Origin of the sequence: Rhizobium halophilum (assembly GCF_021648825.1) — a bacterium.
GTDB lineage: Bacteria > Pseudomonadota > Alphaproteobacteria > Rhizobiales > Rhizobiaceae > Neorhizobium > Neorhizobium halophilum.
In genome coordinates, this window is the sequence record NZ_JAKJHS010000003.1 from 55,724 (window position 1) to 113,394 (window position 57,671).

The 57,671-nt window shown below is 61.2% G+C and carries 51 protein-coding genes, 1 tRNA gene and 1 pseudogene (2 of these 53 running past the window's edge); 20 read left to right on the top strand and 33 right to left on the bottom strand.

Annotated elements, in window-relative coordinates:
* A protein-coding gene (locus tag LXM96_RS07935) for a class I SAM-dependent methyltransferase (RefSeq protein ID WP_239997865.1) crosses the window boundary here: on the bottom strand, positions 1–93 show its start. It extends 672 nt beyond the left edge of the window; the window shows 93 of its 765 coding nt (coding positions 1–93); the start codon lies at positions 91–93; the stop codon falls past the left edge of the window.
* Positions 94–179: 86 nt separating this feature from the next.
* On the opposite strand from LXM96_RS07935, the gene gloB reads away from it, so the two are divergent.
* Positions 180–950, top strand: coding sequence for a hydroxyacylglutathione hydrolase (gene gloB / locus LXM96_RS07940; protein WP_239997866.1), 771 nt, complete (start codon positions 180–182; stop codon positions 948–950).
* Between the two features lies 1 nt (position 951).
* Entirely contained in the window at positions 952–1,377 is a 426-nt protein-coding gene (locus LXM96_RS07945; protein WP_239997867.1) for a cupin domain-containing protein, read from the top strand.
* A gap of 7 nt (positions 1,378–1,384) precedes the next feature.
* Here the strand turns inward: LXM96_RS07945 and yddG are convergent, their stop codons facing one another.
* Positions 1,385–2,278, bottom strand: coding sequence for an aromatic amino acid exporter YddG (gene yddG, locus LXM96_RS07950; RefSeq protein WP_317208203.1), 894 nt, complete (start codon positions 2,276–2,278; stop codon positions 1,385–1,387).
* Between the two features lie 26 nt (positions 2,279–2,304).
* Positions 2,305–3,078, bottom strand: a complete 774-nt coding sequence (locus LXM96_RS07955; RefSeq protein ID WP_239997868.1) for a DUF3108 domain-containing protein — start codon at positions 3,076–3,078, stop codon at positions 2,305–2,307.
* 247 nt (positions 3,079–3,325) lie between these two features.
* On the opposite strand from LXM96_RS07955, the gene rpmB reads away from it, so the two are divergent.
* A complete protein-coding gene (gene rpmB, locus LXM96_RS07960; protein WP_239997869.1) occupies positions 3,326–3,625 on the top strand; it encodes a 50S ribosomal protein L28 in 300 nt (99 codons plus the stop codon).
* Between the two features lie 109 nt (positions 3,626–3,734).
* Entirely contained in the window at positions 3,735–4,376 is a 642-nt protein-coding gene (locus LXM96_RS07965; RefSeq protein ID WP_239997870.1) for a queuosine precursor transporter, read from the top strand.
* Between the two features lie 24 nt (positions 4,377–4,400).
* On the opposite strand, the gene LXM96_RS07970 is transcribed toward LXM96_RS07965, so the two are convergent.
* The 4 genes from LXM96_RS07970 to LXM96_RS07985 are packed head-to-tail and all read right to left on the bottom strand — an operon-like array spanning position 4,401 to position 8,978.
* Entirely contained in the window at positions 4,401–5,384 is a 984-nt protein-coding gene (locus LXM96_RS07970; RefSeq protein ID WP_394801922.1) for an esterase-like activity of phytase family protein, read from the bottom strand.
* A 14-nt stretch (positions 5,385–5,398) separates the two neighbouring features.
* The gene (gene cobT / locus LXM96_RS07975; protein ID WP_239997872.1) at positions 5,399–7,285 is read right to left on the bottom strand and encodes a cobaltochelatase subunit CobT; all 1,887 of its coding nucleotides are present in this window, start codon (positions 7,283–7,285) and stop codon (positions 5,399–5,401) included.
* 13 nt (positions 7,286–7,298) lie between these two features.
* Positions 7,299–8,291 (bottom strand): cobaltochelatase subunit CobS, encoded by a 993-nt coding sequence (cobS, locus tag LXM96_RS07980; protein WP_239997873.1) that lies wholly within the window; start codon positions 8,289–8,291, stop codon positions 7,299–7,301.
* A gap of 60 nt (positions 8,292–8,351) precedes the next feature.
* A complete protein-coding gene (locus tag LXM96_RS07985) occupies positions 8,352–8,978 on the bottom strand; it encodes a J domain-containing protein (protein WP_239997874.1) in 627 nt (208 codons plus the stop codon).
* A 101-nt stretch (positions 8,979–9,079) separates the two neighbouring features.
* On the opposite strand from LXM96_RS07985, the gene LXM96_RS07990 reads away from it, so the two are divergent.
* Positions 9,080–9,361, top strand: coding sequence for a BolA family protein (locus LXM96_RS07990; RefSeq protein ID WP_239997875.1), 282 nt, complete (start codon positions 9,080–9,082; stop codon positions 9,359–9,361).
* A 3-nt stretch (positions 9,362–9,364) separates the two neighbouring features.
* Here the strand turns inward: LXM96_RS07990 and LXM96_RS07995 are convergent, their stop codons facing one another.
* The 3 genes from LXM96_RS07995 to LXM96_RS08005 are packed head-to-tail and all read right to left on the bottom strand — an operon-like array spanning position 9,365 to position 12,395.
* The gene (locus tag LXM96_RS07995; protein ID WP_394801916.1) at positions 9,365–10,669 is read right to left on the bottom strand and encodes an HlyC/CorC family transporter; all 1,305 of its coding nucleotides are present in this window, start codon (positions 10,667–10,669) and stop codon (positions 9,365–9,367) included.
* Positions 10,670–10,677: 8 nt separating this feature from the next.
* A complete protein-coding gene (aroB, locus tag LXM96_RS08000) occupies positions 10,678–11,805 on the bottom strand; it encodes a 3-dehydroquinate synthase (RefSeq protein ID WP_239997876.1) in 1,128 nt (375 codons plus the stop codon).
* Complete coding sequence (locus LXM96_RS08005) at positions 11,802–12,395, bottom strand: shikimate kinase (protein WP_239997877.1); 594 nt, start codon at positions 12,393–12,395, stop codon at positions 11,802–11,804. Before LXM96_RS08005 ends, aroB begins: the two co-directional genes overlap by 4 nt.
* A gap of 155 nt (positions 12,396–12,550) precedes the next feature.
* On the opposite strand from LXM96_RS08005, the gene LXM96_RS08010 reads away from it, so the two are divergent.
* The 5 genes from LXM96_RS08010 to LXM96_RS08030 all read left to right on the top strand — a co-directional run bounded on the left by LXM96_RS08010 (position 12,551) and on the right by LXM96_RS08030 (position 16,329).
* Positions 12,551–12,706, top strand: coding sequence for a hypothetical protein (locus LXM96_RS08010; protein WP_239997878.1), 156 nt, complete (start codon positions 12,551–12,553; stop codon positions 12,704–12,706).
* A 6-nt stretch (positions 12,707–12,712) separates the two neighbouring features.
* Positions 12,713–13,657 (top strand): site-specific tyrosine recombinase XerD, encoded by a 945-nt coding sequence (gene xerD, locus LXM96_RS08015; protein WP_239997879.1) that lies wholly within the window; start codon positions 12,713–12,715, stop codon positions 13,655–13,657.
* Positions 13,658–13,699: 42 nt separating this feature from the next.
* Positions 13,700–14,653, top strand: coding sequence for an acetyl-CoA carboxylase carboxyltransferase subunit alpha (locus tag LXM96_RS08020; protein ID WP_239997880.1), 954 nt, complete (start codon positions 13,700–13,702; stop codon positions 14,651–14,653).
* Positions 14,654–14,833: 180 nt separating this feature from the next.
* Positions 14,834–16,099: a L,D-transpeptidase family protein gene (locus LXM96_RS08025; RefSeq protein WP_239998215.1), complete on the top strand. Its 1,266-nt coding sequence runs from the start codon at positions 14,834–14,836 to the stop codon at positions 16,097–16,099.
* Positions 16,099–16,329: a sulfurtransferase TusA family protein gene (locus LXM96_RS08030; RefSeq protein ID WP_239997881.1), complete on the top strand. Its 231-nt coding sequence runs from the start codon at positions 16,099–16,101 to the stop codon at positions 16,327–16,329. Before LXM96_RS08025 ends, LXM96_RS08030 begins: the two co-directional genes overlap by 1 nt.
* Before the next feature lie 6 nt (positions 16,330–16,335).
* Here the strand turns inward: LXM96_RS08030 and LXM96_RS08035 are convergent, their stop codons facing one another.
* Both LXM96_RS08035 and LXM96_RS08040 read right to left on the bottom strand, forming a co-directional pair.
* Positions 16,336–17,454, bottom strand: a complete 1,119-nt coding sequence (locus LXM96_RS08035) for a CobW family GTP-binding protein (protein WP_239997882.1) — start codon at positions 17,452–17,454, stop codon at positions 16,336–16,338.
* A 14-nt stretch (positions 17,455–17,468) separates the two neighbouring features.
* Positions 17,469–18,515 (bottom strand): D-alanyl-D-alanine carboxypeptidase family protein, encoded by a 1,047-nt coding sequence (locus tag LXM96_RS08040; RefSeq protein ID WP_239998216.1) that lies wholly within the window; start codon positions 18,513–18,515, stop codon positions 17,469–17,471.
* 201 nt (positions 18,516–18,716) lie between these two features.
* On the opposite strand from LXM96_RS08040, the gene LXM96_RS08045 reads away from it, so the two are divergent.
* Both LXM96_RS08045 and LXM96_RS08050 read left to right on the top strand, forming a co-directional pair.
* Positions 18,717–19,880: a M20 aminoacylase family protein gene (locus tag LXM96_RS08045; RefSeq protein WP_239997883.1), complete on the top strand. Its 1,164-nt coding sequence runs from the start codon at positions 18,717–18,719 to the stop codon at positions 19,878–19,880.
* Between the two features lie 83 nt (positions 19,881–19,963).
* A tRNA-Arg gene (locus LXM96_RS08050) sits at positions 19,964–20,040 on the top strand.
* Between the two features lie 12 nt (positions 20,041–20,052).
* On the opposite strand, the gene LXM96_RS08055 is transcribed toward LXM96_RS08050, so the two are convergent.
* The gene (locus LXM96_RS08055) at positions 20,053–21,153 is read right to left on the bottom strand and encodes a methyl-accepting chemotaxis protein (protein WP_239997884.1); all 1,101 of its coding nucleotides are present in this window, start codon (positions 21,151–21,153) and stop codon (positions 20,053–20,055) included.
* 228 nt (positions 21,154–21,381) lie between these two features.
* On the opposite strand from LXM96_RS08055, the gene LXM96_RS08060 reads away from it, so the two are divergent.
* Complete coding sequence (locus tag LXM96_RS08060) at positions 21,382–21,912, top strand: hypothetical protein (RefSeq protein WP_239997885.1); 531 nt, start codon at positions 21,382–21,384, stop codon at positions 21,910–21,912.
* Positions 21,913–21,931: 19 nt separating this feature from the next.
* On the opposite strand, the gene LXM96_RS08065 is transcribed toward LXM96_RS08060, so the two are convergent.
* A complete protein-coding gene (locus LXM96_RS08065) occupies positions 21,932–23,149 on the bottom strand; it encodes an FAD-dependent oxidoreductase (RefSeq protein ID WP_239997886.1) in 1,218 nt (405 codons plus the stop codon).
* Positions 23,150–23,281: 132 nt separating this feature from the next.
* Between LXM96_RS08065 and dxr the strand changes: the two genes are divergently transcribed.
* Positions 23,282–24,475, top strand: a complete 1,194-nt coding sequence (dxr, locus tag LXM96_RS08070) for a 1-deoxy-D-xylulose-5-phosphate reductoisomerase (protein ID WP_239997887.1) — start codon at positions 23,282–23,284, stop codon at positions 24,473–24,475.
* Between the two features lie 36 nt (positions 24,476–24,511).
* On the opposite strand, the gene hemA is transcribed toward dxr, so the two are convergent.
* From hemA to LXM96_RS08090, 4 genes are all read right to left on the bottom strand, one after another.
* Entirely contained in the window at positions 24,512–25,726 is a 1,215-nt protein-coding gene (gene hemA, locus LXM96_RS08075; protein WP_239997888.1) for a 5-aminolevulinate synthase, read from the bottom strand.
* Positions 25,727–25,925: 199 nt separating this feature from the next.
* Positions 25,926–26,723, bottom strand: coding sequence for an FAD binding domain-containing protein (locus LXM96_RS08080; RefSeq protein ID WP_239997889.1), 798 nt, complete (start codon positions 26,721–26,723; stop codon positions 25,926–25,928).
* 13 nt (positions 26,724–26,736) lie between these two features.
* On the bottom strand, positions 26,737–29,085 hold the full coding sequence (locus LXM96_RS08085) for a xanthine dehydrogenase family protein molybdopterin-binding subunit (RefSeq protein ID WP_239997890.1): 2,349 nt from the start codon (positions 29,083–29,085) through the stop codon (positions 26,737–26,739).
* A 104-nt stretch (positions 29,086–29,189) separates the two neighbouring features.
* Positions 29,190–29,681 carry a (2Fe-2S)-binding protein gene (locus LXM96_RS08090; RefSeq protein WP_239997891.1) on the bottom strand — a complete coding sequence of 164 codons (492 nt, stop codon included), beginning with the start codon at positions 29,679–29,681 and terminating at the stop codon, positions 29,190–29,192.
* Positions 29,682–29,959: 278 nt separating this feature from the next.
* Between LXM96_RS08090 and LXM96_RS08095 the strand changes: the two genes are divergently transcribed.
* The 5 genes and pseudogenes from LXM96_RS08095 to LXM96_RS08115 all read left to right on the top strand — a co-directional run bounded on the left by LXM96_RS08095 (position 29,960) and on the right by LXM96_RS08115 (position 39,440).
* Complete coding sequence (locus LXM96_RS08095) at positions 29,960–30,223, top strand: glycine zipper domain-containing protein (RefSeq protein ID WP_239997892.1); 264 nt, start codon at positions 29,960–29,962, stop codon at positions 30,221–30,223.
* 166 nt (positions 30,224–30,389) lie between these two features.
* On the top strand, positions 30,390–32,315 hold the full coding sequence (locus tag LXM96_RS08100; protein WP_449619157.1) for an autotransporter assembly complex protein TamA: 1,926 nt from the start codon (positions 30,390–30,392) through the stop codon (positions 32,313–32,315).
* Between the two features lie 3,301 nt (positions 32,316–35,616).
* A pseudogene (locus LXM96_RS21985) lies at positions 35,617–36,849 on the top strand (translocation/assembly module TamB domain-containing protein); the annotation flags it as partial.
* A 330-nt stretch (positions 36,850–37,179) separates the two neighbouring features.
* Positions 37,180–38,961 (top strand): methyl-accepting chemotaxis protein, encoded by a 1,782-nt coding sequence (locus LXM96_RS08110; RefSeq protein WP_239997893.1) that lies wholly within the window; start codon positions 37,180–37,182, stop codon positions 38,959–38,961.
* Positions 38,961–39,440 (top strand): chemotaxis protein CheW, encoded by a 480-nt coding sequence (locus tag LXM96_RS08115; RefSeq protein ID WP_239997894.1) that lies wholly within the window; start codon positions 38,961–38,963, stop codon positions 39,438–39,440. Before LXM96_RS08110 ends, LXM96_RS08115 begins: the two co-directional genes overlap by 1 nt.
* 77 nt (positions 39,441–39,517) lie before the next feature.
* Here LXM96_RS08115 and LXM96_RS08120 read toward each other — a convergent pair whose 3' ends face one another.
* The 15 genes from LXM96_RS08120 to LXM96_RS08190 form a co-directional block, all read right to left on the bottom strand.
* A complete protein-coding gene (locus LXM96_RS08120) occupies positions 39,518–41,173 on the bottom strand; it encodes an OFA family MFS transporter (protein WP_239997895.1) in 1,656 nt (551 codons plus the stop codon).
* A 73-nt stretch (positions 41,174–41,246) separates the two neighbouring features.
* A complete protein-coding gene (locus LXM96_RS08125; protein WP_239997896.1) occupies positions 41,247–41,591 on the bottom strand; it encodes a formate dehydrogenase subunit delta in 345 nt (114 codons plus the stop codon).
* Complete coding sequence (gene fdhD, locus LXM96_RS08130; protein WP_394801917.1) at positions 41,581–42,408, bottom strand: formate dehydrogenase accessory sulfurtransferase FdhD; 828 nt, start codon at positions 42,406–42,408, stop codon at positions 41,581–41,583. Before fdhD ends, LXM96_RS08125 begins: the two co-directional genes overlap by 11 nt.
* A 9-nt stretch (positions 42,409–42,417) precedes the next feature.
* On the bottom strand, positions 42,418–45,297 hold the full coding sequence (fdhF, locus tag LXM96_RS08135) for a formate dehydrogenase subunit alpha (RefSeq protein ID WP_239997898.1): 2,880 nt from the start codon (positions 45,295–45,297) through the stop codon (positions 42,418–42,420).
* 5 nt (positions 45,298–45,302) lie between these two features.
* Entirely contained in the window at positions 45,303–46,859 is a 1,557-nt protein-coding gene (locus LXM96_RS08140; RefSeq protein ID WP_239997899.1) for a formate dehydrogenase beta subunit, read from the bottom strand.
* On the bottom strand, positions 46,856–47,335 hold the full coding sequence (locus LXM96_RS08145; RefSeq protein ID WP_239997900.1) for a formate dehydrogenase subunit gamma: 480 nt from the start codon (positions 47,333–47,335) through the stop codon (positions 46,856–46,858). Before LXM96_RS08145 ends, LXM96_RS08140 begins: the two co-directional genes overlap by 4 nt.
* A gap of 135 nt (positions 47,336–47,470) precedes the next feature.
* Complete coding sequence (locus tag LXM96_RS08150; RefSeq protein ID WP_239997901.1) at positions 47,471–48,364, bottom strand: LysR family transcriptional regulator; 894 nt, start codon at positions 48,362–48,364, stop codon at positions 47,471–47,473.
* Between the two features lie 100 nt (positions 48,365–48,464).
* Positions 48,465–48,872 carry a F0F1 ATP synthase subunit epsilon gene (locus LXM96_RS08155; RefSeq protein WP_239997902.1) on the bottom strand — a complete coding sequence of 136 codons (408 nt, stop codon included), beginning with the start codon at positions 48,870–48,872 and terminating at the stop codon, positions 48,465–48,467.
* A gap of 70 nt (positions 48,873–48,942) precedes the next feature.
* Positions 48,943–50,385 (bottom strand): F0F1 ATP synthase subunit beta, encoded by a 1,443-nt coding sequence (atpD, locus tag LXM96_RS08160; RefSeq protein ID WP_239997903.1) that lies wholly within the window; start codon positions 50,383–50,385, stop codon positions 48,943–48,945.
* 23 nt (positions 50,386–50,408) lie between these two features.
* Positions 50,409–51,287, bottom strand: a complete 879-nt coding sequence (locus LXM96_RS08165; RefSeq protein WP_239997904.1) for a F0F1 ATP synthase subunit gamma — start codon at positions 51,285–51,287, stop codon at positions 50,409–50,411.
* 34 nt (positions 51,288–51,321) lie between these two features.
* Positions 51,322–52,851: a F0F1 ATP synthase subunit alpha gene (atpA, locus tag LXM96_RS08170; RefSeq protein WP_239997905.1), complete on the bottom strand. Its 1,530-nt coding sequence runs from the start codon at positions 52,849–52,851 to the stop codon at positions 51,322–51,324.
* The gene (locus LXM96_RS08175; protein ID WP_239997906.1) at positions 52,851–53,417 is read right to left on the bottom strand and encodes a F0F1 ATP synthase subunit delta; all 567 of its coding nucleotides are present in this window, start codon (positions 53,415–53,417) and stop codon (positions 52,851–52,853) included. The genes atpA and LXM96_RS08175 overlap by 1 nt, the downstream gene beginning before the upstream one ends.
* Before the next feature lie 249 nt (positions 53,418–53,666).
* Complete coding sequence (locus LXM96_RS08180) at positions 53,667–54,050, bottom strand: AGROH133_08824 family phage infection protein (protein WP_239997907.1); 384 nt, start codon at positions 54,048–54,050, stop codon at positions 53,667–53,669.
* Positions 54,051–54,104: 54 nt separating this feature from the next.
* Positions 54,105–56,324 carry a primosomal protein N' gene (locus LXM96_RS08185; protein ID WP_239997908.1) on the bottom strand — a complete coding sequence of 740 codons (2,220 nt, stop codon included), beginning with the start codon at positions 56,322–56,324 and terminating at the stop codon, positions 54,105–54,107.
* A gap of 62 nt (positions 56,325–56,386) precedes the next feature.
* Positions 56,387–57,289, bottom strand: coding sequence for a GNAT family N-acetyltransferase (locus tag LXM96_RS08190; RefSeq protein ID WP_239997909.1), 903 nt, complete (start codon positions 57,287–57,289; stop codon positions 56,387–56,389).
* A 134-nt stretch (positions 57,290–57,423) separates the two neighbouring features.
* Between LXM96_RS08190 and LXM96_RS08195 the strand changes: the two genes are divergently transcribed.
* A protein-coding gene (locus LXM96_RS08195; protein ID WP_239997910.1) for a tyrosine recombinase XerC crosses the window boundary here: on the top strand, positions 57,424–57,671 show its beginning. It continues 688 nt past the right edge of the window; the window shows 248 of its 936 coding nt (coding positions 1–248); the start codon lies at positions 57,424–57,426; its stop codon lies beyond the right edge, outside the window.

Here is a 57,671-nt window from a genome sequence, read left to right on the forward strand (position 1 = left end):
AAGCGAGGCGAGCGCCATCGTGATTGACCGTTCTGCTAGGCGGCCGAGAGGCGAGTGGTAGAATTCTCTTAGATCGACGATATCCGTGTGCATGACAGAGTGCTAGCAGAGAGCGGTTGGACATCAAAGAAGGGACCTCTACATTGGTGCCAGAGAAGCACTGGCAATGGGGTTCCGCAATGAAGTCGCTGGAAATTGAAATCTTCCAATGCCGTAGCGACAACTACGGCGTCCTGATCCACGATCCCCGGACTGGTCTGACAGCCTCTGTCGATGCGCCAGAAGAAGAGGCCGTTGCCGATGCGGCTGCCCGCCGGGGGTGGAGGCTGAGCCATATCCTGACCACACATCATCATACCGATCATGTTGAAGGGAATCTTGGGCTGAAAGAGCAGTTCCACCTGGAGATCATCGGGCCGATCAACGAAGCCGTTGCGATCCCCGGGCTTGATAAATCGGTCATGGACGGAGACGAGTTCACCTTCGGCGATCACGCCGTCCGTGTCATCGAGACGCCTGGCCACACGGCAGGTCACATCTGCTACCACTTCCCCGACGACAAGCTGCTCTTCGCCGCAGACACTCTCTTTGCGCTCGGCTGCGGCCGGCTCTTCGAAAGACCGGCCGCCGACATGTGGCACTCGCTGCAAAAGCTTGCCGCTCTCCCCGACGAAACAGCTGTTTATTTCGGTCACGAGTACACGCTCTCCAACGCCCGCTTCGCCATCACCATCGACCCCGACAATGGGCGACTACAGAACAGAGTGCGTGAGATCGAGGCAGCCAGGGCGGCTGGAAGATTCACGATCCCGACGACGATCGGCCTGGAAAAGGAGACGAATCCTTTCCTGCGGGTGACCGACCCGGCCATTCGCAGAAACCTGCTGATGGAAAGCAGGACAAACGAGGAAGTCTTTGCCGAAATGCGCAGGCGCAAGGACAGCTTCTAAGATGGATCCGGAAGCGATCATCCGCACGTTGGGGATGCAAAGGCATCCGGAGGGCGGCTGGTATGCCGAGACCTTCCGCGATACCGACGGCGGCGCACGCGGCCATTCCACCGCAATCTATTACCTGCTGCAGGCCGGCGAACGATCGAGCTGGCATCGCGTTCACGACGCCGCGGAAGCGTGGCACTTCTATGCAGGTGATCCACTTCGGCTGAAGATTTCCACCGATGGAACGACCAGCGAGACCATCTTGCTGGGAACTGACATCGAGCGCGGCGAGCGCCCTCAGGCAATTGTGCCCGCAAACGCCTGGCAGACGGCGGAGCCGACCGGCCGCTTTACCCTGGTTGGCTGCACGGTGGCACCAGGTTTCGATTTTGCAGCGTTCGAGATGGCACCGGCCGGTTGGGAGCCGGGAAGCAGCTGAACGTTACCTACTCCGCCGGCGCTGACTCCGTAGCGGCACGGCCGCGCACCATGTCTCGCGCGGCCAATAGGGCGCCACCGGTAATCAGCAGACAAGCCAGCGCAATGCGCCAGTCCGGCTCCGCAAAGCCGCTGGCGACGAGGATCAGGGTGGACAGCAACGGCGCTGCATAGCTCGCCGCGCCTATGATTTGGATGTCGCCGTTCTTGACGCCATAGTCCCAGGCGTAGAAGGCGGCCCCCACCGGAAGCAGCCCGAGCCCCACGATCGCCAGCCATTCAATCGCGCCCATCGGCCATACGGTCGTCTCAAGGCCGAGGTGGCAGAGCAGCGACAGCAGCGAGGTGGCCAGGCAGAAGCCGGTGACGACATCGGTAGACACGCGGTCCAACCGGCGGGTGAGGAGCGAATAGCCGGACCAGGTGAACGCGCAGAGGAAGGCTGCGCCATATCCGAGCGCGTACCGGTCGTCGAAGGCGACGCCGTTTCGCGAGACGATTGCGACCGTTCCGGCCAAGCCCGCCAATGCGCCCGCCACATGGTACCAGCGCAGCCGCTCACCCGGCAGAAGCGCGGAGCCCACGACGATGAACAGAGGCCATAGATAGGCGATCAGCCCTGCCTCCACGGCCGGCGCATTGCGTAGCGCCGTAAAGTAGAGGAAGTGGTAGCCGAAGAGACCAAAGACGCCGGTGAGCCACACCTTGGCTGGCTGCCTGAGCAAAGACATCCGCTCCGGCCGGGCTGCGAGCAGGATGATGCCAGGCAGGCTGCCGATGGCGAAGGTGATGGCCGAAAGCTGGAAGGGCGGCATGTTTCCCGAAGCTGCAGTCATCAGCGCCAGCAACGACCACATGAGGATGGCAGTAAAGCCGATCAGCGTACCGCGTACCTTGCTCACCTTGCCCCCAGTGGCTCGTTTCCCCGTCAGCCGCCGTACTTGGCCGCCTTGACATACACGTCCCCCATCCGCGTTGGGATGCGGGCGTAAACCGGAGCGTATACATTCACCGATTGAGCCTTGGCAAACCAGATCTCCATCGGCGTCTTCTTCAGATACTCGATATCGCTCCGTCCGCGGCGGAAGCCGGATTTCGGCACGTAACGGATTTCGCAGACGATTGCTTCGCCCTTGAAACCTTCCGTGGAGAAGGGCTTACTTCCCTTTGGCGACAGGACGAGGTCCATGCGGGATTCGCCGTCATAGATCGGCAGACGGCTCGGGCATACCTTGGCATCGCCAGGAAAGATAAGACCGCTCAGCGGATCAAGGACCGAGCGAAGATCGGAGTCGGAGACCGGCACCCAATTGTCTGGTCGCTTCTTCGGCTCAGGGCTCATCACCGTCTTCGTTACATTGCCGTTGCGATAGACCACGTCGTAGGTGCGGGTGCGCTTTCCCGTCTTGTAGACGAGGTTGTATTGCTCCGCCTGCAGCCGATCTCCCTGTTTGCGCCCGCTGACACTGGTCTTTGCGGAAATCTTGCTGATCAGTTCCGCCAGCCCCCAAGAGCGGAAGCTGCCGGAGATTTCGTAATTGTTGCCGCCGAACTCGCTTGCAAATGAGGCCTTCGCAATCGGCAGGATGCCGAGTGAGATGTCATACTCGCTGACATGTCGCGTCCCGGCCGTATCGGCAGGACCGGCAAGCAGAAGTACTGCAAATGCAGTTGCAATGAACGATCGGCGGCGTGCGACCATGGATGCGCCCCAATTCTCCGGCAAGACGTCATGTCCCCGTCGCGCACTATATAGCGGCCACTATGGCAACAAATAGCCGGAGTGACTCCGATAACGCGGAATCTCCGCGCACCGGCCATGTTTGGCTTGACGTGACGGGACACACTGACTATAGAACCGCAACTTTCCAATCAGACCAGTTGGATCGGCGCGTCGGACATTGTCCGGGAGTATCATCCGATTGCAGAAGAACAACAAAGGTGTACCCATGTCTCGTATGTGCGAACTGACCGGCAAGGGCGTTCAGACCGGCAACAACGTCAGCCACGCAAACAACAAGACGCGCCGCCGGTTCCTGCCGAACCTGTGCCACGTCACGCTGATCTCCGACGCACTCGGGCAGCGTTACCGTCTGCGCGTTTCCGCTCACGCCCTGCGCTCCGTCGAGCATCGCGGTGGCCTCGACGCCTTCCTTCTGAAGGCTGACGAAAAGGAACTGTCGATGCGTGCGCGCCTGCTGCGTCGCCAGATCGCCAAGAAGACGGCTGAAGCTGCGGCTGCCGCTTAAGCTTCGAACATCTACATTCGTTCCGGGGAGGGCTTGACGGGAAACCGGCCAAGCCCTTTCTCTTGAACTTCGTCGAACTCCAACTGGTGGCATCACCCAGGATAAAAAAATGCGATACCTTCGCTATACCTCCATTTATGCACTCCTGATGGCGGCCATTGTCGTCGCGTCGAACTTCTTCGTCCAGTTCCCGCTCTCAGGCACCCTCTTCGGGATCAACTTGGGCGACCTGCTGACCTGGGGTGCCTTCACCTATCCCGTCGCCTTCCTAGTGACGGACCTCACCAACCGACAGTTCGGACCTTCGATCGCCAGACGGGTCGTCTTGGCGGGTTTCGTCGTCGGCGTTGGGCTATCGTTTTGGACGGCGATGCCGCGCATTGCCGTCGCCTCGGGAACGGCGTTTCTGTTCGGCCAACTCCTCGACATCTCGGTATTCAACCGCCTGCGCCGCCAGACCTGGTGGCACGCTCCACTTGCAGGCTCGCTGGTCGGCTCGGCCATCGATACGGCATTGTTCTTCTCGCTCGCATTCGCGCCGGCATTCTCCGTGCTCGGGCCGAACGAGCCGTTCGCCATAGAATGGGCACCGATCCTGGGCGTCCTGTCTACAGAGGCTCCGCGCTGGACCTCCTGGGCGCTTGGGGACCTGGGCGTTAAGATCCTCGTTGGCATCGTGATGCTGCTGCCCTACGGCGCGCTGATGAGCGTGCTGAAGCCTATGCCTCCGGTCACGAAGGCGGCAGGCTGACTGCCGCTTCTTTCGGCTGACGAGCTACTCAGTCAGCCGGAACTCCAGCATGAGGTTGCGCTGCAGGAACGACCTGTTGTCATCGGAGACGATGATAACATGTGTCTCGCCGTTCGGCCCTTCGATCACGTCAAGACCTTCCATATTGTCGATCTCCGCGCCCATGCCGGCTTCCATCAGGATTTCTCCGTCCACTAGAGCGCCAGGACGGATTGTATCGCCAACGATGCGCCTAATCCGCATGCCCACACCACCGGTGAAGCTGAATCGGCGTTCCAGCAGCAGGAGGTCTCCATCAGGCAGGAAAGCGCCATCGGTGACCGCCCACGGCTCGTCCTTCGCAACCTTGAAGATCCCCTTCAGGGGACCATCCAAGACAGCGGCAAACAAATGCCCATCGCTATCTATGCTTTTCTCCGCTACCGCAATGATGTTCCCCCCGAGCGGCGTTCCCGCCGGAGAAACCGCCAGCGTCTCAATCCCACCGTTGGATCGCAGTTCCTGCCTCGGAATGACCATGTTTACCGCCTGCGGTGACGCGGTCAAAAACCCTGGGTCGGGATAAACGGCAACTCTGTGCTGCCTTTCATAGCTGACGATCAACTGCCCTGGCCGGACCGCCAGGCCTTCGGCATCCATCTCGGCTTTCGCTGCTGGACTGCCGCTTTCGTCGAGCATCGGCACGATGGATAGATCGCTAAGTCCGGCAAGGCGCCCCTTGCTATTCCGTAGGATGGCGCCCGTCATCCAGTCGCCCGTGTCGAGGACCGCAATGAATTCTCGGCCGCTCTGGCGAAAGCGAATCGCTGACACACCACCGAGGCGGCTGTCGGACGCTGAGTACTCAATCCCTCCGAGGAACTCCAGTCGGCCGAAAGAAGTGCGCGGCGGACCCGGCTCAAAAATTTCGATGAGGTCGGCTTTGACCGGCACGAGGGGTGTCGATGGGGCTACCGGCTGGGCGCCGAGAATCACGAACAAGGCGGACGTCACCAACAGCGGAAAGATCGTTGAACCTGACTTCAATTTTTCCGCCGCGCTTTGCCCGTCCTCTCCTCGAAAAGTGCAGCAAGCTGCTCGGTCATGGCACCCGCCAATTCATCGGCATCGACGATCGTCACTGCCTTGCGATAGTAGCGAGTGACATCGTGCCCAATACCAATCGCGAGCAATTCGACTGGTGAGCGCATCTCGATCTGTTCAATCACCGCACGCAGGTGCCGCTCCAGGTAGTTGCCGGGGTTGACCGAAAGGGTTGAGTCGTCGACCGGGGCGCCGTCAGAAATCATCATCAGGATCTTACGCTGCTCAGGTCGAGCGATCAGCCGGTTGTGCGCCCACATCAATGCTTCGCCGTCGATGTTCTCCTTGAGCAAGCCTTCCCGCATCATCAGGCCGAGATTGCGGCGCGAGCGGCGCCAGGGCGCATCGGCCGATTTGTATACGATATGGCGCAGATCGTTGAGACGCCCCGGATTGGCAGGCTTCCCCCCCGCCAGCCATTGCTCGCGACTTTGTCCGCCCTTCCAGGCCTTGGTGGTAAAGCCGAGGATCTCGACCTTGACGCCGCACCGCTCCAGCGTCCGGGCAAGGATATCCGCGCAGGTGGCGGCAACCGTGATCGGTCGGCCGCGCATGGAGCCCGAATTGTCGAGCACAAGCGACACCACTGTATCGCGGAACTGCGTGTCCCGCTCCTTCTTGAACGAAAGCGGCTGCATCGGATCGATGATCAGTCGAACGAGCCGGGCAGGATCGAGATAGCCCTCTTCCAGGTCGAAGTCCCAGGAGCGGTTCTGCTGCGCCATCAGGCGGCGTTGCAGACGGTTAGCCAGACGTCCCACCGCGCCCTGCAGATGAGCAAGTTGCTTGTCGAGAAAGGCCCGGAGTCGGTCGAGCTCCGCTTCGTCGCATAGCTCCTCCGCCAGCACTTCCTCGTCGAACTCCTGCGTAAAGATGTGGTAATCGACCTTGTCGTTGAAGTCGTCGAAGGGACTTTGCGGACGGCGCGTTTCGCCGGGAGTCTCGGAATGATCCTCCGCTTCGTCCGACATCTCGTCGTCGGACATCTCGGCGCCTTCCATCTCCCCTTCGTCCAGCTCGTCGTCCGCGGCCTCGCTTTGTTCGGCCGGCGCGGCGTCAGAACCTGCCTCTTCTTCGATCTCTTCGTTCTCGGTCTCGTTGCTGCGCGGCTGATCCTCGTCGTTGGGATTATCCATCTCCTCCGGCTCGGACTCGTCGTCGCCCAGATCTTCCGCCATCTGCATGGAAGAAAGCATGTGCCGCACGAGTTTGGCGAAGGCCTGCTGGTCCTCGATCGCGCCCTTCAGGTTGTTGAGATCCGTCCCGGCCTTCTCCTCAATGAAGGGCCGCCAAAGATCCAGGACCTTGCCTGCGCTGGAAGGCGTCTTGGTGCCGGCAAGTTTCTCGCGCACCATCATTGCCATGGCTTCCGCAAGCGGCGCATCTTCCTGCCGCTCTATGCCGGAAAAGTTTGCTTTGGCATATTTCTCGGCGTTCATGGAGTCTAGGTTGGAGGCCACCCCACTCATACGCAACGCCCCAAGCGATTCCACGCGCGCCTGCTCGACGGCGTCGAAGACGCTACGGGCGTCCGCTCCTTGTGGCGAGAGAGTAGCGTGCACAGACGTGTCGTGGCAGGCAAGTCGCAACGCCATCGAGTCCCCAAGCCCACGCGTTACTGCGATCTCGTGAGCCGTCGGACGTTTGGAGATTTCCGGCAGGCGAACGCGATCGCCAGAAAGGCCGGGGCGGTCGTTGCTGAAACTGACCTCGATCTCGTTCTCGCCCGCAATCGAGCGCACGCAGCCCGTAATCGCCTGCCGCAACGGCTCCGTATCAACAGGGCCGCCCGCCTTGCCTTTCAAATTGTCTCCGCGTCCTGCCATCCGCTGTGCTGCCTCAGGCTCCGAGTACGATATTGGCCGCGCTCTCCTTCAGCTCGACACCGAATGCCCGCTGGTACTGTTCGGCCACCAGCGTACGCTCCAGTTCGTCGCACTTGTTGAGGAAGGTGATCCGGAAGGCAAAGGCGACGTCGCCGAAGATCTCCGCATTTTCCGCCCAGGTGATGACCGTACGCGGGCTCATCACCGTCGAAAGATCGCCGTTCATGAAGGCGGAGCGGGTCAAGTCAGCGACCCGCACCATCTTGGAAACCGTCTCGCGGCCCTCGGCCGTCTTGCCAAAACTCTTCACCTTGGCTGCGACGATGTCGACTTCCTTGTCGTGCGCCAAGTAGTTGAGCGTCGTCACGATCGACCAACGGTCCATCTGCGCCTGGTTGATCTGCTGGGTCCCATGATAGAGGCCGGTCGTATCGCCAAGACCCACCGTGTTGGCCGTTGCGAAGATGCGGAAGGCGGGATGCGGACGGATAACCCGGCTTTGATCGAGAAGCGTCAAGCGACCGGAGGCTTCTAGCACACGCTGGATGACAAACATAACGTCCGGTCGACCAGCATCATATTCGTCGAACACAAGCGCGACGTTATGCTGATACGCCCACGGCAGAATACCATCCTTGAATTCAGTAACCTGCTTCCCGTCCTTCAGCACAATGGCGTCCTTACCGACGAGATCGATACGGCTGACATGGCTATCGAGGTTGATGCGCACGCACGGCCAGTTTAGGCGCGCCGCAACCTGCTCGATATGGGTGGACTTGCCGGTACCGTGGTAGCCGGAGACCATGACACGGCGGTTATGGGCAAAGCCCGCCAGGATGGCGAGCGTCGTGTCGCGGTCGAACAGATAGTCGGCGTCGAGATCCGGGACGTAAGGGTCACCCTTGCTATAGGCTGGGACCTGAATATCGGTGTCGATGCCGAACACGTCCCGAACCGAAACCGTGGTGTCGGGAAGATTGGTAATATCAAGATCGATCTTGCTCATTATCTCTCCAAGGCACGAGCCACCGCCCGGCCGTCAGTCCTCTGCCAGTTGCAGTACGGCTTAGCAGAAACCCGCTTGCTTCAACAACTGGTATGCTTGGATCACCGCCCGAAAACGTTCTTCGGAGCCGCGGTCGCCGCCATTGGCATCCGGGTGATGCTTCTTCACCAATTCCTTATACCTGCTCTTGATCTCGGTCGCATTCGCATTGCCGGCAAGACCCATGGTGTCGAACGCCTTCGCTTCCAGCGTCTTGAGCTTGCGCGCCTGCGGCTGCATGCGGGATCCCGCCCCGCGTCCTTCGGCGACGAAGCCGAAGGGATCCTTGATCCTGTGACTGGAGGCGGCCGATCCCGACCGCAGCGTCGAGTGCAAGGGCGCGTGTTTCGCCGACTTGTTGACACCGACCGTCCAGGTCGGGCGATGGCCGGTGATGGCTTCCTTTTGGTAGCGGGCAATTTCCGTGTCGGAGAGACCGGAGAAGTAGTTGTAGCCCTTGTTGTACTCTTTGACGTGCTCGAAGCAGAACAGGAAGAACTGCCCCTCAGCATTGCGCCCCACCGGCGCGCGGTGCACGCCCGGACGATCGCACCCGTCCCACTGGCAGGTAGGGGCCTCAGCCACCGTCTCCTGCTGAGCTTTTCGGCGCGTCCGTATCCGGTCGAAATATTTGGAATCCAGTTTCATTTGACCTCATTATGGGGTGCAGGAGGGGGGCGAACAAGAATTGACAAACCCCTTTCTTGCTGGTTTCTGGGATGCCCTTCGACGTTCTCCAGAGGCCGATCATGTCCGTAAAATCCCGCATCGAAACGCTGCTGCAGAATGGTCTTGCTCCTGAGCGGCTGGAGGTGATCAACGAAAGCCACCACCATGCCGGCCACCAGCCGAGTTTCGATGGAACTGGCGAAACCCATATGCGGGTCCGCATCGTTGCGAAAAAATTTGAGGGGCTGAGCCGGCTGGAGCGGCACAGGGCGGTCAACGAACTGCTGAAGCCGGAACTGGACGCGGGTCTCCATGCTCTTGCCGTGGAAGCTGCAGCACCGGGCGAGCCGACGCGCTGGTAGGCGCTACTCAGCCGGCAGGTCGACCGAATCGGCCGGGCGGATACGCAGCCGCGTGATGCGGTTCTTCTCCCGCTTCATCACGATGAAGCGCTTTCCGTAGAAGGTAAAAGCCTGCCGCTCCTGCGGGATGAGCTTTGATTCGTGAATGACCAGCCCGGCGATGGTAGTCGCTTCCTCGTCCGGCAAATCCCAGTCGAGCGCGCGATTGAGGTCGCGGATCGGCACCGAGCCGTCGACGATGATCGAGCCGTCTGCCTCCTGGCGCACGCCCTGGATTTCAAGATCGTGCTCGTCGGCGATGTCGCCCACGATCTCTTCGAGGATGTCCTCCAGCGTCACGATACCTTGCACTTCGCCATACTCGTCAACGACCACCGCGAAATGCACCTTGCGCCGGAGGAAGGCGTTGAGCTGATCCTTGAGGGTCGTGCTGTCGGGAACGAACCACGGCTTCTGAGCAATTTTGACGATGTCAAGGTTTTCCGGCTCGACATTTGGCTCGGCGAGCGCCCGCAACAGATCCTTGGCATGGACGACGCCGATGATGTTCTCGGTCGAATTGCGCCAGACGGGCATGCGGGTGAACGGGCTTTCCAGTACCGTCCGAACGGCCACCTCAGGCGGATCGTCCGCATTGACGGCCCGCATCACCGTCCGATGCTTCATGATGTCGGAAACTTCAAGCTCCTCAAGATCCAACAGTCCGCCGACCCGATCACGATCCGCCTTTTTGAAGCCGCCCTCGCGGTGCAGATGGTCGAGTGCACTGCGCAGTTCCTCATGCGCGGAGAGCATAGAGGCCTCCTTCGAGAGGTTGACGCCGAAGATGGCAAGAATTCCGCGAACGATGGCGTTGACTGCACTGGACAGCGGACCAACGACGGCGACGAACATCCGCACGAACGGGGCGACGAACATCGCAAACCGGTCGGGCGCAGAAATGGCCCAGCTTTTCGGCAGCACCTCCGAAAAAACCACCAGCAGGGCGGTCATCAGCAGGGTCGCGAAAGCAACACCCGAATCCCCGAACACCGCCAGGAACAGGCTTGTCGTCAAAGCAGATGCGAGAATATTGACAAGATTGTTCCCGATCAGCAGAGCGCCGATGAGGCGGTCGCGGCGCTTGATCAGCATACCGACCGTGCCAGCCCTTGTATCCCCGTTGCTCTCCAGCGTGTGCATGCGCGCGGGCGAGGCCGCCGTCAGCGCAGTTTCCGATCCAGAAAAGAAACCCGATGCCACGATCAGCACGATGATCGACAACAAGGTGAGCCAGTATTCGGCGACGATAGAAAGGAAGGCTTCCACGATATCTCCTAGCGCATCTCTTCCAGGAAACGGAGCACCTCTGACGCCGGTACATCATCGGCGACGAAAGACTGGCCGATCCCGCGCGTAAGGATGAAGGTGAGCTTGCCGCTCTTCACCTTCTTGTCCTGCGCAATCGCATCCATCAACATCTGGGTCGGAGGCAGGGACCCTTCAATATCCGCAATTTTCGTAGGCAAACCTACAGCCGAAAGATGAGCGGCAACACGTTGCGCATCGTCGGGGCTCGCCAGGTTCAGGCGGGCCGAGAATCGGTGCGCGAGCACCATGCCGATCGCCACGCCCTCCCCGTGCACAAGCCTGCTGCTGTCGAAATCCGTCGCTGCTTCCAACGCATGGCCGAAGGTATGCCCAAGGTTCAGAAGTGCCCGCCGCCCTGTCTCCCGCTCATCTTCCACCACGACGTCGGCCTTGGCCTGACAGCTGATCGCAATGGCTTCGATCCGCTCCGGCCCGCCCTCCAAGACCTTCGTCCAGTTCTTCTCCAGCCAGTGGAAGAAGGTGGGCTTGTCAATGAGACCATACTTTACCACCTCGGCATAGCCGGCGCGGAATTCGCGGGGCGAAAGACTGTCGAGAGCCGCGGTATCGGCCAACACAAGATCCGGTTGGTGAAAGACACCGAGCAGGTTCTTGCCATGCCGGGTATTGATGCCGGTCTTGCCTCCGACCGAGGAATCCACCTGCGCCAGCAAGGTTGTCGGAATCTGAATGAAGCGGACCCCGCGGCGCACGATGCCGGCAGCGAAGCCCGCTAGGTCACCAATGACGCCGCCCCCCAAAGCGATTACCGCATCACCGCGTTCAATCCGGGCCGCAAGCATCATGTCCGTCACGGCCGCAAGGCCATCCATGCTTTTCGTCTTCTCGCCCGCCGGAAGCGTCAGCGAGACAGCCTCGATCCCGTCGGTCTGGAGGCTGTCCATCAACTGCGCAAGATAGAGAGGCTCCACATGTTCGTCGGTGACGATGGCAGCACGTCGCCCCTTAAGCCGTGCGGTGATCTCACCTCCGGCCCTGGCAATCATGCCTGGACCGATCAGGATGTCGTAGGCACGCTCTCCCAGAGGAACATGGACCAGCCGTTCATCGGCTCTGGACGCGGTGCCATTCATTCTCCGTCACCTTTCTTCTCCGCACTTGCCAAGGCGGAAAGGACATTTGTCACCATGGCTTCCTTACGCACATGGCCCGATTGCACCGTGAGATCCGCTAATGCGTAGATCGGGTACCGCTGCTTCATCAGGGTCTCGAGCGTCGCCTTCGGGTTCTCGGTCTTCAGAAGCGGCCGGTGATCCCGTTTGTTTACCCGCTCCCAGAGCACGTCGAGGTCAGCGGCCAGCCAGACGGAAACGCCACGACTGCGGATGACCTGACGGGTGTTCTCGTTGATAAAAGCTCCGCCGCCGGTGGAGACCACGCGCGGGCCACCCTCCATAAGTCGGGCGATCACGCGGGTTTCAAGCGATCGGAATTCAGCCTCCCCATAGGCTGCGAAGAGTTCCGCGATCGTCATGCGCGACACACGCTCGATCTCGGCATCGGTATCGATGAAGGGCAGGGACAGCGCCTGGGCCACCATCCGCCCTATCACGGACTTGCCCGCTCCCATCAGCCCGACGAAGACGAGATTTCGCTTGCCCAGCGCTGCGCGAGCCTTCTGAGCCAGAGACAGTCCCATCGCGGGTGCTGAAAGGTCGTTCATCGTTCACAATCCATTTGCCGAAGGGTATCGACAAATGGGTCCCGACCGTCAAGCCATGCACGCGTCCAAAGTCGGACTGAAACTTGCATGCTGCGCAGCCTTTTCGCATATACTGCCGGTCGTCTTCAGCAGGATTCGCGAAGGAATTCCGTTCAATGCCCACTCTGTTTCGCTTCCTGTTCATTCTGGCTGTGATCGCTGGGATCATCTATGGGAGCATGCTGGCGCTGGTCTTCCTCGTCGAGCCTCGCGAACGCGACGTCACCGTTCGAATTCCGTCCGAACGGCTCAATCCCGCCCCGCAGGAGTGACAGGGCGTGGGAACGCTGACGCGCGCTCATATCGAAGCTTTCCTGGAGATGATAAGTGCCGAGCGCGGTGCCGCCGCCAATACCTTAGTGTCTTATCAGCGCGACCTCGATCATCTCCACGAATTCCTTGCCGGTCGAAAGAGGTCCCCTTTAGAGGCGGACGCCGCCGACCTGCGCGCCTATCTTTCCGAGCTTGCTCAAAGCGGCTTCGCGGCGAGCTCTCAGGCGAGACGGCTGTCGGCGATGCGGCAGTTCTACAAGTTTCTTTACGCAGAAGGGCTGCGCGGTGACGACCCGAGCGCCATCCTTGACAGCCCAACGAAGGCACGGGCGCTTCCCAAGATCATGAGCGAGGCGGACGTGACCCGCCTGTTGGACTTGGCCGCAGCAGAGGCCAATGACCCGTCGCCGGGCCAGCTCACACGCCTGCGCATGCTGGCGCTGCTCGAACTGCTCTATGCGACCGGCATGCGCGTCAGCGAACTCGTTTCACTGCCCGCACGGGTGCTTGGCCAGGAGGGGCGCTTCCTGATCATTCGCGGCAAGGGCAACAAGGAAAGGCTCGTGCCGCTGTCTCGCTCGGCAATCGAGGCGCTGCGACGCTATGGAGAGGCGCGCAAGGCTGCTGGCAAGGACGACACCGACAGTAACTGGCTCTTCCCCTCCAGCGGAAAGGAGGGATATCTGCCGAGACAGGTGTTCGCGCGAGACCTTAAGGCCCTCGCCGCCCGCGCCGGCCTTCCCACGGCAGCCATATCGCCGCACGTGATGCGCCACGCCTTCGCCAGCCACCTTCTCGAGAACGGCGCTGACCTTCGCGTCGTGCAGGAACTGCTGGGTCATTCGGACATTTCCACTACACAGATCTATACCCACGTACTCGAAGAGAGGCTCCAACAACTGGTGCAAACGCACCACCCCCTTGCAAAACTGGCGAAAAACCGGGAATAGAGGGCCCGCCGGCGCGGCCAGAACCATCGGAACACGGATCCAATGCAGACTTATCTCGACTTCGAAAAGCCAATCTCAGACCTCGAGGCAAAGATCCACGAGCTAAAGAAGATCGCCGCCGAAGACGAGAGCATCGATACCTCCGACGAGGTTACTCGCCTCGAAGTCCGAGTTCGCGAGGCCATGGAAGAGATCTACGCCAAGCTGAATGCCTGGCAGAAGACGCAGGTCGCGCGACATCCGCAGCGGCCTCACTTCGTCGACTACGCGGGCCAGTTGTTCACCGATTTCACGCCGCTTGCCGGTGATCGCAGCTTCGGCGAGGACGCCGCCATTCAGGCAGGGCTTGCCCGCTTTCGCGGCCAGCCGGTCGCCGTTATCGGCCAGGAAAAGGGCCACGACACCAAAAGCCGCCTCAAGCACAACTTCGGCAGCCCGCGCCCCGAAGGCTATCGCAAGGCGATCCGTGTCATGGAGATGGCTGATCGGTTCGGCCTGCCGGTGATCTCCCTCATCGACACCGCAGGCGCTTATCCGGGCGTAGGCGCCGAGGAACGTGGTCAGGCTGAGGCGATTGCGCGCTCCACGGAGATGTGCCTGGCGCTCACGGTGCCGATGGTCTCCGTCGTGATCGGTGAAGGTGGGTCGGGCGGCGCCATCGCCATAGCAACCGGCAACCGCGTCTATATGCTGGAGCATTCCATCTACTCGGTGATCTCTCCGGAAGGAGCAGCTTCGATCCTCTGGCGCGATTCCACGCGGGCCCGCGAAGCCGCGACCAACATGCGTATCACTGCAGCGGACCTCAGGGAGTTGGGCGTCATCGACGACATCATCGCGGAGCCCACCGGAGGGGCCCATCGCGATCCGCAGGCGGTGATCCACGCCACGGGGGACGTCATTAGCACCGCTCTTGAGGAGCTCGGCCGAATGTCAGGTGAAGAGGTTCGAAATGCCCGTCGGCAGAAGTTCCTGCAGATCGGCCGCAACCTCTAATATCGCTCGCCGCCTCTAAATCGCCTGATTTTCACGGATGGTTGCGGGAAGCCGTAGGCAGGCGAGGGGTTTTGCTGGACAGGCTGACGCAAGCGGTTAAGAAGATGTAAAGATTACCGCTTCATTATCATGCCTCTGTACTGATTCCTTGCCATAAGCAATTGTGTGGTGTTCATGCCGATACGCCTGAAAAACATTGCCCTCGCCCTGATGCTCGCGACCGCACTGGCAGGCTGTAATGACACGCTGGATTCCGTCGACCTTTCACACGTGAAGAACAAGGTCGAACAGCCCCTGCCCTCGCGCATCCTTGCGGAGATGCAGAAGAAGAACATGCCTCGGAATTCGCCGATCATGATGCGGATCTTTAAGGAAGAGGGTGTCCTCGAGGTCTGGAAAGCGAAGGCTGACAACCGCTTCGACGTCATCGCTAGCTATTCGATATGCGCGTGGTCCGGCAAGCTGGGACCAAAGGTGAAAGAAGGCGACCGGCAGGCACCGGAAGGCTTCTACAACCTTACGCCCGCTCATCTGAACCCGAACTCCAAGTATTATCTCGCCATCAATACCGGCTATCCAAACCGCTTCGACCAGGCCCATGGCCGCACCGGATCGAACCTCATGATCCACGGCGCATGCTCGTCCTCCGGCTGCTATTCGATGACCGACGAGCAGGTGCTGGAGATCTACGCCTTTGCCCGTGACGCCTTCAAGGGTGGCCAGACCGCCGTCCAGCTGCAGGCCTTTCCCTTCCGGATGACTGCTGAGAACATGGCGCGCCACCGCGACAGCGAGCACATCAACTTCTGGAAGAACCTGAAAGTGGGCTACGACAACTTCGAGGTCACCAAACGCCCCCCTGAGGTCGCGATCTGCGAAAAGAAATATGTTTTCAATCAGGAGATCAACGGGCAGATTTCCAGTCCCGCCGCTGCTTGCCCGCCGATGTCGACGCCGTCCACGCTTAACGTTGCGCTGGGGTCTTATGAGAAGAGCTACGAGTTAGCCTACCAGAAGGCTTTGAAGAAGCTGGACGGGATGGTGTGGTACGAGCCGACGGAAGCGGAGCGCAAGGCCGTGGTCGCAGAGAAGCGCAAGGGCCGCGATATCGCCTACGCGCCGACCGGCACTTCGCTTGAGGCCGGGAAGCTGTTGAAGCGCGAGCAGTTCGAAGCACTGATGGCTAAACGCACCGCACCACAAAGCACCCCCGCCACAACGGTGCTCGCCTCGACCTCGTCTCGACCCCAGACTGCGGCAGAACGCATGAAGCAGAGCCGTCTGTCACAAGCGGACGCACAACAGCAAGCGCAGCCTGCTACCGAAACCGCGGATGCTTCCTCGACGACCGTGCCGATCCCCGCACCCAATCCTCTCGCCTATGCGGCTCCGCCAGTAAGCGCACCCGAAAAAAAACCGTTCTGGAAGTTCTGGGGCGCCGATTGATGCCGGATATCGCGCAGCTATATGACCTGCGAGGGCTGAAATGTCCCCTGCCGGTCCTGAAGACGCGCAAGCGCATGAATACAATGAGCCGGGGCGAGGAACTCCTGATCGAAACCAGTGATCCGCTGGCGGGTATCGACATTGCGCATTTCTGCCACGAAGACGGTCATCAGCTGATGGAAAGCGAGAAGACCGAGAGCGGCCATCGGTTCAGGATCCGCAAGGGCTGACCGAGCCTACCGCCGGAAACCCGGCACCGCCAATGGATTGTCTTCCAGAGCAGCGCGATCAGGGCGATCCACGCGCGGAAGGCCGGTGAATGCCGCGAAAAGGTCACTAACGAATTCTTCCGGCAGATCCTGCGTGATCAGCACCATGCGCGTGCGTCGATCCGAGCCTTGCGGCCATGCCGGCAGGCGTTGCGGAGGATGAAAGATCGACTGCACTCCGTGAAGGACGAGCGGCCGGTCGGGATTGTCGGAAAGCGCCACCACCGCCTTCATCCGCAGCAGCTTCTCTCCATGCGCCGAGCGCAGAAGGTCGACGAACATCTCGATCGCCATTGGATCGATCGGTTGGTCGTGGACGATGGAGAAGGAGCGGATCGAGGCGCCATGACGCGTGACATCATGGTGGTGATGATGATGGCCATGATGGTGATGGTCGTGGTCCGGAGCACGGGCCTCATCCTGCAGCCAGCGGTCCACATCTGCGATCTTGCTGGACGGATCATAGAGCCCGTTGTCGAGCAACGAGGCAGCGGCAGTCTCCGACGCGTCTGCATCCAGCCGCTGTGCCCGTGGGTTCAGTCTCGTCAGATGTACTTGTACATCCCTGAGCTGCTCCTCGCTCGCCATGGCGGCCTTCGAAATGATCAACCGGTCGGCAACCGCCACCTGCTTGACCGCCTCCGAATGCCGTTCCAGCGTTGCGGCACCATTGACGGCGTCGACCACAGTGATCAGGCCGTCCAGCTCGAAACTCTGCGCAATAACCGGATTACCCATGACCGACTGCATCACCGGTGCCGGATCGGCAAGCCCGGTAGTTTCGATCACGATGCGGCGGATGGGTTTCATCCGACCGGTCTGCATGGCGTCCATCATCGTCGCCAGCGTATCGACCAATTCACCGCGCACGGTACAGCACAGGCAGCCGTTGGCGAGTTCCACCAGAGTATCGCCAGAGGATTCCACCAGCAGGTTGTCTATTCCGACCTCACCGAACTCGTTGATGATTACGGCCGTATCGCTGGCCGCCGGATCTTTCAGGATGCGATTGAGCAAAGTGGACTTTCCGGCGCCGAGGAAGCCCGTGATGATGGAAACCGGAATGCGGCTGCGGGGAGAAGACATCAGGCGGTGCCGTCTCAGAAGGTCGGTCGCGGCAACGGGATCGGCACGTTAGCAATCTGGTTCTGGCCGGTCTTGCTGGCGGCAACTTCAGAACCCGGAATGAGACCTGCAAAACTGTAGCGCGGCGGGCGCACCATCTCCTTGATGTAGGGCGATCGAACTATCATGCGGCCTGCGTCGTCGCGGCCTTCACTGCGCACTTTTGCGGCCTTCGGATTGCAGATCTCGGCGCTGATATCGTTGACCGTCGCAGTCTCGCCATAGGGCGAAAGGGACGACAGCGGGACACCCTGACGGGAGGAGGTCAAGCCCATTTGTAAAAGGTCTGCCGATTCATCGGCACGGCCAGCTAGACTGTCGGAGCCGAGCACAACCGAGATGACCGTGCGACCGTTGCGGGTGGCCGAGGACACCTGATTGAACCCGGAGGCACAAATGAAGCCGGTCTTCATGCCGTCTGCACCGTCGAAGCGGCCCACCAGCATATTGTAGTTGGGATAGTCTTTCTTGCCCGTGCTCACGCCCTCCAGGGCGAAGTACCCGGCGTATTCCGGAAACTCCCGCTTCAATTGCAGCGCCAACACGGCAAGGTCGCGTGCTGTCGTATACTGGCCCTTGCCGGGCAAGCCGTGCGGATTGATGAAATGCGTTGAGGTCATCCCGAGGCGGGCCGCCTGTGCATTCATCATGGCCACGAACTGATCGAGCGAACCGCCGACGGTTTCTGCGACTGCGACGGCGATGTCATTGGCCGACTTGACCAGCAGCAACTTAAGCGCGCTGTCGAGCGTCAGCTTTGAACCTGGCTTGAAATACATTTTGCTGGCTGGCTGATCAGCGGCCTTCTTGCTCACCGTCACCGTGCTGTCAGGCGACAACCGGCCGGTCTTCATAGCGGAGAAGGCGAGATAGGCCGTCATCAGCTTCGTCAGCGACGCGGGGTACCATTTGCGGAAGGCTTCCTCATGGGCAATCACGCGTCCCGTGCGCACGTCCACCACCATGTGCGGATTGGCGAATGCGCCCCCCGCAGACACGAAAACCGCGGTGGCGGCGAGCATTGCGACCAGTCTGGAGGCACGGGGCAAGGTGGAGCGAAGAGTCGGCAAATCATACCTCGTTGGGCGAAAGAACGAGAGCGGCAATAGTTTGCCTATGTGGCCAAGCAATGGCAAAGAACGTTGATTGCGTCAATCGTGAGGAGCAGTATGGCGCGGGAGGGCGATTCACGATCTCGTAGAACAACAAGCCCAGGGGACCGAATGCCAATCATCAATCGAGCCTCGGAACTTCAGGCTGAAGTGACCGAATGGCGCCGCCATCTTCATCGAAACCCCGAAATTCTCTATGACGTCCATGAGACCGCAGCCTTTGTGGAAGCAAGGCTGCGCGAGTTCGGAGTCGACGAGGTCGTCACCGGCATCGGCCGCACCGGCGTGGTCGGCATCATCCACGGTCGCGGGCCGGGCGAGCGGACGATCGGCCTTCGCGCCGACATGGACGCCCTGCCCCTGAAAGAGACGACGGGCAAACCGTGGTCATCCACGGTGGAAGGGAAGATGCATGCCTGCGGCCACGACGGCCACACGTCCATGCTGCTTGGGGCAGCAAAGCACCTTGCCGAGACCCGCAGCTTCAACGGCACTGTCGCCGTGATCTTCCAGCCGGCCGAAGAGGGTGGCGCCGGCGCGGCCGCCATGATCCAGGACGGCCTGATGGAGCGCTTCGGCATCGACGAAGTCTACGGCATGCATAACATGCCGGGAATTCCGGTCGGCCAGTTCGCCATTCGCCGCGGCGGGATCATGGCCGCGCCTGACAAGTTCGCCATCACGATCAAGGGCCGCGGGGGTCATGCCGCGCAACCGCATCGCACCGTCGATCCGATCCTCATCGGCTCGCAGATTGTCGGAAGCCTCCAGGCGATCGCCGCGCGCAATGCCAACCCCCTGCAGTCCGTGGTCGTGTCCGTCACCCGGTTCGAGGCCGGCACGACCCACAACATCATTCCCGACACTGCAACGCTCGTCGGCACCGTCCGCAGCCTCAGCGAAGATGTGCGTGATCTCGCCGAAACCCGGATCCGTCAGATCATAGAGGGACTGGCACTTGCCCATGGCGCGACCGTCGAGATCGACTACGAGCGCAACTGCCCGGTCACCGTCAACCACGACCGCGAAACCGAAAACGCCATCCGTGCAGCGACGGAGGTCGTCGGGCCGGCCAACCTCGATCCGGACGTCGATCCCTCCATGGCTGGCGAGGACTTCGCCTACATGCTGAAGAGCAGGCCCGGCGCCTTCATCTTCATCGGCAACGGCGACAGCGCCCCTCTCCACAATCCCGGCTACGATTTCAGCGACGAGGCCATCGCCTACGGCGTGTCCTACTGGGTGCGGCTGGCAGAGCAACGGCTGAACGATTGATCGACCCCAAGACCCGCCTGCCCCCCTCCAGTTCAGGAAAGGGCTTGGCTTCGGCAGGCGGCTTTTGTAAGGATGCGACGGCTGGTCCCGTAGCTCAGCAGGATAGAGCACCAGATTCCTAATCTGGGGGTCGCGCGTTCGAATCGCGCCGGGATCACCATTTTTCTGGAATTCACCCCAGATCCAGCGCAGCGCTCAGCGCCTCGTCGCTTTCCGTCTCCTGCACCACCACGCTGTGCCAGCCGAGACCGTCATAGTCCTCGTAGCCGAGGGTCTTAGCGAAGGCGACGATGGCGCCGTTGCGGTCGTAGTAGCTGCCCTTGTCCTGGCCGGTCTTCTTCTGCAGGGCGAAGTGCGTGAACATCAGCGCCGGCCGGGTGCAGGCAATCACGCGGCTTTTGTCATCGAGAAGCATGATGGTGGTTTTCTCGGCCACCTGCGGCGGCAGGTTAGCCTCCTTTTCGACGATCGCCTGCCCCTGTGCCTGCCAGTCGAAGTAGACACCGAGCGTTCCCAAGAGCTCACCGTCGAGCTTCCCGCCTGCGCGCACGCCGGTGGCATAGACGAGCGCGTTGCGGCCGCCATGGGAGGCACTCGGCTTCACCTCGTCAACGATGTAATCGTCGCCGGACCGGCAGCGTCTGGCGGCGACAAACCAAGGATCGCCGGCAAGCGAAGTGCCGATGATCTTCTTCTGGAAGCCGGGATTGGCCGAGGCGACGACGCGCCCGTCAAGATCGGTCAACACGAGATCGAGATAAACGGTGTAGAAGCGGTTGATCACGCCCAGCCGCTCGGCCGCGAAGGCGGCGGTGTCGGCGTTCTTCTCCACCAGAGCCTGCCAGAGCGCCGAATCCGTCGCCCACCAACGAACGTCCGCCGTACGCTCGAAGAGGTTGCGGACAATCAGCTGGACGAGCGTCTGCGCGAGATCCGTCAGCCGCACACCCTCCATCTCCTCGACAAGCGAATCCGCCATGCTGCGCCCGAGGCCGATGCGGCCGAGGACGCGGCTTTCAAACTTCTCGGCGATATCGGTCGCCGTTTGGGCGAGACGCTGAACCTCGTTGGCAACCACCGCAAAGGCTTTGCCCATGTCGCCGGCGCGGGCCGCTTCGATCAGGGCGTTGATCGCCAGAAGGCGGATCTGCTTTACGACACTGGCATTGTCGGTGCTGAAACGCTCCAGTTCGCGGCCTATGCCTTCAGTTACGAGACGCATGGTTCGGGGCGTGGCCGATTGTCGAACTGTATCCTTGACGGGAGCAAGCATGAGAAAAGGCCCCAGTGGCAACAATGAACGTACTGAAGAGAGCTCCCGCTTATGTTGCGACAACATGGTTAAGACATCGTTTTACCTGCGAGTGAGCGAGAGCCTCCGTGAGAGCGGGTTTCATCTTGCGCAACAATACACATCGCCGTAACAGGAACGGGCCGAGATCATCCGGACGGGGGTCTTATGATCCGGTCTCGACACAGTGTGATATTTTTGGGGGAATACATGAAACGTCTGATGCTCGGCGCCATTGCACTTGGCGCGCTGACCCTTGCTGCCTGCACAACCACCGAAGAAGCGAACGTGGCAATGCAGTCGCGCTGGATCGGCCAGCCGACCGACTCGTTCTTCACCTTTTATGGCCCTCCGGCCTCCTCCTTCCCGCTAAGCGACGGTGGTGAGATCTTCACCTGGGTTGGCGGGGAGACGACGCGTCACATTCCGGCACAGTATGCGACCCCGGCACCGAGGAAGGACGATGACTTCGGCAAGGTGACGAAGACGAAGACGGAGACGCGTCAGACGTCTGATGGCCGCACGATCACCAAGACCACCAGTAGTTCCTTTGGGCTTATGCCGGCAGCGCCTGCCGCGCAGCTGATCTCGCCGGCACGCACCGAGCAGCTTTATTGCGAGTTGCAGATAACGGTCGGGCCGGACAGGATCATCAAGATGCTGCGCGCGACAAACGACACCGCTGGCGAGGGCCTGAGCTTCTCCCGTTGCGCCGAAGTTTTGGGCGTCAAGAAGTCATAGGAACGAGGCGAGCGTCCCCCTAACGGGGACGCACATGCTCCATGCGAAAACCGAGGCCGATCAGCCGGCCCGCCAGATGGGCCAGCACGGGCCAGCGAGCGATGCCGCGAATAAAGGCGGGCGGCCCTTTTCGCTTCTGGGCATCGTCCTCGTCCTTCCGCCGGCTGCTGCGCATCATCAACTGCAGCTTCTGTGTCGCTCTCGTCGGAAGGCTGCGGCGCTTTTCGACGGCGGCAAGATCCGCATCCGCGAGCCTTCCCTCCCGCAAGGGGCGAGCGAGGATGTTGGCAGCAGCCACAGCGTCCTGGATCGCCAGATTGACGCCGACGCCGCCGATGGGGGACATGGCGTGGGCTGCATCGCCGATGCACAGCAGCCCGGGCTTCCACCATTGCTTCAGGCGGTCGATGCGGACCGCGAGTAGGCTGACTTCGTCGAAGCTCTTGATCTCCTCCATCCGCTCTGCCGGTAAGGGAGAGATCTCCCGCACCATCTGGCGGAACGCCTCGATACCTGTGGTTTTTAATTCTTCGAATGTTCCTGTACGCACCACGTAGCCGCACTGCCAGTAGTCACCGCGGTCGATCAGCACCAGCCCCTGGCGCGGGCCGGCATGGCCCATCACCTCGTTCGGGTCGCCCGGCTGCCGGCTGAGCTTCATCCACAGTACCTCGCTCGGCCGGCCGAAGCTTTCGATCTCGAGGCCTCCCTTTTCCCGCACGATCGAGTTGCGTCCGTCCGCGCCGACGACGAGCTGCGAGCGGATGGTCATCTCTCCCTCCGGCGTCTCGATCCGGAGCCCTTTCACGCGTTTCTCGTCCTGAAGCAGATCCAGCACCTTGGCCTGCATGATCAGCCGGAAGCTCGGATACTGGCTGGCCTTTAGCGACAGGAAGTTCAGGAAGTCCCACTGCGGCATGAAGGCGATGAAGCGGTTGCGCACCGGGAGGCGGGAGAAGTCGGCGATCGTGACATTGCGCCCTCCCATCTCCGCCGAAAGCTTTGGGGCCTTCGTGTGTGGCAGCGCGAGGAACTCGTCGGCCAGCCCCAGTTCATGCATCACTTCGAGCGTCGACGGATGGATCGTGTCGCCACGGAAGTCACGCAGGAAATCCGGATGCTTTTCCACCACCGTGATATCTACACCTGCGCGGGCAAGCAGGAAGCCGAGCATCAGCCCTGCCGGGCCGGCACCCGCGATGACACAACTCGTCTCAAGGTCTTGCTGGTAAGCCATGCCTTTACTTCCTCTGAACCGCACGTCCGATCAAGATGCATCTGGTCGCAGCCTGCAGCCGATCAAGGGCCGCCCTTGTGAGCGGAGACATTCACCTGTAGACGGATCGCGACATCACCACGGAAGAATTCTATGGCAGGCGGCTCCGGCGCGCGACGCAGCATATCCATTTTAGGCTCTACGGGATCGATCGGCGTCAATACGCTGGACGTCGTCGAACAACTGGGCGGACGCGAGGCGTTCGACCTCGTTGCGATCACCGGAAACAGCAATATCGGACTGCTGGCAGAACAGGCGAAAAAGTTCGGGGCTCGGATGGCCGTGACGGCCGACGAGCGAAACTACGCCGAACTGAAGCAAGCTCTCGCCGGAAGTGGGGTCCAGGCCGCCGCTGGGCCGGACGCCGTCGTTGAGGCTGCCGCAGCCGGCGCGGATTGGGTGATGGCGGCCATTGTCGGCACGGCCGGGCTTGCGCCAACGCTTGCCGCGGCAAGCCGGGGCTCCGAGATCGCGCTTGCCAACAAGGAATGTCTGGTTTCAGCCGGCGACCTCTTCGTCGACGCCGTCCGGGCAGGCGGCGGACGGCTCATTCCGGTGGACAGCGAGCACAGCGCGATCTTTCAGTCGCTGGAGGACGATCAGCACCATGCGGTGGAGCGGATCGTGCTGACGGCATCGGGCGGCCCCTTCCGCACCTGGACGCGCGAGCAGATGTCGGACGTGACCGTGGAGATCGCCAAGGCGCATCCGAACTGGTCGATGGGCCTGAAGATCTCGATCGGCAGCGCCTCCATGTTCAACAAGGCGCTGGAGATGATCGAGGCGAAGCACCTCTTCGATCTCCGCCCGGACCAGATCGAGGTCATCGTCCACCCGCAGTCGATCATCCATTCCATGGTGGGCTATACGGACGGTTCCGTGCTGGCACAGCTTGGCGCGCCGGATATGCGAACCGCCATCGGCTACGCGCTCACCTACCCCGACCGCCCGAAGCTGAACGTAGAACGGCTGGACTTTGCCAAGCTGGCACGGCTCGACTTCGAGGCGCCGGACGAGATGCGCTTCCCGGCGCTACGGCTCGCCCGGCTGGCACTCGAGCGCGGCGGCATTCAGGGCGCGGTGATGAATGCTGCGGAGGAAGTGGCATTCGACGCCTTCTGCCAGGGACGGATCGGCTTCCTTCAGATGGCCGACGTCGCCGAGGCCGTCATGGAAGCCATGGCCGGGGCACCGGCAGCGAACTCCATCGACGAAGTGTTTGCGGGAGATGCCGAAGCCCGGCGCCGAGCCGCAGAGACTGTTGCTCAAAAGGAAATGGCCGCGTAAGCGGCCATCCGTCTTCTCTCAGCTGTCACGGCTGGATCATGCGACCGCGCGGGCGAGCGCGCAGCGCGACCACAGCTGGTGCACACCATCTACCAGACGCTCCAGGTCACCGTCCGAATGCAGCGGCGTCGGCGTGATGCGCAGGCGCTCGGTCTTGCGCGGCACCGTAGGGTAGTTGATCGGTTGGACATAGATGTCGAACGTGTCCAGCAGGATGTCGGAGATCCATTTGCACTTGGCCGCGTCACCCACCATGATCGGCACGATGTGGCTCGGGTTGTGCATATGCGGAATGCCGTTGGCGTCGAGCAGCCCACGCAACTTCTTCACCCGGTCCTGGTGACGGATGCGCTCGAACGGGCTCGCCTTCAGGTGCCGGATTGAGGCGATGGCACCGGCGGCAAGCGTCGGCGGCAAGGCTGTGGTGAAGATGAAGCCGGATGCGAACGAGCGGATAAAATCGCAGAGTGCGGCGGAGGCGGCGATGTAACCGCCCATGACGCCGAAGGCCTTCCCGAGCGTGCCTTCGATAATCGTCAGACGGTCCATCAGGCCTTCGCGCTCAGCGATACCGCCGCCGCGGGGGCCGTACATGCCAACCGCATGCACCTCGTCGAGATAGGTCATTGCGCCGTACTTGTCGGCGAGGTCGCAGATCTCCTTGATCGGAGCGAGATCGCCATCCATAGAGTAGACGGACTCGAACGCGATCAGCTTCGGCGCATTGGGATCGGCGGCGGCCAGCTTCGCTTCAAGGTCGTTCACGTCGTTGTGCTTCCAGATCACGCGCTCGCACTTAGCGTAGCGAATGCCCTCGATCATTGAGGCGTGGTTCAGTGCGTCGGAGAAGATGATGAGGCCAGGAATCTTCTGGCCGAGCGTGCCGAGCGTCGCCCAGTTGGAAATGTAGCCGGAGGTGAAGACGAGTGAAGCCTCCTTGCCGTGCAGATCGGCAAGTTCCTGCTCCAGAAGAACATGGTAGTGGGTGGTGCCAGAAATATTCCGGGTGCCTCCCGCACCCGCGCCACAGTGATCGATCGCCTCGTGCATGGCGGCAATCACGGCGGGGTGCTGGCCCATCCCAAGATAATCGTTGGAACACCAGACGGTAACTTCCTTGGGACCTTCCGGCGTGTGACGCGTGGCGCGAGGAAAGCTGCCGCGATGCCGTTCGAGATCAGCGAAAACACGATAACGGCCTTCCTGGTGAAGACTGTCCAGTTCGCCCTTGAAAAATGCCTCGAAATCCATGTCACACTCCAGAACCTGACTGGTTTTGGTTTCTCGCTCGCATTTCGTCAACCCCGCACATTTGAATAAATCCAGACTGCGGCAATTGGACGTGTTTTGAACGGTTCTAGATCTGACCTAGCTCGTAGAGTGCAATGGAAACTTGATCCACATCAAGTGGGAGAGGAAAAGCCGCCGAAGCGGCTTCTCCCACTCTTAATCAACCCGCGGCGATAACGGCCCGCTTTGCCATCACCTTTACAAGGTTTGCGCGGTAAGCAGCGCTAGCGTGCATGTCGGATAGCATGTCTTTTGGGTCTACGTCGGCACCGGCAACGGAGTCAGGCGCCCAATTCACCCCCAGAGCTTCCTCCATACCCTTGTGACGGAACACACCGTTGGCCCCGGCTCCGGTAACGCCCACCCGCACCCCATCGGCGCTTTTTGCGACGAACACGCCGGTGAGTGCGTATCGGGAGGCGGGATTGGCAAACTTGGCATAGCCCGCCTTCTCCGGCGCCTCGAAGGTGACGGCGGTCACCATCTCGCCTTCCTCAAGTGCAGTCTCGAAAAGCCCGACGAAGAACTCGTCGGCAGCGATCCAGCGGCGATCGGTGATGATCGTCGCCCCCAGCGCCAGCATGGCGGCCGGATAATCGGCCGCAGGATCATTGTTGGCGATGGAGCCTCCAATGGTGCCCATGTGCCGAACGTGCGGATCGCCAATCATGCCCGCGAGGTTGCAGAGGGCGGGGCAGACGGCACGCAACTCGTCCGATTTCGCAACCTCCGCATGAGGCGTTCCCGCACCGATCCGGACGTTCCGGCCGTCGATGGAAATGCCCGCAAGGTCAGGGATGTGCCGGAGGTCGATCAGGTCGGTTGGAGCGGCAAGTCGCTGCTTCATCGTGGCGATCAGCGTCATGCCGCCCGCCAGATACCGCCCCTCCTCGTGCTCCCCTCTCAGCTTGACGGCGTCCTCCACGGAGGATGCGCGATGATAGCTTGTTTCATACATATCCCGTCCCTCCTCAGTGCACCGACTGCAATGCCTGCCAGACCTTCATCGGCGTGGCGGGCATGGTCAGCGAGTTGTTGCCGATGGCATCCGTGATGGCATTGATTAGCGCTGGCGGAGAACCGATCGCGCCGGCCTCGCCGCATCCCTTAATTCCGAGCGGGTTGCTCGGGCACGGGGTGTTCTGATGCGACAGCTTGAACGACGGCAGATCGTCGGCGCGCGGCATGGCGTAATCCATGTAGCTCGCCGTCAGCAGCTGGCCGGACTCCGGATCGTAGCGAACCTCTTCGAGCAAGGCTTGCCCGATCCCCTGCGCAAGACCGCCATGGACCTGACCTTCGACGATCAGCGGGTTGATGATGTTGCCGAAGTCGTCCGCTGCAACGAACTGGACGATGTCGGTTTTGCCGGTTTCCGGATCCACCTCGACCTCTGCAATGTAGCAGCCAGCCGGGAACGTGAAGTTCGCGGGGTCATAGAACGCCGTTTCCTTCAGCCCCGGCTCCATACCGCCCGGAAGGTTGTGCGCGGTGTAGGCGGCCAGCGCCACCTGGAACCACGGCACCGTCTTGTCGGTCCCCGCCACCTTCAGTTCCCCGTTCTCGATCACGATGTCGCTTTCATCTGCCTCCATCATGTGCGCGGCGATCTTCTTGGCCTTGGCTTCGACCTTGTCGAGCGCCTTGACGACCGCGGACATGCCCACGGCACCGGAGCGGGAGCCGTAGGTGCCCATCCCCATCTGTACCTTGTCGGTGTCGCCGTGAACGATGTTGACGCTGTCGATCGACACGCCCAGACGTTCGGCGACAAGTTGCGCAAACGTCGTCTCGTGCCCCTGCCCGTGACTGTGGGAGCCGGTCAGAACCTCAATCGTGCCGACGGCATTGACCCGCACTTCGGCCGATTCCCACAAGCCGACGCCGGCTCCGAGCGAACCGACGGCTGCCGAAGGGGCGATCCCGCAAGCCTCGATATAGCAACTCATGCCGATGCCACGCTTCTTGCCCCTCGATTCAGCATCCGCCCTGCGTGCCGAGAAACCAGCCCAGTCAGCGGCCTCCATAGCGGCGGCCACCGAGGTTTCATAGTCGCCAGCGTCGTAGTTCATGATGACCGGCGTCTGGTACGGGAAGCTGCGGATGAAGTTCTTGCGCCGCAGCTCGGCCGGCGAAACGCCAAGCTCCCGCGCCGCCGTCTCGATTGTCCGTTCCAGGAGGTACGTCGCTTCCGGCCGCCCGGCGCCGCGATAAGCGTCCACCGGCACGGTGTTGGTGTAGACCGTACGAACATTCGCGTGGATGGCAGGAATGGCGTACTGCCCGGACAGCAGGGTCGCGTAGAGATACGTCGGCACAGCAGATGAAAACAGCGACATATAGGCGCCAAGGTTGGCGATCGTATCAACCTTCAGTCCTGTGATGCGGTGATCGCTGTCAAACGCCATCTTGACCTTCGACACGTGGTCCCGACCGTGGGCATCGGTCAGGAAGGCCTCCGTCCGGTCCGATGTCCACTTGACCGGCACGCCGGTTTTCTTGGATGCCCAGAGACAGACAATCTCCTCCGGATAGATGTAGATCTTCGAGCCGAAGCCACCGCCGACATCGGGCGCGATCACCCGGAGCTTGTTTTCCGGGGCGACGTTGTAGAAGGCGCTCATGACGAGTCGCGCCACGTGGGGGTTCTGGCTTGTGGTATAGCAGGTGTAGTGATCTTCCGCCGCGTCGTAGATGCCGAGCGTGGCGCGCGGCTCCATCGGATTGGGCGAAAGCCGGTTGTTGTGGATCTCAATTTCGGTCACATGCACTGCCGATGCAATCGCTTGATCGGCGGCGACCCCGTCTCCTAGCTCCCAGTCGAAGATCAGATTGCCAGGAGCTTCGGGGTGAAGCTGCGGCGCACCGTCCGCCATGGCGGCGATCGCCTCGGTCACCGCCGGCATTTCTTCATACTCCACGGAGACCGCCTCGGCGGCATCGCGCGCCTCCAGATAGCTGTCGGCAACCACGATTGCGACCGCATCGCCGACGTAGCGTACCGTATCGACGGCCAATGGGCGCCAAGCACCCATCTTCATCGGCGATCCGTCCTTGGAATGGATCATCCAGCCGCAGATGAGATTGCCGATTCCGTCCGCCTGCAGCTGCTTCCCGTCCAGCACGTCGATGACGCCCGGCATCTGACGCGCAGCACTCGCGTCGATGCCGATGATCTTTGCGTGAGCATAAGGACTTCTGACGAAACAGGCGTATTTCATGCCCGGCACGGTCATGTCGTCAGTATAGCGGCCCTTGCCGGTTAGAAACCGCTTGTCTTCCTTGCGGGTCACCCGCGCACCAATTCCCTCAACACCCATAGTCTTCTCCTCCAGAGAACCAGGACAAGGACTGGCTCAAGGCAGTGGCCCGCAGGCGGATGGCTTCAGATCGAAGACGCCGGACGCACCGCTGCCTTCGCCTCTTACTCGGCAGCTTGGCGGGTTGCGCCGTGCATCTGCTGGTTGGCGGCGAGAACCGCTGCCACGATGTTCTGGTAGCCGGTGCAGCGACAGATGTTGCCTTCCAGCTCGTGGCGCACCGTCGCCTCGTCCAGCTGGCCACTGTGCCGCCCGATCATGTCAACGGCGGTCATCACCATGCCCGGGGTGCAGAAGCCACATTGCAGGCCGTGATGCTCCTTGAAGGCTGCCTGCACGGGATGAAGCTCGCCTTGTGCGGCGATCCCTTCGATGGTGGTGATTTCAGCACCGGCCGCCTGAACGGCCAGGATGGAACAGCTCTTGACCGAGCGTCCATCCATATGGATCACGCAGGTGCCGCACTGTGTGGTATCGCACCCGACATGGGTGCCGGTCAGCCCAAGCTTCTCGCGGATGAAATGCACAAGCAGCATGCGGTCGTCGCACTCGCCGCTCACCGTCCGGCCATTCACCGTCAGCGTCACTTTCGACATCTTGATCCTCCTCGTGCCTCCTCCAGACACACGGGTATCATTTGCCTTTTTGAAGAAGCGATCAACCTCTACTTTCGCGGCGGACGGGACTCCTCCTTTGCAGAAGTGCCAACGGCACGCCCCGTGCTCGAAAGGCATCATTCCATAGCCCTGCTCTCCACCTGCATCTGGACATGCTGCCTGCGTGGACTATTGTTCCCGATGATGCGCTGACCGGAAGCCAAGGGCGAAGGCATTGCCGCTAGCCATCATTGTCTTCGCAATCTTGGAGGATCCGCATGAAACAGGCTCTTGTAATCCTACTTCTCGGCTTATCTGCAGCAGGCTGCACGCAGACCGAACGGGGTGCGGCAGTCGGCGCCGGCGCGGGTGCCGTCATTGGCGGGCTTGCCACCGGCGACGTCCGTGGAGCCGCAGTCGGCGCGGCGATCGGCGGCGTCTCCGGTGCACTCATCGGGTCGGTTTCCGAACAGCCAGGCCAGTGCTATTATCGTGACCGCTATGGACGCCGTTACATCGACGATTGCCCGCGCGGATACTGATCGGGACTCACTTTTCACGCAAATGTTGCCCCGGAGCACACTCCGGGGCATTTCTCTTGTCGATGTCCATTGGAATTATGACAAAAGGTATTCTTCTCGGCCGTTTGCCGCTACATAGGCAGCGGGGCTGACAGCAACATCGGCACAGGCAGGCGACGAGTAAGCGTTGAGCAAAAGCGTGTTCAGAGGCAAGGCAGGAGGAGCCGACAAGCTGAGGCGAGCAGCATTGCTTGTGGCGTCGTCGAGCGTCCTCGCTCTCTGCTCCATATCGGACGCACATGCCCTGAAGCTCTTTGGCATCACCCTGTTCGGCGAAGACGAGGAAGAGATCGAGGTCATCAATCCGGTCGCCTATAATGCGACGATCGATACGGGGACCACCGACGAAAACCTGGCTGAACGTCTCCAGAACGCAGCCTCGCTGGTAAACGACGATGAACAGCCGGTCTCCGGTGATTTGGGTCTTGTTGTAAAGGCGCGGGAAGATCGAGACCGTCTCGTAGCCGTTCTCTACGAAGACGCACGCTACGGCGGCACCGTGCACATCACGATCCAGGGGCGAGATCTGGACGAGCTTCCAATCAACCCCACCTTCGATCACACCCAGCCGGTGCCCGTCACGATCACTGTCGTGCCCGGTCCACCTTTCGCGCTTGGCTCGGTGAACTTTGAGGGCGCCGCTGCAGGTCGTAACCCTGCCGACTACGATCTAATCGTCGGTGAACAGGCCGGATCGAGACTCATCCTCAAGGCCGGCGAGCAGCTTCTGGTCGACGTGAAGGCGGGAGGACGTCCGCTTGCACGCCTGACGGAGCGTCAGGTCACGGCCGATCATCCGACACAGACGGTGCATGTTGCCCTGGGGGTTGCCGGCGGACCGGTTGCCAATCTCGGCCCTGTCGCGGTGAAGGGTGCGCGCACGGTCGAGCCGGATTTCATCGCCAGCTATTCTCGCCTCGACAAGGGCGACCGGTACTCGCCGGAACAATTGCGCAAAGCTTCCGAACGCCTTCGTGAACTGGGCGTCTTCGGGAGCGTCACGATACGCGAAGCGGATTCGTTGACACCAGAGGGAACCCTGCCGCTCACCATAGAAGTCTCGGAGGGCAAGCACCGATACTTTGGGTTTGGGGCACAGTACTCCTCACTCGATGGGGCCGGCCTCCAAGGCTACTGGGGACACCGAAACCTGTTTGGCGAAGCGGAGTCCTTGCGGATCGAGGGGGAAGTTTCGGGGATCGAGGCAACGACCGAAGTTGAGACATTCAACTATGCGGTCGGCATCACCTTCATCAAGCCCGGCGCTTTCGTTCCTGAGGCGACGTTCGAAGCACGCCTTCAGGCCCTTAGCGAAAGCCCGGACACCTACGAGGCTCAGTCCGTCATCGGATCCGCCTCGATTTCTTACGAGCTGAACGAAACTGACGTGCTCAAAGCGGGTGGAGAGATTGCTTGGATCAACACGGACGATGCTTTCGGTAAGAACGAGTATCTTACCTTCGCCGTTCCTTTCTCGTTCGAACGTGACGCACGAGACAACAAGCTCAATCCGACCGAGGGATATCGTACTACTCTTGCCGCGAACCCGACCTATGAGGCGTTCAACGGCAGTGTCTTCTCTTCGTTCGAAGGGTCGATCTCCGGCTACCTTGGCTTCGGGGAAGATGACAACGTTGTTCTGGCCGGTCGTCTGGCCGCTGGTACGCTCATCGGCGGAGATCAGTTGAGCGACATCCCTGTCACCCGCCGCTTCTTTGCGGGCGGCGGAGGCTCCGTGAGAGGATATGCCTACCAGGAAATCTCCCCTTACAATGATGCCGACGAGGCCCTCGGAGGACGCTCCTACGGCCTTGCTTCCTTCGAGGTGAGAGCAAGGATCACGGAAGATATCGGAATCGTCCCTTTTATCGACGTGGGAACGGTATCGACCGAATTGGTGCCTGATTTTTCCGATATCCGTGCAGGTGCTGGCATCGGCATCCGCTATGCGACTCCGTTTGGGCCGCTGCGCCTGGACGTTGCTCTGCCCCTTCAACCCTATGAAGGCGGCAGCAAATACGGTATCTATGCCGGCATAGGACAAGCCTTCTGACTGGCAGGCTTTCGACCCACCGTAGTGCAGAATAGGCGTGACGCAGATGGTTCGCTTGCTGAAATGGATCGCGATGATTGTAGGGGCCGGCGTGGCCATCCTGCTCCTGATGGGGCTGGGCGTCGTGCTATTTGTCGGCCTCACCCCCGTCGGCGGCAAGATCGCGGCCGAACGGATCTCGCAGATCATTTCGACGCCCGACCGCAGCATCAGCATCTCGCGTCCCGAAGGTTTGTTGAGCGGCGACCTCCATCTTGATGAACTGACGCTTTCCGACAGCCAAGGCCCCTATGCGCAGCTGAGCGGCATCAACGTTGACTGGTCCCCGACTGCGCTCTTGAACGGCGTCTTTCGCGCAGAGAATGTCTCGGTACGAGACATCGACGTATTGCGGGCACCGGAGCCCGCTGAAGTGACCGAACCGGTGAAGAGTGAATCTGGCTCTGGCTTCTCCCTGCCGGTCGGCGTCAAGGTGGCTCAGATCGACATGCCCGACATTGACCTCGGCCCGGCCCTCAGCGGCCGCGATTTCTCGCTGTCGCTACAGGGCTCTATCGATGCTACCGGTCCTGACATTTCCGTTGACCTGCAGGCAAGGCGCAAGGACGAGCCGAATGCCCGCGCATCCGTGGACCTGCTCTATGCTCCGGAGGACAATCGTCTTTCGGTTGACGCTACCGTTTCAGAACCAGAAGGCGGACTGCTTGCCCGGCTGTTGCGTCTTCCCGGTGCACCGGCGGTTGATTTGGCGCTTCAGGGTGAGGGACCGCTGTCGGACTGGAGCGGCGACCTGACCGGCAGCGTCAGTGGAGAGCAGGTGATCGACGTCAACGCTAGGCACATGATGCTGCCCGACGGCAGCCGCAGCATCGCGGTCACCGGCGGCGGCCAACTGGCTGAGCTTCTGCCACCGGCGCTGCGTCCCCTGTTTCAGGGGACCACGTCGATTGATGTCGCTGCTAACGTCAACCCTGCCGGACGCATCGGTATCGATAGCGGCGAAATTACCTCGGATGCCGTAAGCGTCGTGGCCTCGGGCGTCTGGAATCCCAGCGGCGACAACAGCCTTACCGCGAGCTTGACAGGCACCAATGGCCCAGTCGAAATTCCTTGGCCAATCAACGGGCATCAAAGCCGATTTTCCGTCGATACAGTGAACCTGACGCTGAACGGGGCGGCGACTTCGGCGCGACTGAGCGCAACCGCAGCGATCCCTGCGGCCGAATTGCCGTTCGGCAGCTTCCGTGAAATTCGGCTGCAGGCGGAAAGCGAGGATCTGAACATCGCTCAGAGAGTAGGCAGCATCCGGACTCGTCTTCGTATCGGACAAGCCGAGTTCGCCGATGAGCAATTCGCTCGGGTTGTCCAAGGCCCGATTACTCTCGATGCTCCTCTGCGGCTCGACCTCCCGGCGATCGGTCTTGATGCCGCAACTTTCGACAGTGGGCGCGTAAGCGGCACAGTCAGCGGCGCCTACAACACCGCCACCCAGCAGGTCAGCGGCAATTTCCGCCTGACGGCGGATCCCGCCGCTCTTCCGCCGACACTCGCAGGGCGGTTTGAGAACAAGATCACCGCGGAAGGCTATGTTGAGCGGACGGGTGAAGGAAACATCACGGTCGAAAACATCGTACTCACGTCCAACGCGATCGAAGTGCATGGCAGCGCCAGCCTGCAAGACAACCAGGTGAATGCCAATCTCGCCGGTCGCATTCCCGAAATCGGGCGCTGGCTGGAGAATGCCGGCGGGGCAGCCGGGTTCGAACTCTCAGCGCAAGGGCCACTCGATGCGCTTTCTGTAGACGCCGTCGTCAACTCTGCCGAGGCGCGACTGGCGGGGCGGGCGCTGGAGGACCTGCGGGTGACGGTAAATGGAACCGCTGACCCGCAATCTCCGAGCGGAGAGATCGCCGCCACGGGCACGATCGATGGCCAGCCGCTCCGCATCAATGCCGATCTTGTCTCGTCCGACGGCAGAACAGTTGCTCCGGAGATCGAAGCCGAAGTCGGTCCGAATCGTTTGAGCGGCGCCTTGAGCTTCTCTCCGGGTTTCGTCCCAGAAGGCACGATCAATTTTGAGTTCCCCGATGTTTCGCTCCTCGCAGCCCTTGCTGCGCAAGAAGCGGAGGGGGACCTGAACGGCAGTGTAACCTTCACGAAGGGCGAGGACGCCACTTCAGCAACCGTTCAGGCGACCGGCAGCCGCATCAGCCGGGGACCGCTGGCCGTCGTAGAACCGGCGGTGGACCTGACGATCCCGGACATCTCGCAGCTGGCGGCAGACGGAACCGTTCGGGCGGCGCGTATCGGGACGGAGGCGGCAGCTGTTACCGCACTCGATCTCGATTTCAATTACGAGAATGGCGCCACTGAGGTCGACCTCGAGGCTCAGTACGATGATGCCCCGCTCACCGCCGAGGCGACGGTCCGTACAGGTGAAGAGCTAACGGTTGCGCTGCAGAGTTTTGCTGCGGCCCCCCGCGGCATCCAGCTCCGTCTTGCGTCTCCGACCACGGTCATTGTCGTTGATGGCGGCGCGCGCCTCTCCGACCTGACGCTGGCGACGGGTGATGGCGTGATCAGCGTCACCGGAACGGTCGGCGAGGCGCTCGATGTGCAGGCCGAGATCGACAGGCTACCCGCGAGTCTGATCAACACGTTTGTGCCCGCCATCAATGCCGCCGGAGCCATCTCCGGTACCATCAGTGCAGAGGGATCCCTGACGGCACCCTCCATCCAATACGATCTCGAATGGTCGGAGGCCCAGCTGCAGCAGACGAGGGACGCAGGAGTAGGTCCTCTGGATCTCCGAGCATCAGGCAGCTTCTCCGACGACACTCTCGTATTGGAGGAGACGCGTCTGGCAGGCGGTGGCGGGCTTGACGTTTCGGCAGATGGGCGCGTGGTGCTCAATGAGAACGCGCCGCCGACGCTCGACGTGAACGCCAGGCTAGGCTCGGTGCCGGCAAGCCTTGCCAATGCATTCGTGCCGGCACTCGGCGCAGGCGGCACAATTTCAGGAGAAGTGGTGGCAGGCGGCACACCGCAGCAGCCGACAGCACGCTATGACCTGACCTGGTCCGACGCGGCAGTGTCACAAACAACCTCTGCCGGCCTGTCGCCGCTCCAGGTCCGCGCCACGGGAGAATATGCCGGGAATAGCGTTACTCTCAACACGAGCCTTTCGGGACAAAGCAGCCTCTCCCTTTCCGGAGGAGGGACGATCTCGCTGACAGGCGATCGATCGTTGGACCTCAACTTCCAAGGCCAGATTCCCTTCGAGGTTCTCGCGGGGCAGTTGGCCAACCAGGGCTTTGTTTTGGAAGGAACGGGCAATGTCGACCTGTCCGTCAGTGGCACGCCCTCGGCGCCCTCCATAACAGGCTCAGCAAGCGCTTCAGGTGCAAGACTGATCGATGTCCGTCGCAACATCGCGATCGAGGACCTCACCGCCAACGTCACGTTCAACGGCAATCAGGCGGTGATCTCCAACCTCTCCGGCGAGCTCGCCACCGGCGGCAACATCAGCGTCTCCGGCACGGTTGGCATCCTGCCCGGCTCCGGCTTTCCGGCCGACCTCACGATTGCACTGGATGATGCAACCTATGTTGACGGCTCGATCGTCTCTGCCACAGCCGACGGTACGCTGACGCTGACAGGCCCGCTGACCGGAGGCCCACTTCTCGCCGGTACAGTGACATTGGACGAAGCGGCAATTGCTGTTCCGGCGAAACTGCCGACGTCGCTTGCGGAAGTGGACGTCCGCCATCGTCGCCCGCCGCCCGCTGTGGTGAAGCAGGTCGCCAAGCTGCAGCCGGAAAAGGCGGAAGGTACCTCCGTTCCTCTTGGCCTGGACCTGACGCTCAACGCGCCGAGTGGGATCTTCGTACGCGGCCGTGGGATCGACGCCGAACTGGGAGGCGATCTGACCATCACCGGCACGACGGCTGCACCCATCGTTTCCGGCGCCTTCGAGATGCGGCGCGGCCGCATCATCATCCTGACCAAGCGGCTCGACTTCACGTCGGGCCGCATCACCTTCGGCGGCGGCCTCGTTCCTGTTCTCGATCTCGAGGCAACCACGACCTCGGCTCAGACCACGATTACCGTCAATGTCGAGGGGCTGGCAAACGACCCGGATATCAGCTTCTCTTCCTCGCCCGCTCTTCCTCAGGATGAAGTCCTTGCCCGTCTGATCTTCGGCCAATCGATATCGCGCCTGTCGCCGCTGCAGATCGCGCAACTCGCCGATGCCGTCAGTCAGCTTGCCGGCGGGGGCTCCACGTCACTGCTGCAAACGCTACGAAGTAATCTGGGCGTCGATGACCTGGACATCAACACCGACTCCACAGGCCAAACCACGGTCTCGGTTGGTCGCTACCTTAACGACCGAACCTACCTGCAGCTTGAGCAGGGTGGCGCGGCGGGTACTCAGGCCACCATCAACCTAGACATTGGCCGAGGCGTGAAGCTAAAGGCTGGGGCCGGCACAGAAGGCGGAACTGCCGGGATTTTCTATGAACGCGAGTACTAAGCCAGGCGACAGACGTTCGCTTTCGCTGTCTTCTCCACACTCCATTGCGTTCACCAAATCTTCAGCATGATTTCCGGTCATCGCGTCGCCACCTGAACCGAACGCGGTCGAACTCGTTTGTGGCGTGCGATCGACGTGAGCGTTCGCTCCCTAGGCTGGCGGCGTGTCGGACACTCCAAAAGTTTGACGTTTTGTTAAGGCCCAACGGCTAATTCTTGCCTAAGGCTTTTGACTAGCGAGCGACGGAGCTTTGGCGCTGATCTCTATGATGGAGGTTGTTGGTCGAGCCGACAGGCATTTCGAGCACGTCCCCCTTTTCGGAGCAACCATATGCCGTTTCTTTCGCTCGGCTCGGATCGCGCTGCTGTCCTCGCCGCCTTTTCAAAGTCGCAGGCCATCATCGAATTCGATTTGTCCGGCCACATCCTCAACGCCAACGGAAACTTCTGCAACGCGATCGGTTATGAACGGGCGGAGATCGTCGGTAAGCACCACAGCATGTTCTGCGAACCTGCCCTTGCCGCTTCACATGAGTACAGACAGTTTTGGGCACAGCTTGCGGCCGGCGAGTCCTTCTCCGGCGCCTTCAAACGCATTGGCAAGGGCAACAGGGAGATCTGGATCCAGGCCTCCTACAATCCCGTTTTTCGGGGCGGTAAAGTCGTAAAAGTTGTGAAGATCGCCAGCGACATCACTGGCGCGAAGATGAAGGCAGCGGAAGATCAGGGCAAGATAGAGGCAATCTCCCGTACTCAGGCCGTGATCGAGTTTACACCTGCCGGAGAGATCATCACTGCCAACCAGAACTTTCTAGACTGTCTCGGCTACCAACTCTCTGAGATCATCGGCCGCCATCATCGCATGTTCTGTGAAGCGTCGCTCAGCGAGAGTGAGGACTACCGTCAGTTCTGGCGGGAGCTTTCCCAAGGCATCCCGAAGTCCGACGAATTCAAGCGTATTGGTAAGAACGGCAGGGCCGTGTGGATCCAGGCATCCTACAATCCTATCCTCGATGCCGACGGCAAGGTCTTCAAGATCGTTAAGTTCGCGACCGACATCACCGAACGCGTGCGGGCGGTCGATGAAGTTGCGACTGGCCTCAAAGGACTGGCTGAAGGCAACCTGACTTGCGACATCGAAAAGCCGTTCATCCCGAGCCTCGACAAGATCCGCGTCGATTTCAATGCGGCGATCGCAAGACTGCGGGATGCAATGCGCACTGTGGGCGAGAACGCCGAAGGCATTGCCGCCGGTTCCAGCGAAATCCGCCAAGCCTCCGATAGTCTGGCGAAGCGGACGGAACAGCAGGCGGCCGCGGTGGAAGAAACCGCTGCGGCTTTGGAAGAAATCAGCCGAACCGTTGCCGACAGTGCAAAGCGTGCCGAGGAAGCCGGCTCGCTGGTAGGCAGAACTCGCAAGGACGCAGAGCAATCCGGTGAAGTGGTTCGAAACGCCGTCAACGCCATGGGGCAGATCGCAACCTCCTCTAAGGAGATCAGCAGCATCATCGGCGTAATTGATGAAATTGCCTTCCAAACAAACCTGCTCGCGCTCAACGCCGGAGTAGAAGCCGCTCGCGCCGGTGAGGCCGGCAGAGGCTTTGCCGTTGTCGCCCAGGAAGTGCGAGAGCTTGCGCAACGGTCCGCAACGGCGGCTCGAGAAATCAAGACGCTGATCACGACCTCCACTGAACAGGTCTCCCAAGGTGTCTCGCTCGTCGGTCAGACCGGCAAGGCGCTGGAGGATATCGTAGAGCAGGTGATAGAAATCAATGCAAACGTGTCCGCCATCGTAGAAGCGTCCCGCGAGCAGGCGACTGCGCTGCGGGAGGTTAGCCAGGCGGTCAACACAATGGATAAGAACACGCAGCAGAACGCGGCCATGGTTGAGGAAACGACAGCATCAAGTCATAGCCTCGCCCGCGAGGCACAGGATCTGCGCGATCTTCTGGCGCGGTTTAGATTTGGGCAACAATCTTCGCCTAAGGTGATCGCATCGCATCACGACGTGAAGCCGAGCGCCTCACCGGCACGACAGCTTCAGGGCCGGATTGCCCGCGCTGCGTCGAGCGCCGCCTTGCTCCAGGCACCGGAGAGTTGGGAAGAATTCTGATGACTACGACAACCAGTTCTGCGAACTACGGCGGTGAGACACTTGAGATCATTGCATTCCGCCTGCACGATCAGGAGTTCTGCGTAAAGACGACAACCATTCGCGAGATCCGCGGATGGGCACCGTCGACACCCATCCCGCACGCCCCTTCGGACGTCATCGGAGTGATGAACCTTCGCGGATCCGTTATCCCGATCATCGACCTCGCACAAAAACTCGGCATGAAGAGCGCGGTCGCAACGGAACGGAGCGCTATCGTAGTCGCGGAAGTGCACAACATGGTCATCGGCATGCTGGTCGACCAGGTTTCAGACATCCTGACGATCCCTTCGAACCAGGTTCAGCCCGTGCCTGAAATTTCAGCCTCGTTCGACAAGTCCTTCTCCGAAGGCATCATTGCCAATGAGCACGGAATGATCTGTTTCCTCAATCTCGCCAAGATGTTCAAGGGTTCCGAAGTGGAAGATATGGCGGCCTGAGCTTCGCCAGTTCCTCCTTCCGATCGTGAAAAGGCCGCCCATCGCTAGGCGGCCTATTCTTTGTTGCTTCTCCCACGTCAGCCGAAGATCGCCAGGCTGCTCTTCAGCGTCACCCACACGCCCCACAGCAGCGGAATGCCGACAACGGCCCAGGCGGCAAGTGCCTTGGCGTCCATACCACCCTTGCCGATCCCGAAGGAGCCGGTCGGGCCGGCATTGGCAGCCGCCGTCTTTGCCTGCAATGAGGCAACATCTTCCTCGGACATGAACCACTTCTCTGGGAGAGGCCGGATGAAGGCGTTTGCGATCAAACCAAGCGCCAGCATGCCGGCAAGGATATACATCGTGCCCGTATAAAGCGCCGGTCCCGGTGCAACACCGGCAGCGATCTGGGCCTCGCGTATGTAGTTGACCACCACCGGGCCAACGATGCCGGCGGTTGCCCAAGCGGTCAGCAGACGGCCGTGGATCGCGCCGACGAATTGCGTGCCGAAGATATCGGCGAGGTAAGCCGGGATCGTGGCGAAACCACCGCCATACATCGACAGAATGATTCCGAAGGCCAGCACGAAGAGCGCCTTGCTTCCCATATCAGCAAGTGTGGGCGCTGCTGCGTAGAGAATGATGCCGATGACGAAGAAGGCAAAGTAGGTATTCTTTCGGCCAATCTTGTCGGAGAGCGACGCCCAGAAGAAACGCCCACCAATGTTGAACAGCGACAGCAAACCAGCAAACCCCGCGGCGATCGCCGCAATTTGAGCCTTTTGGCCCGCGTCGAGCTGCGAGAAGGTCATATCGGGAAGGCCGATCAGCGAACCGGCGAAGATCTCCTGCAGCATCGGCGAAGCCATGCCGATGACGCCGATACCAGCCGACACGTTGAGGCAGAGCACGGCCCAGATCAGCCAGAACTGCTTCGTCTTGTGCGCATCGCGCAGATGTACGTGACGGGTGGTGATCATCGTGTTCTTCGTGACAGGCGGCGTCCAGCCCTCCGGACGCCAGCCGGCTGGCGGAATGCGGTAGCCGAACGCACCGCCGACCATGAACACGAAGTAGATGATCGCCATCGTGACGAAGGTCTGCCAGACGCCGACCGAGGTATCGGTCTTGAAGGTGTTCATCAGGATGTTGGCGAGTGGGGCGCCGATCATCGCACCGCCGCCGAAGCCCATGATCGCCATGCCGGTCGCCATGCCACGCCGGTCCGGGAACCACTTGATCAGCGTCGAGACCGGCGAGATATAGCCGAGGCCGAGACCGATGCCGCCGATCACGCCCGCGCCGAGCCACATCAGCCACAGTTGGTGCGTCATCACGCCAAGCGCAGCGACAACAATGCCGCCGCACCAGCAGCAGGCTGCAACGAAGCCGGCCTTGCGCGGACCCGCCCGCTCCAGCCACCCACCCCAGATCGCCGCCGAGCAGCCGAGAAGAACGAAGAACAGCGTGTAGATCCAGCCGAGGTCGGCCACGCGCCAGTTGCAGGTCGTGGTAAAGAGTGCGCCGATGAGGTTCATGTCGGCACAGGCGGCCGGCGTATTGGCGCCGAGCGCGCGCGACAGCGGCAGCCAGAAGACGCTGAAGCCATAGGCCATGCCGATGCAGAGATGGATTGCCAAAGCCGCCGGGGGCACGAGCCAACGGTTGAAGCCTGGTTTTGCGATGATGCGTTCTCGATCGAGAATGCCGGGCTCAGCCAGCCCCCCCGCCGTTGTTCCTGCGACTGCCATTCCAATCCCTCCTGTGGAAAATAGGCCTCACAATTTCCGCAAGCAGAACCGGCGTCCCTGCCGGCGCTGCCTCTTATACAGCGCTGTCAGGCACACTCGGCTCTGACAGCGATTCTCCTGCAATGACGCCCTTGCCGCCCTGCGCGCCGTGTGCCGCGTCTTGTCCCACTCCGACCCCGCTGCCGACTTTGGCATCCGGGCGGCGGATCAGCGTGGAAGCTTTCATCACCAAGGGTAGCAGCCCCTCGCCGCCCCTATCGATGTGCTCGAACAGGTGCCGACGCATGCGCGGCTCCCAGAACTTGTTGATATGGGTCGCGACACCTTCGGCCTGCACATCCTCGGGTTGCGACAGGAAGAAGGTGGCGATCTGGTTCGCCATCCGGATGAGCTTCTCGTGCGTCTGGTCATGCGACATGGGTAATGGCTTCCGTGTTGATGCGATCCGCGCGGGTGAAGATCTCGAAATCATCCCCGCGTGCCAAGGCGACCAGGGTCAATCCCGCCTCCTCCGCCGTCCGCACAGCCAGTGCTGTCGGCGCCGATATGGCGATCAGGATTGGGGAGCCGAGGATCGCCGCCTTCTGGACCATCTCGACCGAAATCCGGCTGGTCACCACCACGGCACCCGAGGCACCGTCCAGACCAAGAGCCGCGACGGCACCGATCAGCTTGTCGAGCGCGTTGTGCCGTCCGACATCTTCTCTGACGGCGACAAGACCGCGTCCCGGCACAAAGAAACCGGCACCGTGCACGGCACGTGTCTCGTGATGCAGCGGCTGGGACTTGCTGAGGCTTTGAACGGCATCGGAGATCTGCTTGCCCGTGAGCTTGAGCAGGAGCGTCGAGAGCTGCGGCACCGGGCGCATCGCCTGATCGATGGATTCGATGCCGCAAAGCCCGCAGCCCACAGGCCCGGCCATGTGCCGGCGACGCTGGCGCAGCGCCTCTTCCTTGTCCTCCACCAGCGTGATCTGGACGTCGAGCCCCTTCGTCTCTTCGACGACCTCAACCCGCTCAATCTCGCTGATGGACGAGATGATGCCCTCCGTCACGCTGAAGCCGCGCGCGAAGTCTTCAAGATCCGCCGGCGTGCCCATCATCACCGCATGCGTCGACCCGCCATAGGAAAGGGCGATTGGCACTTCTTCCGGGACGATCCGCATGTCCTCGCGGATCCTGCCGTCACGGCATGCGATCTCCTTCACAGCTGTCTTCGGCTCGAAAACCCGCACCCGCCAATCCTATTCCGCTGCTTCCATCTTGCCCGCAATCCGACGGGCCCGCCGGGTCAGTTCCTCGTAGTCCTGCTGCCACTCGGTCGGACCATTGGATGGCGACACTTGGACGGCCGTGACTTTGTACTCCGGACAGTTGGTCGCCCAGTCGGAGAAGTCGGTGGTGATGACATTGGCTTGCGTGTCGGGATGGTGGAAGGTCGTGTAGACGACCCCGGGTGCGACGCGGTCGGTAATCAACGCACGAAGCGTCGTATCGCCTGCGCGGCTGGCGAGCCTGATCCAGTCGCCATCCTTGATGCCGCGCTGTTCCGCATCGTGCGGATGGATCTCCAAACGGTCTTCGTCGTGCCAAACGACATTTTCCGTCCGCCGGGTCTGAGCGCCGACATTGTACTGGCTAAGGATTCGTCCGGTGGTGAGCAGCAGCGGGAAGCGCGGACCCGTCCGCTCGTCCGTGGCAACATACTCTGTACGGATGAACTTGCCCTTGCCGCGAACGAACCCGTCGACATGCATGATGGGCGAGCCGACCGGGTACTTCTCGTTGCAGGGCCACTGCACCGAACCCATCGTTTCGAGATAGTCGTAGGACACGCCGGCAAAGCTCGGTGTGGTGGCCGCGATCTCGTCCATGATCTGCGACGGGTGCGTATAGGTCCAGTTGAGCCCCATGGCTTGCGCCAGCTTCTGAGTCACTTCCCAGTCGGCATAGCCGTTCTTCGGGCTCATCACCTTGCGGACGCGGTTGATACGGCGCTCGGCATTGGTAAACGTGCCATCCTTCTCCAGGAAGGTCGACCCCGGCAGAAAGACATGGGCGTAATTTGCCGTCTCGTTGAGGAAGAGGTCGTGGACGACGACGCATTCCATCGCGGCAAGGCCGGCGGAAACGTGCTTGGTATCCGGATCGGACTGAAGGATATCTTCGCCTTGGATATAGATGCCCTTGAACGTCCCCTCGACGGCGGCATCCAGCATGTTCGGGATGCGCAGGCCCGGCTCGTTGTTCAGCGTTACGCCCCACATCTTCTCGAACGTGTCACGCGTCGCATCATCGGAGATATGCCGGTAGCCCGGCAGCTCGTGTGGGAACGAGCCCATGTCGCAGGAGCCCTGGACATTGTTCTGACCGCGCAGCGGGTTCACGCCGACGCCCGGACGCCCAATGTTTCCGGTCGCCATGGCAAGGTTTGCGATTGCCATGACGGTGGTCGAGCCCTGGCTGTGCTCGGTGACGCCGAGACCGTAATAGATCGCCCCATTGCCGCCCTGGGCATAGAGCCGCGCCGCGCCCCGAATGAGTTCGGCCGGCACACCAGTGAATTTCTCCGTTTCCTCGGGGCTGTGCTGCGGCTCGGCGACGAAGGCTGCCCAGTCCTGGAATTCGGACCAATCGCAACGCTCGCGAATGAAGGCCTCGTCGAAGATACCTTCCGTGACGATGACATGCGCAAGAGCCGTCAGAACGGCAACGTTGGTGCCGGGCTTCAGCGGCAGATGGTAGGCAGCCTCGACATGCGGCGTCTTCACGAGGTCGATGCGCCGCGGATCGATAACGATGAGCTTTGCGCCCTGGCGCAGCCGCTTCTTCAGGCGTGAGCCGAAGACGGGATGCCCATCCGTCGGATTGGCGCCGATGACCACAACCACGTCGGAGTGCTCGACCGAGTCGAAGTTCTGCGTGCCCGCCGACGTGCCGAACGCTTGCCCGAGGCCATAGCCGGTCGGCGAATGGCAGACACGGGCGCAGGTATCGACATTGTTGTTGCCGAAGCCGGCGCGGATCAGCTTCTGGACGAGGAAGGTTTCTTCATTGGTGCAGCGCGACGAGGTGATTCCGCCGATGGAGTCGCGGCCGTACTGGTACTGCAGCCGCTTGAATTCCGAGGCCACATGCGCAAACGCCTCTTCCCAGGTTACCTCCCGCCAGGGATCGGTGATCTTCTCGCGCACCATCGGGTTGAGGATGCGGTCCTTGTGGTTGGCATAGCCATACGCAAACCGACCCTTGACGCAGGAGTGGCCGCGGTTGGCCTGTCCGTCCTTGTAGGGGACCATGCGCACCAGTTCCTCGCCGCGCATCTCCGCTTTGAAGGAACAGCCGACACCGCAATAGGCGCAGGTGGTAACCGCCGAATGCTCCGGCTGGCCGATCGCGATCACCGACTTCTCCGTCAGCGTGGCGGTGGGGCAAGCCTGGACGCAGGCGCCGCAGGAAACGCATTCGGATTCCAGGAAATGCTCGTGCATGCCGGGCGATACACGGCTGTCGAAGCCTCGCCCTTCGATCGTCAACGCGAAGGTTCCCTGCACTTCCTCGCAGGCACGCACGCACCGCGAACAGACGATGCACTTGGAAGGATCGTAGGTGAAGTAAGGATTGGACTCGTCCTTCGGCATCCACTTGACGTTGATCTCGCCGTTGTTGCGCGCCTTGACGTGGTTGTCGCCCTCATAGCCGTAGCGAACGTCTCGTAACCCGACAGCGCCCGCCATGTCCTGCAGTTCACAATCACCGTTGGCCGCGCAGGTGAGACAGTCGAGCGGATGGTCGGAGATGTAGAGCTCCATCACGCCCTTGCGGATCTGCTTCAGCCGCTCCGTCTGCGTATGAACCACAAGCCCGGGTGCCACCGGCGTGGTGCAGGACGACGGGGTGCCATTCCTGCCGTCTACCTCGACAAGGCAGAGCCGGCAGGAGCCAAAGGCGTCCACCATGTCAGTGGCGCACAGCTTCGGAACCTGAATGCCGGCCTCCATCGACGCCCGCATGATCGACGTCCCGGCGGGAACAGTGACTTCGCGACCGTCGATTGTGAGAGTAACCTGCGCTTCAGAGCGGGAGGCTGGTGTGCCGTAGTCGATTTCGTGGATCAGGGACATTGTCTTTACTCCGCCGCTTCGACGAGGGGTGTTGGGGCGAAATCATCGGGGAAATGCGTCATCGCGCTCATTACCGGGTAAGGCGTGAAGCCGCCAAGCGCGCAAAGCGAACCGAACTTCATCGTGTTGCAGAGGTCGGCAAGCAGCGCCTTGTTCTTCTCCGGCTCGATGCCCATCGCGATCTTGTCGGCCGTCTCGACGCCGCGAGTCGAGCCGATCCGGCAGGGCGTGCACTTGCCGCAGCTTTCGATCGCGCAGAATTCCATGGCGAAGCGGGCCTGCTTCAGCATGTCGGCCATCTCGTCGAACACGACGACGCCAGCATGGCCGATCAGTCCGTCTTTCGCTGCGAACGCCTCATAGTCGAATGGTGTGTCGAAGAGAGCCCGTGGGAAATACGCCCCCAACGGCCCGCCGACTTGCACCGCCTTCACCGCTCGCCCGGTCGCGGTACCGCCACCTATCTCCTCGACGATCTGCCCGAGCGTCAGGCCGAACGCCGTTTCGAACAAACCGCCGTACTTGACGTTGCCAGCGATCTGGATCGGGATCGTCCCGCGCGAGCGGCCCATGCCGAAGTCGCGGTAGAAGGCTGCGCCCCGATCCAAGATGACGGGCACCGAGGCGAGTGAAATGACGTTGTTGACGACGGTCGGGCGGCCGAGAAAGCCTTGCAGTGCCGGAAGCGGCGGCTTTGCCCGGACGATGCCTCGCTTGCCCTCTAGCGAATTGAGGAGCGACGTCTCCTCGCCGCAGACATAGGCGCCGGCGCCGGCGCGGACCTCCATGTCGAACGCATGACCGGAGCCCAGGACCGATGGCCCGAGGATGCCCGCGCCGCGTGCAATCTCGATCGCCTCGTTCATGGTCTGGATTGCGTGCGGGTATTCGGAACGGGTGTAGAGATAACCCTTGGTCGCGCCCGTGGCGAGACCGGCAATAATCATGCCCTCGATCAGGACGAAGGGATCACCCTCCATGATCATCCGATCGGCAAACGTGCCGCTATCACCCTCGTCGGCATTGCAGACGATGTATTTCTGCGGGCCAGGAGCATCCGCAACCGTTTTCCATTTGATCCCGGTCGGGAACCCTGCGCCGCCACGACCGCGCAATCCGCTGTCGGTCACCTCCTGCACAATCTCCGGTGCGGTCATCGAAAGCGCCCGCTCTAAGCCTTTTAGACCCTGATAATGACGGTAGTCATCCAGCGACAGAGGATCGGTCACACCACAACGGGCGAAGGTCAGGCGGGTCTGCTGACGAAGGAAGGGGATTTCCTTCGTCAGCCCAAGACAGAGAGCGTGGTCTCCACCGTTGACGAATCCTGCCGCGAAAAGGCTCGCCACGTCGCTTGCGCGAACCGGGCCATACGCCATCCTTCCTGCCGAAGTGCGCACCTCAACGAGCGGCTCCAGCCAAGCCATTCCCCGCGAACCGTTGCGGACGATCCTCGCATCGAGACCTCGCAGCTCTATTTCCTGTGCGATGGCCGTTGCGACCTTGTCAGCGCCAAGCGCGAGTGCCGCCGCATCACGCGGCACGAATATGGTGACGGTCATCGGCGCACCTCCGCAACGATTTCGGCAAGACAGTCTTCGTCGACGCGACCGTAAACCTCGTCATCGAGCATGGCGGCCGGAGCGCAGGCGCACAGTCCGAGACAATAGACTGGCTCCAGTGTGACCGCCCCATCCAGCGTTGTTTGATGGAAGTCGATGCCGAGCAACTGCCGCAAGCGATTGGCCACCGCGTCAGCGCCCATGGACTGACAGGCTTCCGCCCGACAGAGCTTCAAGGTGTGCCGCCCCGCAGGCGCATCACGAAAGTCGTGATAGAATGTAACGACGCCATGCACTTCGGCGCGCGAGAGATTGAGTTCGTCGGCGATAACCGGCTTCACCTCTTCTGGAATAAAGCCGAACTCGTGCTGCATGGCATGAAGGATCGGCAGCATCGGCCCTTCGAGGTGCTTGCGTTCCCGAATGATCGAAAGAGCGCGCTCGGCATAAATGCCGCCGGCAACGTGCACATTCATATCCAAGCCTCCCGCTGAAGGATGCGCTCCCATGGCATCCTTCCGACGCATCTATGCGTCCACTGTATGCACAGGGTGAATTCGGGACCTCGGGGGGTCAATAAAGGTGTTTCGTTACGCGATAGAAAAAACCTATCAAACCAAATCGACAGGTTTGAGGCTGCGGGCCTGGTGAAGAAGCGCGGATACGAGGGGCGTAAACGGCTCCCGATGCGTCGCGACTAGTCCGACAATATGGCTAGCCTCCGGCTCCACGATCGGAATCGTCTTGATTTGCTTCGCAAAACCAAACGACTTGGCAACATTTCGCGGCATGATGCTTGCCCATTGGCCGGTGCCGACGTGCGAGAGGAGGACGACCATCGAGTTCGACTCCAGCGTCGGCGCGATCGTCACCCCTGCATCTGCAAGGTGCTGGTTGATGATGCGCCGGTTCTGCATGTCCGGTGTCAATAGGCAAAGCCGAACGTGCGCCATCTCATGCCACGTCACGGAGTCATGATCCGCATAAGGCGTGCCTTCTGCCGTCACCAGCGTGTAGCGCTCGGCATACAAGGGCACGCTTGTCACTCTCCCCAGCGGCTCGTTGTCGAGATAGGTGATGCCGGCATCGATCTCGAAGTTGTCGAGCTGGCTCAAGACCTGCAGCGAATTTCGGGAGACCACGGAAAAGGTGACATCAGGATGCTTCGCCTGGAAAGGCTCCGTCAGGCGCGGGATCATCGCAAGCGCTGTCGGGATCGCAGCAAGGCGGATATGGCCTGAGAGACCGGTCTTGGCTGCGCGCATCTCTTCGCGCATGGTCCTTGCATCGCCGACGATGCGCTTGGCCCACTCCAGCACCCGCTGCCCTTCCGGGGTAAGCCCCTGGTAGCGGGACCCGCGCACCACAAGCACGACGCCCAGTTGATCCTCAAGTTGCCTGATCGCGGCGGAGAGGGACGGCTGCGATATGCCGCTTTCCTCCGCGGCACGGCCGAAATGGCCTTCGCGCGCGAGCGTAATGAAGAACTCCAGCTTGTCGATCATGAGTGTAAGCTCCCTTGCGTAGAGAACAGCAAGCCGCTGGCAAGAAGGCAACAAAAAAGGCGGCCAGAGGCCGCCTTGAAGAAATCGATCTCAGCCGGGATCACGCCGGGAGGATCGCACCGTTGAGGTTGGTAAGCTCCGCCAGATACTGCTCGAGCTTGGTCTTGTGCTCGTGATCCGTCGCAGCACCGGCATCCGCCTGCGCCGCTTCAATCCGTGCCTGCAGCGTTTCCCGTGTCACGTCCGAAAGCGGCAGAGCCGATTCGGCCAGAACCGTGCAGCCGGTTGGCAGGATATCGGCGAAACCGCCGAAGACGACATATTTGCTGTCCTGGCCTGAGGCCAGCTTCACGGTAACGACGCCCGGCTTGATGGTGGTCATCGTCGGCGCGTGATTGGCAAGAACCGTCATCTCGCCCAGCGTCGCCGGGATTACGACTTCGGTCACCTTTTCCGACAGGAGAAGGCGCTCCGGAGAAACGAGTTCGAAATTGAAGGCGTCAGCCATGTCGGATCACTTCTTCACGTGTTGCATGCAATGGCGCGCCATTTTCACGGCGCGCCTGCTTTGAGAAAGCTTAGGCAGCAGCTGCCAGCTTCTTCGCCTTTTCCATGGCCTCTTCGATGGAGCCGACCATGTAGAAGGCGGCTTCCGGAAGATGGTCGTACTCGCCGTTGACGAGACCCTTGAAGCCCTTGATCGTGTCTTCGAGAGCAACCAGCTTCCCCGGCGAACCGGTGAAGACTTCGGCAACGAAGAACGGCTGCGACAGGAAGCGCTCGATCTTGCGCGCGCGAGCAACCGTCAGCTTGTCGTCTTCCGACAGTTCGTCCATGCCGAGGATGGCGATGATGTCCTGCAGCGACTTGTAGCGCTGCAGCGTCGTCTGAACCTTACGAGCGACGTCGTAGTGCTCTTCGCCGACGATCATCGGGTCGAGCATGCGCGAGGTGGAGTCGAGCGGGTCAACGGCCGGATAGATGCCCTTTTCGGCGATCGAACGCGACAGAACCGTCGTTGCGTCCAAGTGGGCGAACGAGGTCGCCGGTGCCGGGTCGGTCAAGTCGTCGGCGGGAACGTAGATGGCCTGAACCGAGGTGATCGAGCCCTTGGTCGTGGTGGTGATGCGTTCCTGCATCTGACCCATGTCGGTTGCGAGCGTCGGCTGATAGCCAACGGCCGAAGGAATACGGCCGAGCAGAGCAGACACTTCCGAGCCTGCCTGGGTGAAGCGGAAGATGTTGTCGACGAAGAACAGAACGTCCTGGCCCTTGTCGCGGAAGTCTTCAGCGATCGTCAGGCCCGTCAGGGCGACGCGAGCGCGCGCACCCGGAGGCTCGTTCATCTGGCCGTAAACCAGGGCTGCCTTAGACCCTTCGCCGCCGCCGTGCTTGTTCACGCCGGACTCGATCATTTCGTGATAAAGGTCGTTCCCTTCACGCGTACGCTCGCCGACGCCTGCGAACACGGAGTAACCACCGTGCGCCTTCGCGACGTTGTTGATCAATTCCATGATGAGAACGGTCTTGCCGACGCCGGCGCCGCCGAAGAGGCCGATCTTACCGCCCTTTGCGTAAGGTGCGAGAAGGTCGACGACCTTGATGCCGGTGACGAGGATCTGACCTTCTGTGGACTGCTCCACATAGGCCGGCGCTTCCTGGTGGATTGCGCGCAGCGTGGTGGTGTCGAGTGGGCCTGCTTCGTCAACCGGTTCGCCGATCACGTTCATGATGCGGCCAAGCGTCTGCTCGCCAACCGGAACGGAGATCGGGGAGCCCGTGTTCGTGACACGCTGGCCACGGACGAGCCCTTCGGTCGAGTCCATGGCAATCGTCCGAACCTGGTTTTCCCCGAGGTGCTGAGCAACCTCAAGAACCAGCCGGTTACCATTGTTATCCGTTTCCAAGGCGTTCAGGATCGACGGCAGTTCGCCATCGAAAGCGACGTCCACGACGGCACCAATCACCTGCGTTACTTTGCCGACGGAGGTGCCGGCATCCAGGGTAGCTGCGATAGCCATTGTTCTTACCCTCTTTCCTTATCTCAGAGCGCTTCCGCGCCCGAAATGATTTCAATGAGTTCCTTGGTGATCTGCGCCTGACGCTGGCGGTTGTACGAAAGCGTCAGCTTGTTGATCATCTCACCGGCATTGCGCGTTGCATTGTCCATCGCGGACATCTGCGCGCCATAGAAGGATGCGTTGTTCTCGAGGAGCGCCCGGAAGATCTGCACGGCGACATTGCGCGGCAGAAGGTCTTCTAGGATTTCCTCTTCGCTCGGCTCGTATTCGTAGAGCGCAGCCGATCCGTTCGCGGCTTCGGCGTCGTCGAACTTGGCCGGAATGATCTGCTGTGCGGTTGCCACCTGCGCGATGACCGACTGGAACCGGGCAAAGAACAGGGTCGCGACGTCGAACTCACCTTTGCTGTAGAGCTCAAGAACCCGGCGTGCCACGTCATCTGCGTTGGCGAAGCTTAATTGCTTCACCTCACGGAAGGTGACGTAGTCAACGATGTTCTCCTTGAACGTCCGGCGCAGGATGTCGTTGCCCTTGCGTCCAACGGTCAGGATCTTCACCGTCTTGCCTTGCGCCAGCAGCTTGAGGGCATGCTCGCGGGCGAGACGAATGATGGACGAGTTAAAGCCGCCGGCCAGGCCGCGCTCACCTGTGGCCACCACGAGAAGATGAACCTGGTCCTTGCCGGTACCCGACAGAAGCAAGGGTGCTTCTGCGTTCCCAGCGTTGGCGGCCGAAAGGCTCGCCAGCACCTTGTTCATGCGTTCCGCGTAGGGACGAGCAGCCTCGGCCGCCTCCTGCGCACGGCGCAGCTTCGCCGCCGCGACCATTTTCATCGCTTTGGTGATTTTCTGCGTCGCCTTGACGGAGGCGATCCGGTTCTTCAGATCCTTAAGTGAAGGCATCCGTTATCGGTCCCCTAGGGGTTAGTGTTCGGTCTCAGGCGAAGGACTTAGAATAGGCGTCGAGCGCAGACTTGAGCTTTGCCTTGACGTCGTCCGACAGAGCCTTCTCGGTGCGGATCGCATCGAGAACATCCTTGCCTTCCGAACGCATGTAGGTCAGCAGACCCTGCTCGAACTTGCCGACATCGCCAACCGGGATCTTGTCCAGGTAGCCGTTGACGCCTGCAAAGATCACCGCAACCTGCTCTTCCGTCTTCAGCGGCGAGAACTGCGGCTGCTTCAGGAGCTCCGTCAGGCGAGCACCGCGGTTGAGGAGGCGCTGCGTCGAGGCATCGAGGTCGGAGCCGAACTGCGCGAAGGCAGCCATTTCGCGATACTGCGCAAGCTCGCCCTTGATCGAGCCGGCAACCTGCTTCATCGCCTTGACCTGCGCAGCAGACCCGACGCGGGAGACCGACAGACCGACGTTCACGGCGGGGCGGATACCTTGGTAGAACAGGTCGGTTTCGAGGAAGATCTGACCGTCGGTGATCGAGATCACGTTGGTCGGAATGAACGCCGAAACGTCGTTACCCTGCGTTTCGATGACCGGCAGAGCCGTCAACGAACCGGCACCGCGCTCGTCGGAGAGCTTGGCAGCGCGCTCGAGAAGGCGCGAGTGCAGGTAGAAAACGTCGCCCGGATAAGCTTCGCGGCCCGGCGGACGGCGCAGCAGAAGCGACATCTGGCGGTAGGCCACGGCCTGCTTGGAAAGGTCGTCGTAAGCGATCAGCGCGTGCTGACCGTTGTCACGGAAGTACTCGCCCATTGCGCAACCGGCGAACGGGGCCAGGTACTGCATCGGAGCCGGATCGGAAGCCGTTGCAGCAACGATGATCGAGTACTGCAGCGCGCCGCGCTCTTCGAGCACCTTGACGAACTGGGCAACCGTGGAACGCTTCTGACCGATAGCGACGTAGACGCAGTACAGCTTCTCGCTGTCCGGGCCGTTGTCGTGGATCGGCTTCTGGTTCAGGAACGTATCAAGGATGATGGCGGTCTTGCCGGTCTGGCGGTCGCCGATGACGAGCTCACGCTGGCCGCGACCGACAGGGATCAGGGCGTCGATGGCCTTGAGGCCGGTGGACATCGGCTCATGAACCGACTTGCGTGGAATGATGCCAGGCGCCTTCACGTCGACACGCGAACGGCGCGTCGCATTGATCGGGCCCTTGCCGTCGATCGGGTTGCCGAGCGCGTCAACGACGCGGCCGAGCAGTTCCGGACCAACTGGAACGTCAACGATGGCGCCCGTCCGCTTGACGGTGTCGCCTTCCTTGATCTCGCGGTCAGAACCAAAGACAACCACGCCGACATTGTCGGCTTCCAGGTTGAGTGCCATTCCGCGGATGCCGCCCGGGAACTCAACCATCTCGCCGGCCTGGATGTTGTCCAGACCGTAGACGCGGGCGATACCGTCACCAACGGAAAGAACCTGGCCGACTTCGGAGACCTCAGCCTCCTGGCCGAAGTTCTTGATTTGATCTTTCAGAATTGCGGAAATTTCCGCGGCGCGGATATCCATCAGCCAACCTCTTTCAGTGCAAGCTTAAGGGTGGAAAGTTTGGTGCGAAGGGAAGTGTCGATCTGACGCGACCCGACCTTGACGATCAGGCCACCAAGAAGCGTGGGATCCACCGTTACGGCGACGACCACGTCCTTGCCAGTGACGCCCTTCAGCGCCGACTTGAGTTCTTGTTCCTGGTCCGGCGTCAACGCATGTGCGGACGTCACATCGGCCGTGACCTCGCCGCGGTGAGCGGCGGCGATCTGCCGGAAAGCGCGGATCATTCCCGGCAGGGCAAACAGGCGGCGATTGCCTGCCACAACCTTCAGGAAGTTTGCGACGGCGCCGCGAATGCCTGCCTTGTCCGCAACCGCGGATATCGCGCGCACCTGCTCGTCGGCCGAGAATACCGGGCTCAACACGAGGCGACGCAGATCGCTGCTCTCATCCATCATCGCCTGAAAACGATCCAGATCCGCGTTGACAGCATCGACCGAACCCGCCTCAAGGGCGACCTCGAAGAGAGATGATGCATAGCGCTCTGCTACACCGGAAATCATCTGGGACGTGTCAGCCACGGGCACAGTTTCCCTTGATTGTCATCAAGCGCCGGACCTCCTTGCAGGAGATCGCTAAGCTCTTGCGATCGTTTGCTATTTTGTTGAAATCAACCAGCTTTTTCGCTGGCCCCTTCAGACATTCGCGGTTCGTCTAGCATAGGATCCAGGGACTCGCAACACGGCAGATAGGCTAAAACGCCTTGCCTCCAAGGGCTTGAACCGATTTTTTGACGAAGTCGAGATGAATTCCGACGGTGCTGGTGTCCGGCCCCGTCACAGATAGCCGAAGACATAGCCAAGCGGCAGTGCCGCCAGCACAACTTGCAGAACGAGCACCAGGACGTTACGCGCGGTGCGGCCGCGATCCAGAAGAAGCGAGAGGATCCGTCCGAAAGCCGCCAGAGCAAGCGCACCTCCCAGCATCAGGTAGGTGAAATCCTGCGCCAGCGCGAGCGCCGAAAGGCCGAAGCCCAGATGCAGCCCGCCCACGGAACGGGTGGCGCCAAACCCTTCCGAAGCAACCTGGCCCGTCACAAAACCTCCAGCCCGCAGGACAGGCGCGGGAAAAAGCAGCGCCAAGAGACCGAAGACAGCTACGGCGAGTGCGGAAAGAAAAGCCAGCTGTTCGGGTAGCTCTGCCGGGAAATACAGTTCCAAAGGTCTCTCCTGATGCATCGTGTGACCGCTCAATTACCAGCGGCATAGGGTTTTTCAAAGGAAGCTTTGCGGATCGATATCGATCTGGACGTGAACCGATCCTCGCACCTTCGGCCCCTGCGACACCATCGTCTTCAGGAAGGCCTGCATCTCCGAGGTCCGGCGACCATGGACGAGAAGACGGAACCGATGCCGCCCGCGTACAAGGGCCAGCGGCGCTTCTGCCGGTCCAAGCACGGAAATCCCGGACACCGGCGGAGCGGCGGCACGCAAGCCCCGGGCGTGCACTTCCGCATCCGCACGCGTCTCCGCCGAAACGATGACAGATGCAAGCCGCCCGAACGGTGGCAGGATCGCTCGTTCCCGCTCCGTGATCTCTCGCTCGTAGAAGGCGCCCGGATCCCCCGAGACGATCGCCTGCATCACCGGATGCTGCGGCTGGTATGTCTGAAGCAGGCCGTGGCTCTTCAAACCGGTTCGTCCTGCACGGCCGGTCACCTGGCTCAACAGCTGAAACGTGCGTTCCGCCGCCCGCGGGTCACCGTTTGCGAGACCGAGATCTGCGTCCACGATCCCGACCAACGTCATCAGTGGAAAGTTGTGCCCCTTCGCTACCAGTTGGGTTCCGATCACGATATCAACATCGCCTCTCTCAATCGCTTCCAGCTCAAGCCGCAGGCGTTTGACGCCGCCGAGCAGATCGGAAGACATCACGATCGTGCGGGCGGCGGGGAAATGCCTCTCCACCTCCTCGGCAATGCGCTCGACCCCTGGGCCGCAGGCCACGAGATGATCGAATGTTCCGCATTCGGGACACGCCTCCGGCGTCGGCTCGTTGTAGCCGCACTGGTGGCACTGAATCTGGTTGCGGAATCGATGCTCTACCAGCCAACTCGAGCATTGAGGGCACTGGAAGCGATGACCGCAGACCCGGCAGAGCGTCAGCGGGGCATAGCCTCGCCGATTGAGAAAGAGCAGCGACTGCTGACCCTTCTCGATCGTCTTGCCGATGGCGCGCAGCAGCACCGGCGACAGGAAGCCACCCCGCTCCGGCGGATGACGCCGCATGTCGACGAGATGCAGATCCGGCAGGGCCGCTTCGCCGAACCGGGTCGGCAGATGGACAAGATGGTACCGCCCCGCCTGAGCATTGACCTGGCTCTCGACTGACGGCGTGGCGGACACAAGCACAACTGGGAAATCGCCGATCCGCGCCCGCACCACGGCCATGTCGCGCGCATTATAGAAGACGCGGTCCTCCTGCTTGTAGGCAGGGTCGTGCTCTTCATCGACGATGATGAGACCGAGGTTCTCGAACGGCAGGAAAAGCGCGGAGCGCGCGCCCGCGACCACCTGCACCTCGCCGGTGACGATGCCCCGCCAGACCTTCTCGCGGATACGGGGAGAAAGATCGGAATGCCATTCCCCTGGCTTTGCGCCAAAGCGATCCTGAAACCTCTCCAGGAAGCTGGAGGTCAGGGCGATTTCCGGCAAGAGGATCAGTACCTGCTTCCCCTGCCGCAAGGTCTCCGCAATCGCCTCGAAATAGACCTCGGTCTTGCCCGATCCTGTGACGCCATCAATCAGCGATGAGGAGAAGCCACCCTGTTTCACGAGATCAACGATTTCGCGAGCCGCCTCCTTTTGCGGCCCCTCGATCCGAGGTGCGGTATAGTCAGGGTCCGGCTTCGCTACGACCGGCGGCGGAGGAAGAAAGACTGTCTCGAACAGCCCCTGTTGTGTCAGCCCATCGATGACACTCGTGGAGACACCTGCAGCATGGGCAAGTCCCATCCGCGTCCATGGCACATCCTCGTTGACCTGCTGCAGAACCCGCGTCCGCGCCGGCGTCATCCGCTCCGGCTGGCCGCCTACATAACGAAGCCCTTCGATCATCGGCTCCGGCTCAAGCGCCGCCGGCGCCCGGATCGCCATTCTCGCCACCAGCCCCGGCGGCGACAGCGTGTAGCTTGCGACCCACTCTATGAACCGGCGCATCTCTGCCGACAGCGGCGGGCAGTCGAAGGCGAGGGTGATAGGCCGCAGTTTCTTCGGATCGACCGATTCGTCATTGTCGCCGTCCCAGACGACCCCGATCACCTGGCGCGGACCAAGCGGAACCTGCACGACCGAACCAGCCTCGACATACATGCCTTCCGGCATGGCATAGCTATAGGGGCCCGGCGCCGGCAGTGGCACCAGGACAGGAACAACCTGTCTGACCGGCGGTGTGTCGAACAGCGCGCCAAAGAGATTGGTCGAATCTGCGCCCATGCGGCGGGACCTTGCCCCGAAGCGGAACAAAAGGAAACCGTAGATTTAGTGCAGGCGCACCGCTAGGGACTGGTGAAGACTGCGTCGCTGTCGGCTGCGAGCTGGAAGACCGTGTGATTTTCGATCGCCTTGGTGACGTCCGAAAGTTCGCCCTCCAGCTGGTCCGGCTGGATCAGCTGGCCGATGGTGATATCGAATCGATTGCCCTTCTTGTTGAGGAGCTCGTAGAACACGGTCATGTCGCGCAACTCGGTTGACCATTTGGCGAACCAGTAGAAGAGACCGGAGTTGCGGGCGCGCATGTGGATCGGCAGGATCGGCAGGTTGTATTTCTTCGCCAGCCCCACCGCCGATGTCTTCCAGGGGCGCTCGTTCAGCTTACCGTTCTCCCAGTAGGCGATGCGACCGGAGGGAAACAGCACCATGACCTTGCCGTCTTCCACGGTCTTGTTGGTCAGCACCAGCGTCTCGCGCGTCTTCAGCTTGCTCTTGTATTCTTCTCGCCATTCAACGGGGATAATCATCTCCGCGAACCGGGGATTGACCCGGATCGCGTCGCGATTCGCGAATACCATCATGTCCGGCCGGGTGCCCTTCAAGAGGTCGAAGACGGCGATGCCGTCGGCGATGCCGGTCGGGTGATTGCTGACGAGGAGGAAGCCGCCGGATGCGGGAACCCGCTCGGCATTCGTCACGCGCACATCGAGCTTCAGGATATCGCTCAGATATTCGAAAGACTGCAGCCCCGGCAGGGCCGCAATATCGTTGGCAAACTCGATCGCACGATCATAGCGAAGCAGCGTATAAAGGAACGGCCTCATCACCGGCCACAGCGGATGCTTGACAATCCGATCGCCCCGCTCGGCAATAAGGGTGTCGACGATGTGACCGGGTTTACCTTGCGAAACGAGGGAAACTGCTTCGGCAAAATGCCCCAGCGGGGACATTGAATCGCGGCGCGCCATATAAACTCCTGCAGACAGGATTGGGGCTATATCGCAGTCCCACGTGATCGAACAATGACAACGTCACCTTTAGCGATTCGTAACGCGCCTGAAGCAATCTGTGTCGATTGCTGAATCAATTCAATAGGCACCACGTGAACGAGCTGCTCATCATTGCTGCGCCCGAGGTACTGGAGAAGAGGAACGGGTGGCTGGCCAGCCTCCGCAATGAACGCCGCCTCTCCCCAAACACGCTGGACGCCTACGAGCGCGATACGCGGCAGTTCCTCACTTTCCTGACCGGCCACTGCGGCGGTCCTGCCACCCTTCGCGACCTGCATACGTTACGAACGGCGGATCTACGCGGCTTTCTCGCGGCTCGCAGACGCGAGGGGTCGGGAAA

Excerpts from the sequence above, each read along its gene's own strand:
- gloB (WP_239997866.1), top strand. The coding sequence starts at position 180 with ATGAAGTCGCTGGAAATTGAAATCTTCCAATGCCGTAGCGACAACTAC.
- LXM96_RS07945 (WP_239997867.1), top strand. The coding sequence starts at position 952 with ATGGATCCGGAAGCGATCATCCGCACGTTGGGGATGCAAAGGCATCCG.
- LXM96_RS07955 (WP_239997868.1), bottom strand. The coding sequence starts at position 3,078 with ATGGTCGCACGCCGCCGATCGTTCATTGCAACTGCATTTGCAGTACTT.
- rpmB (WP_239997869.1), top strand. The coding sequence starts at position 3,326 with ATGTCTCGTATGTGCGAACTGACCGGCAAGGGCGTTCAGACCGGCAAC.
- LXM96_RS07965 (WP_239997870.1), top strand. The coding sequence starts at position 3,735 with ATGCGATACCTTCGCTATACCTCCATTTATGCACTCCTGATGGCGGCC.
- cobT (WP_239997872.1), bottom strand. The coding sequence starts at position 7,285 with ATGGCAGGACGCGGAGACAATTTGAAAGGCAAGGCGGGCGGCCCTGTT.
- cobS (WP_239997873.1), bottom strand. The coding sequence starts at position 8,291 with ATGAGCAAGATCGATCTTGATATTACCAATCTTCCCGACACCACGGTT.
- LXM96_RS07985 (WP_239997874.1), bottom strand. The coding sequence starts at position 8,978 with ATGAAACTGGATTCCAAATATTTCGACCGGATACGGACGCGCCGAAAA.
- LXM96_RS07990 (WP_239997875.1), top strand. The coding sequence starts at position 9,080 with ATGTCCGTAAAATCCCGCATCGAAACGCTGCTGCAGAATGGTCTTGCT.
- aroB (WP_239997876.1), bottom strand. The coding sequence starts at position 11,805 with ATGAATGGCACCGCGTCCAGAGCCGATGAACGGCTGGTCCATGTTCCT.
- LXM96_RS08005 (WP_239997877.1), bottom strand. The coding sequence starts at position 12,395 with ATGAACGACCTTTCAGCACCCGCGATGGGACTGTCTCTGGCTCAGAAG.
- LXM96_RS08010 (WP_239997878.1), top strand. The coding sequence starts at position 12,551 with ATGCCCACTCTGTTTCGCTTCCTGTTCATTCTGGCTGTGATCGCTGGG.
- LXM96_RS08020 (WP_239997880.1), top strand. The coding sequence starts at position 13,700 with ATGCAGACTTATCTCGACTTCGAAAAGCCAATCTCAGACCTCGAGGCA.
- LXM96_RS08030 (WP_239997881.1), top strand. The coding sequence starts at position 16,099 with ATGCCGGATATCGCGCAGCTATATGACCTGCGAGGGCTGAAATGTCCC.
- LXM96_RS08035 (WP_239997882.1), bottom strand. The coding sequence starts at position 17,454 with ATGTCTTCTCCCCGCAGCCGCATTCCGGTTTCCATCATCACGGGCTTC.
- LXM96_RS08040 (WP_239998216.1), bottom strand. The coding sequence starts at position 18,515 with ATGCTCGCCGCCACCGCGGTTTTCGTGTCTGCGGGGGGCGCATTCGCC.
- LXM96_RS08045 (WP_239997883.1), top strand. The coding sequence starts at position 18,717 with ATGCCAATCATCAATCGAGCCTCGGAACTTCAGGCTGAAGTGACCGAA.
- LXM96_RS08055 (WP_239997884.1), bottom strand. The coding sequence starts at position 21,153 with ATGCTTGCTCCCGTCAAGGATACAGTTCGACAATCGGCCACGCCCCGA.
- LXM96_RS08060 (WP_239997885.1), top strand. The coding sequence starts at position 21,382 with ATGAAACGTCTGATGCTCGGCGCCATTGCACTTGGCGCGCTGACCCTT.
- LXM96_RS08065 (WP_239997886.1), bottom strand. The coding sequence starts at position 23,149 with ATGGCTTACCAGCAAGACCTTGAGACGAGTTGTGTCATCGCGGGTGCC.
- dxr (WP_239997887.1), top strand. The coding sequence starts at position 23,282 with ATGGCAGGCGGCTCCGGCGCGCGACGCAGCATATCCATTTTAGGCTCT.
- hemA (WP_239997888.1), bottom strand. The coding sequence starts at position 25,726 with ATGGATTTCGAGGCATTTTTCAAGGGCGAACTGGACAGTCTTCACCAG.
- LXM96_RS08080 (WP_239997889.1), bottom strand. The coding sequence starts at position 26,723 with ATGTATGAAACAAGCTATCATCGCGCATCCTCCGTGGAGGACGCCGTC.
- LXM96_RS08085 (WP_239997890.1), bottom strand. The coding sequence starts at position 29,085 with ATGGGTGTTGAGGGAATTGGTGCGCGGGTGACCCGCAAGGAAGACAAG.
- LXM96_RS08090 (WP_239997891.1), bottom strand. The coding sequence starts at position 29,681 with ATGTCGAAAGTGACGCTGACGGTGAATGGCCGGACGGTGAGCGGCGAG.
- LXM96_RS08095 (WP_239997892.1), top strand. The coding sequence starts at position 29,960 with ATGAAACAGGCTCTTGTAATCCTACTTCTCGGCTTATCTGCAGCAGGC.
- LXM96_RS08110 (WP_239997893.1), top strand. The coding sequence starts at position 37,180 with ATGCCGTTTCTTTCGCTCGGCTCGGATCGCGCTGCTGTCCTCGCCGCC.
- LXM96_RS08115 (WP_239997894.1), top strand. The coding sequence starts at position 38,961 with ATGACTACGACAACCAGTTCTGCGAACTACGGCGGTGAGACACTTGAG.
- LXM96_RS08120 (WP_239997895.1), bottom strand. The coding sequence starts at position 41,173 with ATGGCAGTCGCAGGAACAACGGCGGGGGGGCTGGCTGAGCCCGGCATT.
- LXM96_RS08125 (WP_239997896.1), bottom strand. The coding sequence starts at position 41,591 with ATGTCGCATGACCAGACGCACGAGAAGCTCATCCGGATGGCGAACCAG.
- fdhF (WP_239997898.1), bottom strand. The coding sequence starts at position 45,297 with ATGTCCCTGATCCACGAAATCGACTACGGCACACCAGCCTCCCGCTCT.
- LXM96_RS08140 (WP_239997899.1), bottom strand. The coding sequence starts at position 46,859 with ATGACCGTCACCATATTCGTGCCGCGTGATGCGGCGGCACTCGCGCTT.
- LXM96_RS08145 (WP_239997900.1), bottom strand. The coding sequence starts at position 47,335 with ATGAATGTGCACGTTGCCGGCGGCATTTATGCCGAGCGCGCTCTTTCG.
- LXM96_RS08150 (WP_239997901.1), bottom strand. The coding sequence starts at position 48,364 with ATGATCGACAAGCTGGAGTTCTTCATTACGCTCGCGCGCGAAGGCCAT.
- LXM96_RS08155 (WP_239997902.1), bottom strand. The coding sequence starts at position 48,872 with ATGGCTGACGCCTTCAATTTCGAACTCGTTTCTCCGGAGCGCCTTCTC.
- atpD (WP_239997903.1), bottom strand. The coding sequence starts at position 50,385 with ATGGCTATCGCAGCTACCCTGGATGCCGGCACCTCCGTCGGCAAAGTA.
- LXM96_RS08165 (WP_239997904.1), bottom strand. The coding sequence starts at position 51,287 with ATGCCTTCACTTAAGGATCTGAAGAACCGGATCGCCTCCGTCAAGGCG.
- atpA (WP_239997905.1), bottom strand. The coding sequence starts at position 52,851 with ATGGATATCCGCGCCGCGGAAATTTCCGCAATTCTGAAAGATCAAATC.
- LXM96_RS08185 (WP_239997908.1), bottom strand. The coding sequence starts at position 56,324 with ATGGGCGCAGATTCGACCAATCTCTTTGGCGCGCTGTTCGACACACCG.
- LXM96_RS08190 (WP_239997909.1), bottom strand. The coding sequence starts at position 57,289 with ATGGCGCGCCGCGATTCAATGTCCCCGCTGGGGCATTTTGCCGAAGCA.